At 40.6% G+C, this 57,671-nt stretch carries 48 protein-coding genes and 2 pseudogenes (1 of these 50 running past the window's edge); 32 read left to right on the forward strand and 18 right to left on the reverse strand.

Annotated elements, in window-relative coordinates; all coding sequences use genetic code 11:
* Nucleotides 1-103, forward strand: a pseudogene (locus tag H6G75_RS20895) (IS5/IS1182 family transposase); the annotation flags it as partial.
* Nucleotides 104-422: 319 nt separating this feature from the next.
* Nucleotides 423-650, forward strand: coding sequence for a DUF167 domain-containing protein (locus tag H6G75_RS20900; protein ID WP_190981942.1), 228 nt, complete (start codon nt 423-425; stop codon nt 648-650).
* Between the two features lie 13 nt (nt 651-663).
* Here the strand turns inward: H6G75_RS20900 and H6G75_RS20905 are convergent, their stop codons facing one another.
* Nucleotides 664-1,602: a lysylphosphatidylglycerol synthase domain-containing protein gene (locus tag H6G75_RS20905; RefSeq protein WP_190981943.1), complete on the reverse strand. Its 939-nt coding sequence runs from the start codon at nt 1,600-1,602 to the stop codon at nt 664-666.
* Nucleotides 1,603-2,129: 527 nt separating this feature from the next.
* Between H6G75_RS20905 and H6G75_RS20910 the strand changes: the two genes are divergently transcribed.
* Both H6G75_RS20910 and H6G75_RS20915 read left to right on the forward strand, forming a co-directional pair.
* Nucleotides 2,130-2,645, forward strand: coding sequence for a DUF6658 family protein (locus H6G75_RS20910; protein ID WP_190981944.1), 516 nt, complete (start codon nt 2,130-2,132; stop codon nt 2,643-2,645).
* Between the two features lie 99 nt (nt 2,646-2,744).
* A complete protein-coding gene (locus H6G75_RS20915) occupies nt 2,745-3,314 on the forward strand; it encodes a hypothetical protein (RefSeq protein ID WP_190981945.1) in 570 nt (189 codons plus the stop codon).
* A gap of 85 nt (nt 3,315-3,399) precedes the next feature.
* Here H6G75_RS20915 and larC read toward each other — a convergent pair whose 3' ends face one another.
* The gene (larC, locus tag H6G75_RS20920; RefSeq protein WP_190981946.1) at nt 3,400-4,671 is read right to left on the reverse strand and encodes a nickel pincer cofactor biosynthesis protein LarC; all 1,272 of its coding nucleotides are present in this window, start codon (nt 4,669-4,671) and stop codon (nt 3,400-3,402) included.
* Between the two features lie 98 nt (nt 4,672-4,769).
* Here larC and H6G75_RS20925 point away from each other — a divergent pair, with 98 nt between their 5' ends.
* The 3 genes from H6G75_RS20925 to H6G75_RS20935 all read left to right on the forward strand — a co-directional run bounded on the left by H6G75_RS20925 (nt 4,770) and on the right by H6G75_RS20935 (nt 7,742).
* The gene (locus H6G75_RS20925; protein WP_190981947.1) at nt 4,770-5,429 is read left to right on the forward strand and encodes an L-threonylcarbamoyladenylate synthase; all 660 of its coding nucleotides are present in this window, start codon (nt 4,770-4,772) and stop codon (nt 5,427-5,429) included.
* 372 nt (nt 5,430-5,801) lie between these two features.
* A complete protein-coding gene (locus tag H6G75_RS20930) occupies nt 5,802-7,019 on the forward strand; it encodes a HetZ-related protein (RefSeq protein WP_190981948.1) in 1,218 nt (405 codons plus the stop codon).
* Between the two features lie 246 nt (nt 7,020-7,265).
* Complete coding sequence (locus H6G75_RS20935; RefSeq protein WP_190981949.1) at nt 7,266-7,742, forward strand: PD-(D/E)XK nuclease superfamily protein; 477 nt, start codon at nt 7,266-7,268, stop codon at nt 7,740-7,742.
* Here the strand turns inward: H6G75_RS20935 and H6G75_RS20940 are convergent.
* The gene (locus H6G75_RS20940; protein WP_190981950.1) at nt 7,739-8,572 is read right to left on the reverse strand and encodes a DNA adenine methylase; all 834 of its coding nucleotides are present in this window, start codon (nt 8,570-8,572) and stop codon (nt 7,739-7,741) included. The genes H6G75_RS20935 and H6G75_RS20940 overlap by 4 nt on opposite strands.
* 162 nt (nt 8,573-8,734) lie before the next feature.
* Between H6G75_RS20940 and H6G75_RS20945 the strand changes: the two genes are divergently transcribed.
* Nucleotides 8,735-8,941: a DUF751 family protein gene (locus H6G75_RS20945; protein WP_190981951.1), complete on the forward strand. Its 207-nt coding sequence runs from the start codon at nt 8,735-8,737 to the stop codon at nt 8,939-8,941.
* A gap of 109 nt (nt 8,942-9,050) precedes the next feature.
* Nucleotides 9,051-9,455: a 30S ribosome-binding factor RbfA gene (rbfA, locus tag H6G75_RS20950; RefSeq protein ID WP_190981952.1), complete on the forward strand. Its 405-nt coding sequence runs from the start codon at nt 9,051-9,053 to the stop codon at nt 9,453-9,455.
* Between the two features lie 171 nt (nt 9,456-9,626).
* Here the strand turns inward: rbfA and H6G75_RS20955 are convergent, their stop codons facing one another.
* Nucleotides 9,627-11,471: a serine/threonine protein kinase gene (locus H6G75_RS20955; protein ID WP_190981953.1), complete on the reverse strand. Its 1,845-nt coding sequence runs from the start codon at nt 11,469-11,471 to the stop codon at nt 9,627-9,629.
* 163 nt (nt 11,472-11,634) lie between these two features.
* Here H6G75_RS20955 and H6G75_RS20960 point away from each other — a divergent pair, with 163 nt between their 5' ends.
* Entirely contained in the window at nt 11,635-12,120 is a 486-nt protein-coding gene (locus tag H6G75_RS20960; RefSeq protein ID WP_190981954.1) for a hypothetical protein, read from the forward strand.
* 228 nt (nt 12,121-12,348) lie between these two features.
* Here the strand turns inward: H6G75_RS20960 and H6G75_RS20965 are convergent, their stop codons facing one another.
* Nucleotides 12,349-12,963, reverse strand: a complete 615-nt coding sequence (locus H6G75_RS20965) for a Uma2 family endonuclease (RefSeq protein ID WP_190981955.1) — start codon at nt 12,961-12,963, stop codon at nt 12,349-12,351.
* 219 nt (nt 12,964-13,182) lie between these two features.
* Nucleotides 13,183-14,622 (reverse strand): RtcB family protein, encoded by a 1,440-nt coding sequence (locus tag H6G75_RS20970; protein WP_190981956.1) that lies wholly within the window; start codon nt 14,620-14,622, stop codon nt 13,183-13,185.
* A gap of 339 nt (nt 14,623-14,961) precedes the next feature.
* Here H6G75_RS20970 and H6G75_RS20975 point away from each other — a divergent pair.
* Nucleotides 14,962-15,454: pseudogene (locus H6G75_RS20975) on the forward strand (REP-associated tyrosine transposase); the annotation flags it as partial.
* Between the two features lie 114 nt (nt 15,455-15,568).
* On the opposite strand, the gene H6G75_RS20980 reads toward H6G75_RS20975, so the two are convergent.
* The 5 genes from H6G75_RS20980 to H6G75_RS21000 all read right to left on the reverse strand — a co-directional run bounded on the left by H6G75_RS20980 (nt 15,569) and on the right by H6G75_RS21000 (nt 21,701).
* Nucleotides 15,569-16,909, reverse strand: coding sequence for a DUF4157 domain-containing protein (locus H6G75_RS20980; RefSeq protein ID WP_190981957.1), 1,341 nt, complete (start codon nt 16,907-16,909; stop codon nt 15,569-15,571).
* 122 nt (nt 16,910-17,031) lie between these two features.
* Nucleotides 17,032-19,098 (reverse strand): ATP-binding protein, encoded by a 2,067-nt coding sequence (locus H6G75_RS20985; protein ID WP_190981958.1) that lies wholly within the window; start codon nt 19,096-19,098, stop codon nt 17,032-17,034.
* A 43-nt stretch (nt 19,099-19,141) separates the two neighbouring features.
* Nucleotides 19,142-20,308 (reverse strand): cysteine desulfurase family protein, encoded by a 1,167-nt coding sequence (locus tag H6G75_RS20990; protein ID WP_190981959.1) that lies wholly within the window; start codon nt 20,306-20,308, stop codon nt 19,142-19,144.
* A 3-nt stretch (nt 20,309-20,311) separates the two neighbouring features.
* The gene (locus tag H6G75_RS20995) at nt 20,312-20,938 is read right to left on the reverse strand and encodes a restriction endonuclease subunit R (RefSeq protein ID WP_190981960.1); all 627 of its coding nucleotides are present in this window, start codon (nt 20,936-20,938) and stop codon (nt 20,312-20,314) included.
* Between the two features lie 43 nt (nt 20,939-20,981).
* Nucleotides 20,982-21,701 (reverse strand): Uma2 family endonuclease, encoded by a 720-nt coding sequence (locus tag H6G75_RS21000; RefSeq protein ID WP_190981961.1) that lies wholly within the window; start codon nt 21,699-21,701, stop codon nt 20,982-20,984.
* Nucleotides 21,702-22,275: 574 nt separating this feature from the next.
* Here H6G75_RS21000 and serA point away from each other — a divergent pair.
* Both serA and prmA read left to right on the forward strand, forming a co-directional pair.
* Nucleotides 22,276-23,856: a phosphoglycerate dehydrogenase gene (serA, locus tag H6G75_RS21005; RefSeq protein WP_190981962.1), complete on the forward strand. Its 1,581-nt coding sequence runs from the start codon at nt 22,276-22,278 to the stop codon at nt 23,854-23,856.
* Nucleotides 23,857-23,931: 75 nt separating this feature from the next.
* Nucleotides 23,932-24,849, forward strand: coding sequence for a 50S ribosomal protein L11 methyltransferase (gene prmA / locus H6G75_RS21010; protein ID WP_190981963.1), 918 nt, complete (start codon nt 23,932-23,934; stop codon nt 24,847-24,849).
* An 86-nt stretch (nt 24,850-24,935) separates the two neighbouring features.
* Here prmA and H6G75_RS21015 read toward each other — a convergent pair whose 3' ends face one another.
* Nucleotides 24,936-25,394 (reverse strand): cobalamin biosynthesis protein, encoded by a 459-nt coding sequence (locus tag H6G75_RS21015; protein WP_190981964.1) that lies wholly within the window; start codon nt 25,392-25,394, stop codon nt 24,936-24,938.
* A 536-nt stretch (nt 25,395-25,930) separates the two neighbouring features.
* Between H6G75_RS21015 and H6G75_RS21020 the strand changes: the two genes are divergently transcribed.
* The gene (locus tag H6G75_RS21020; RefSeq protein WP_190981965.1) at nt 25,931-26,683 is read left to right on the forward strand and encodes a TspO/MBR family protein; all 753 of its coding nucleotides are present in this window, start codon (nt 25,931-25,933) and stop codon (nt 26,681-26,683) included.
* Between the two features lie 93 nt (nt 26,684-26,776).
* Nucleotides 26,777-29,347: a DNA mismatch repair protein MutS gene (gene mutS / locus H6G75_RS21025; protein ID WP_190981966.1), complete on the forward strand. Its 2,571-nt coding sequence runs from the start codon at nt 26,777-26,779 to the stop codon at nt 29,345-29,347.
* Between the two features lie 310 nt (nt 29,348-29,657).
* Here mutS and H6G75_RS21030 read toward each other — a convergent pair whose 3' ends face one another.
* From H6G75_RS21030 to H6G75_RS21040, 3 genes are all read right to left on the reverse strand, one after another.
* Complete coding sequence (locus H6G75_RS21030) at nt 29,658-30,047, reverse strand: hypothetical protein (RefSeq protein WP_190981967.1); 390 nt, start codon at nt 30,045-30,047, stop codon at nt 29,658-29,660.
* Nucleotides 30,048-30,415: 368 nt separating this feature from the next.
* Nucleotides 30,416-31,729: an O-antigen ligase gene (locus H6G75_RS21035; RefSeq protein ID WP_190981968.1), complete on the reverse strand. Its 1,314-nt coding sequence runs from the start codon at nt 31,727-31,729 to the stop codon at nt 30,416-30,418.
* Complete coding sequence (locus tag H6G75_RS21040) at nt 31,711-32,553, reverse strand: YaaW family protein (protein WP_190981969.1); 843 nt, start codon at nt 32,551-32,553, stop codon at nt 31,711-31,713. Before H6G75_RS21040 ends, H6G75_RS21035 begins: the two co-directional genes overlap by 19 nt.
* A 267-nt stretch (nt 32,554-32,820) precedes the next feature.
* On the opposite strand from H6G75_RS21040, the gene H6G75_RS21045 reads away from it, so the two are divergent.
* From H6G75_RS21045 to H6G75_RS21075, 7 genes are all read left to right on the forward strand, one after another.
* Nucleotides 32,821-33,846, forward strand: a complete 1,026-nt coding sequence (locus H6G75_RS21045) for an NAD(P)/FAD-dependent oxidoreductase (protein WP_190981970.1) — start codon at nt 32,821-32,823, stop codon at nt 33,844-33,846.
* 528 nt (nt 33,847-34,374) lie between these two features.
* The gene (locus tag H6G75_RS21050; RefSeq protein WP_190966713.1) at nt 34,375-34,752 is read left to right on the forward strand and encodes a hypothetical protein; all 378 of its coding nucleotides are present in this window, start codon (nt 34,375-34,377) and stop codon (nt 34,750-34,752) included.
* 292 nt (nt 34,753-35,044) lie between these two features.
* Nucleotides 35,045-35,941, forward strand: a complete 897-nt coding sequence (locus tag H6G75_RS21055) for a hypothetical protein (protein WP_190981971.1) — start codon at nt 35,045-35,047, stop codon at nt 35,939-35,941.
* Nucleotides 35,942-36,140: 199 nt separating this feature from the next.
* The gene (locus H6G75_RS21060) at nt 36,141-38,063 is read left to right on the forward strand and encodes an Hsp70 family protein (protein ID WP_190981972.1); all 1,923 of its coding nucleotides are present in this window, start codon (nt 36,141-36,143) and stop codon (nt 38,061-38,063) included.
* A 427-nt stretch (nt 38,064-38,490) separates the two neighbouring features.
* On the forward strand, nt 38,491-40,656 hold the full coding sequence (gene topA / locus H6G75_RS21065) for a type I DNA topoisomerase (RefSeq protein ID WP_190981973.1): 2,166 nt from the start codon (nt 38,491-38,493) through the stop codon (nt 40,654-40,656).
* Nucleotides 40,657-40,812: 156 nt separating this feature from the next.
* Nucleotides 40,813-41,991 carry an enhanced intracellular survival protein Eis gene (gene eis / locus H6G75_RS21070; RefSeq protein ID WP_190981974.1) on the forward strand — a complete coding sequence of 393 codons (1,179 nt, stop codon included), beginning with the start codon at nt 40,813-40,815 and terminating at the stop codon, nt 41,989-41,991.
* Between the two features lie 175 nt (nt 41,992-42,166).
* Nucleotides 42,167-42,706 (forward strand): hypothetical protein, encoded by a 540-nt coding sequence (locus H6G75_RS21075; protein WP_190981975.1) that lies wholly within the window; start codon nt 42,167-42,169, stop codon nt 42,704-42,706.
* A 235-nt stretch (nt 42,707-42,941) separates the two neighbouring features.
* Here H6G75_RS21075 and aroF read toward each other — a convergent pair whose 3' ends face one another.
* Nucleotides 42,942-43,814, reverse strand: coding sequence for a 3-deoxy-7-phosphoheptulonate synthase (gene aroF / locus H6G75_RS21080; RefSeq protein WP_190981976.1), 873 nt, complete (start codon nt 43,812-43,814; stop codon nt 42,942-42,944).
* A gap of 633 nt (nt 43,815-44,447) precedes the next feature.
* Between aroF and H6G75_RS21085 the strand changes: the two genes are divergently transcribed.
* The 4 genes from H6G75_RS21085 (at nt 44,448) to H6G75_RS21100 (ending at nt 49,053) form a co-directional block, all read left to right on the forward strand.
* Nucleotides 44,448-44,942 (forward strand): hypothetical protein, encoded by a 495-nt coding sequence (locus H6G75_RS21085; RefSeq protein ID WP_190981977.1) that lies wholly within the window; start codon nt 44,448-44,450, stop codon nt 44,940-44,942.
* A 187-nt stretch (nt 44,943-45,129) separates the two neighbouring features.
* A complete protein-coding gene (locus H6G75_RS21090) occupies nt 45,130-45,927 on the forward strand; it encodes a pentapeptide repeat-containing protein (protein ID WP_190981978.1) in 798 nt (265 codons plus the stop codon).
* 331 nt (nt 45,928-46,258) lie between these two features.
* Entirely contained in the window at nt 46,259-48,064 is a 1,806-nt protein-coding gene (locus tag H6G75_RS21095) for a sensor histidine kinase (RefSeq protein ID WP_190981979.1), read from the forward strand.
* Nucleotides 48,065-48,228: 164 nt separating this feature from the next.
* Nucleotides 48,229-49,053 carry an SDR family oxidoreductase gene (locus tag H6G75_RS21100; RefSeq protein WP_190981980.1) on the forward strand — a complete coding sequence of 275 codons (825 nt, stop codon included), beginning with the start codon at nt 48,229-48,231 and terminating at the stop codon, nt 49,051-49,053.
* A gap of 73 nt (nt 49,054-49,126) precedes the next feature.
* Here the strand turns inward: H6G75_RS21100 and H6G75_RS21105 are convergent, their stop codons facing one another.
* Nucleotides 49,127-50,716, reverse strand: a complete 1,590-nt coding sequence (locus H6G75_RS21105; RefSeq protein ID WP_190981981.1) for a glycoside hydrolase family 57 protein — start codon at nt 50,714-50,716, stop codon at nt 49,127-49,129.
* A gap of 840 nt (nt 50,717-51,556) precedes the next feature.
* On the opposite strand from H6G75_RS21105, the gene H6G75_RS21110 reads away from it, so the two are divergent.
* Nucleotides 51,557-52,114 carry a DUF2808 domain-containing protein gene (locus tag H6G75_RS21110; protein ID WP_190981982.1) on the forward strand — a complete coding sequence of 186 codons (558 nt, stop codon included), beginning with the start codon at nt 51,557-51,559 and terminating at the stop codon, nt 52,112-52,114.
* A 218-nt stretch (nt 52,115-52,332) separates the two neighbouring features.
* Here H6G75_RS21110 and hemW read toward each other — a convergent pair whose 3' ends face one another.
* Entirely contained in the window at nt 52,333-53,514 is a 1,182-nt protein-coding gene (gene hemW, locus H6G75_RS21115) for a radical SAM family heme chaperone HemW (RefSeq protein ID WP_190981983.1), read from the reverse strand.
* A gap of 249 nt (nt 53,515-53,763) precedes the next feature.
* Here hemW and H6G75_RS21120 point away from each other — a divergent pair, with 249 nt between their 5' ends.
* The 5 genes from H6G75_RS21120 to H6G75_RS21140 all read left to right on the forward strand — a co-directional run.
* Nucleotides 53,764-54,840, forward strand: a complete 1,077-nt coding sequence (locus H6G75_RS21120) for a PIN/TRAM domain-containing protein (protein WP_190981984.1) — start codon at nt 53,764-53,766, stop codon at nt 54,838-54,840.
* 174 nt (nt 54,841-55,014) lie between these two features.
* Nucleotides 55,015-55,461, forward strand: coding sequence for a hypothetical protein (locus H6G75_RS21125; RefSeq protein WP_190981985.1), 447 nt, complete (start codon nt 55,015-55,017; stop codon nt 55,459-55,461).
* 26 nt (nt 55,462-55,487) lie between these two features.
* On the forward strand, nt 55,488-56,015 hold the full coding sequence (locus H6G75_RS21130) for a hypothetical protein (RefSeq protein WP_190981986.1): 528 nt from the start codon (nt 55,488-55,490) through the stop codon (nt 56,013-56,015).
* 484 nt (nt 56,016-56,499) lie between these two features.
* Nucleotides 56,500-56,823 (forward strand): hypothetical protein, encoded by a 324-nt coding sequence (locus H6G75_RS21135; RefSeq protein WP_190981987.1) that lies wholly within the window; start codon nt 56,500-56,502, stop codon nt 56,821-56,823.
* A 168-nt stretch (nt 56,824-56,991) separates the two neighbouring features.
* On the forward strand, nt 56,992-57,671 hold the 5' portion of the coding sequence (locus H6G75_RS21140; RefSeq protein ID WP_190981988.1) for a hypothetical protein. The gene runs 136 nt beyond the window's last position; the window shows 680 of its 816 coding nt (coding positions 1-680); the start codon lies at nt 56,992-56,994; the stop codon falls past the right edge of the window.

The raw sequence follows: 57,671 nt of genomic DNA on the forward strand, positions 1-57,671 counted from the left end.
GTACCATCGTTTGAGTAAGGATTACGAACGTCTTCCTGAAATGAGTGAAGCTGCTATATATGCCGTTATGACTCGTATTATGTTACGTCGTCTAGCCGTCTAAAGATTTACTTTATAAATGGTCTCTCATCATTTTTTTCTTGCTCATCGTCACCGCGATGGGCTTTTTATTTAGGGACTGCAACTAAAAAGATATCCCAATACGGTTCTTCTTGGGGCGAGAGGTCTATTTTATTAACTAACCGCAGAGAGATGAGAGCAATACTTAACTGAACCGTATTGAAATATATACTATAAATATGTAGGCAGAGAGTAGAGGAAAAAATAAAAATATCTTCTCTTGAAAATTGGAGATTTTGCTTATGATGTATTTGGTTGTATTTTAGGTTAGTTGTGGCTAGTAAAAGTAAGGTAAATAGACAATGCAAAAAAGAGTAAAAGTCAAACCTAATTCTAAACAACAGAAAGTTAAAGAACAAGCAGATGGAAGTTTAACTGTATATTTAAAATCGCCGCCGATTGATGGGAAGGCGAATGAAGAATTAATTAAGGTTTTAGCTGATAAATTTGATGTACCGAAGTCTTATGTCAGCATTAAATCAGGTTTATCTTCTCGACAAAAGCTGATTGAAATTCAAACTGAGATTTAGCATTCATACTATTTTAGTTATTGGTTTTGACTAAACGTTCGTCTAGCCAAGCTAAAGCCGCACCGGATGTCTCAGCTAAGATGCTGATGAGACGATATAAAGCGATCGCACTAATCACGACAGCCGAGGGAAAACGATTCTGCAAAAGTGCGATCGCTGTTGCTTCAAATACACCTATTCCTCCTGGCGCACCGGGAACTACTAGCCCTAGCAGCCAGGCAATACTAAAAGCTCCAAATAATAAAGGCATTTGGTTAATATTGATAGGGTAAATTGCCAACATAGTCAAAATAAACCCTAAACTACGCAGTCCTAAAAATCCGACTTCTCCTAACAAGGGACGAAAGGGATAGCGTTCAAGATTGATAGTAACTTGTGACTGATTCCTATTAGGCGATTTTTTATTTTTTAATTTGTATAAAAAGCGAATTACTGGGTTTAAAAACAAAGGATGTATACCACAAAGTATGACAACTAAAATCACAAATTGTAATATTTGTATAGCTAAATTAGTCTGAGTTACAGCAAACTGGCTACCTAACATCACAACAATTATTAAAGCGGCGGCGGCCATAAGTAATGGTTCTAATAACACACTAATGGTTGCTACGCCTCCAGAGACATTGGCATTTTTCGCAGCCATAATCCGCCCATAATAATGCCAAACATTACCCGGTAAATACTTGGCAATGTTAGTTTTCAAATAGGCTTGAATAAATGGAACAGATGGTACGGATTGATTTAAATCGCGTAAAACCCAAGTCCAAATCCAGCCAGCCCAAGTATGAGCTAATAAAGTTACCCCTGTGGCGATCGCTAAAATTGCCCATCCTGCTGCATCAATTTTGATAGTCGTCACTCCAACCCAATTGTCTTTTAAGGCTTTGGCAACAAAAAACAGCGTCCCACCTAAAATTAACCAGCGTAAAAATTGCTTCATCACTTTGGTCATTTATCTAGCTCAAGCAGCAAGGGATGAGTATCTCAAGTCTTATGGTACAACAGTTATACACCAAAACCTGGACTAAATTAATAATTGGATTTGATGTACTTCAAGTAATTCTTTTAACAATTTTTGTCCATAACACTGATGTTTTGTAATGTTTTTACATTTATATATTGATTTTTGCTTATTGTTATTTTTAGACAATCATTGGCTTATATCATTTTCTAATATTTAATATCTCTCTAAGGTAGGAATTAATTTTTATTTTTAAAACTTCCTAAATCAAAAATAAATTTATTATGTCTTTTCTAACCGCAAGACTTAAAATGCTTAATCTTATCTCTCCATAGTCAGATGTAATTATTACATTTTAGGTCAATATAATGTGACTTAAGCCAGATGTGAAATTTATTTTTCATTATTAGTATTGGTAATTGTTGGTCAAATAGTAGTCAACTAAAACAAGATTTTAACTTGCTTAATTAACTAGTTTAAAAGCAAATAAACTTGTTCATAGTTGCAAGGAGGTACTAATGAAAAAGTTGATGGCATTCTTGAAAAACCTCAGACTACGCCAAATTTTAACTGTATTTTTGGCAGGTATGATTTTGGTAGTTAGTACTGCTTGTAGTAGCGGAGATGTTACAGGGGCAAATCCTCAAAACCCCGCAGTACAAGCTGGTGGTGCAAACAATCCTTATAAGAATGGTGGAGATAAATATACTAGAAATTTAAGCAATAACGCTTATTTACCTGCTAGTTCATTAATTGCTACAAATCCAGAATCAGAAATCCTCTACCCCGGTGCAGAAACCCCCCAAGGCAGAGTTGAGAAAGAAAAAGAATTACCAATAATTACAAAGGAAAACTTTCAAAAACCTGAACCTGGAAATTTAATTCAAAATGAACCGAATTTAGGAAGTCGAGTACAAGACAGACTAGAAACTGTAAAAGAACAATTTCAAGATGCCAGCAGCTTCGTCAAGGAAAAAGCTGATGAAGCAAGTGCTAGACCTGAATTGCAAAAAAATCCGGCAGTAGGCAGATAAAATTTTTGCTTTGTTTTGGTGTTAGAGAGTAAATATTTGCAATCAAGTTTTATCGCCACAAACTTGTAACTGACTTACACAACCTCAAGGAGAAAATCTATGCAAAGATTCATTGATTGGTTAAAGAATATTCGCCCTTTGAAAGTTTTAAGTGTGTTCTTAGCAGGTGTTTTTCTGATTTTGACACAAGCTTGCAACAGACCTAGTATTGCAGGTCAACCACCACAGCCCAGCGCCCAATCACCAAATACTGAGCGTTATGATCCCACAAAGGCTTATAATCTCAATTCTCCTGAAGGTGGGATGAATAACTTTAGTGATGTAGATCCGAGAGCGAAAAATTTTGAAAAAGCTGCTAAAAATAGAGCTGAAGATTTGAGCCGCAATGCCGAAAGAAATATTAATGAAAAAGGCATTGATAGCCCAGAACAATATGCTCGTAATTATCGCCAAGGTACCCCTTTACCGGAAAGAGTGAAAAACTTAGGTGAAGATATTGGTAGTTCTGCTCAAGGCACAGTCGAAGGTGTAGCGAAGGGAACTAAACGTGGTTTAGAAAATATCAAAGAAAACACCAGTAACGCGGCTCAGGACTTAAGCAGAAATGCCCAACGCACTGGCGAAGATGCTAGTGATGCAGTAAACCGGACATTAAGAAATGTTGACTAAAATTTAGTCAATTTCCAGTAATGAAGAAAAATAGAGGAGTTAGAGTAGTTATTTCTAACTCCTCTATTTTTCTTAGTAAATTATTTTACGAATACCAATGTTGCAGGGCTACTCTGTGAACTTCTCGCCAAGGCAGATTGTGTTGTCGGGCTAATGCAGCACAGTCTTCATATTCTGGTTGTACATTGGTGATTGATTTATTTGGCGATGTTCCTTGCCATGCAACTTTGACACGTACCTTGCCATATTTTGTTTCTACTTGTTGAATTTCCCGTTGCAGGATGGCGCGTTGTTGGGTGGTGCGGCGAATACCTAAAGTGCTGGTTTCACGGAATAAAACTGCTTCACATTGGGTTAAATTATCTTGATGACAGATAACTGTTAATAAGATACCAGGACGGGATTTTTTCATACCTATGGGTTGGGTGAAGACATCCACTGCACCTGCGGCAAATAAGGCTTCAAACACATAGCCAACTGCTTGGGGACTTAAGTCATCAATTTGAGTTTCGAGTACGGAGATGGTTTCTAAAAACGGGCTGATTTCTTGAAAATTGGGGACATCTGCCGGAAGGCTGGTGCTTTCACCCAGCCACAGGCGTAGTATATTGGGAATAGGAAGATTGATAGTTCCCGCTCCCAATCCCACTTGTTTAAGTGTCATCGATGGCGGATTACCAAATTCTCTGACTAATGTAGTGGCGATCGCAGCTCCTGTTGGTGTTACCAGTTCCTTTTCAATGCCGTTACTGTAAACCGGGCAACTTCTCATTTCCCATAATTTCAACACTGCTGGCACTGGTACCGCCATTTGACCATGTGCAGCCCGCACCGTACCGCCACCTGTTGGCAATGCCGCACAGTAAAGTAAGGGGAATCCTGAGCGATCGCTATCAATGCCCAACCAATCTAAACCCAAACAAGTGCCGACAATATCTACAATCGCATCCACGGCACCGACTTCATGGAAGTGGACTTTTTCTGGCGCAACACCATGCACTGCCCCTTCCGCTACTGCTAATTGTTGGAATACTGCTAAACTCCAAGCTTCCGCCTGTGCTGGTAACTTTGCCTGACGAATCATCTGCTCAATTTCTGGCAGATGACGGCCATGATGGTGATGATGTTCGTGGTGATGGTGATCGTGATCATCCTCCACTAAATCCACATGAACCTTAGTTGCCTGTTGACCATTTTTTTGTACAAGTTCCGCCCGCAAATGGTACTCCTGAGCAATTCCTAAATCATTTAATTTTGTAACCAAATACTCTACAGGAACACCCAGACTGACTAAGGCTCCCAGGCACATATCACCAGAAATTCCCGTTGGACATTGAAGATAAGCTATTTTACTCATAGGGGTTAGTCAATAGTCACTTGTCATTAGTTATTATCCCCCTGCTTCCTTGTCTTCCTTGTCTCTATCGTCCCCCTTTCCCAAATCACCGTGTTTCTATGGCAAAAATTTTCACAGTGCATCCGGATAATCCCCAAAGCCGTCGAATAGAAGAGATAAAGTCTGCGCTCTCACATGGGGCGGTCATGCTTTACCCTACTGATACGGTCTATGCGATCGGTTGTGATTTAAATGCCAAGTCGGCGGTCGAAAGAGTGAGGAAAATCAAGCAGTTAGCGAATGATAAACCATTAACATTTTTGTGTCCTTCATTGTCAAATGTAGCGACTTATGCGTTTGTCAGCGATACAGCTTATAGATTAATGAAGCGGCTGATTCCCGGCCCTTACACATTTCTGCTCCCCGCTACTAAGTTAGTACCGCGACTGGTACAAAATCCTAAGCGGAAAACAACTGGGATTCGCGTACCAAATCATACTGTATGTCTGGCTTTGCTGGAAGCGTTAGAAAACCCGATTATTTCCACTTCAGCACATTTGCCAAGTCATGAGGCGGATAATGGGAAATTTAGCTCAGAAGGTGAACCGCAGCTATCACGGGTAGAGTTATTTGATTATCTGGATAACTTAGTAGATGTCATTGTAGACACTGGCGAAGAACCAACATATCAAGTATCGACAATTTTAGACTTGACGGGAGACGAACCAATGATTACAAGACGGGGGTTAGGTTGGGAAGCAGTAGCAGCTTGGGTTTAAGAAACATACTTCACAAACTGAAACTGCCGTTTCGCAAACCTAGGTTAAAAACGCTCCAGTTTGGGGATTGTCATACTGAATCATGGCTGGGAGTGGGTAGTCAGGATAGGAGTAAAAGTATATCTAGCAAGGATTTGCACCAATTGTGGACGCGATGCTTATATTTGTGTTGTCTGCAATTTGGTTACGGTGTCAAAAAGCGACACATTACTTTCACTGTAACTTTTTTAAATTTCCTACAGTCATATACATAAGCAGTGCTGGCAATGAATCTTGTATGGATGAATACTTAATAACTTTCCAGACAAGAACGTTTTCAGATGCTATCTTTGCGTTGTAGTTACGGTGCTATACCCTACCCTAGGAAAATTCATGAAAGCTAACCTTGTAAATCTACCAACCTCCACACCCAATTTTGTTGTTAGCAATGTTGCTATTGAAGAATTCTCAGAGGCAGATACTTTAATACAATTGCTGTGTCAGGAAATACAGGCGCAAGTCAAGGCAAGTTCTGGATGTGTAAAAGCTGTAGCGCAACGCATAGCGAAAGAAGTCAGACGAATTTGTGATAAAAGTTCCCGTATTCAAACATCTGGACAAGTTCAATCTTGGCAGCTAACTTTAGCAAAACATCGTTTGCACAAGTGTCTGCACTACTACCAACTGGGTTCTCGGCGAGGACGGGTAGAGTTACATAGTAGTTTAGGTGCGATGGTTTACCGTCATGTTATGCCATCCGGCTCAGAATACGGTTTTGATGCACGTTACAATTTAATAGAAGATTTTCTCCAAGCTTTTTATATTGAGGCGATTAAAGCTTTCCGCCGGGAAAATGAATTGGCTGAAGATTATCAACCACGCACTCAGCTGCAATTAGCAGAATATATGGCATTTACAGAACAGTATGCCAAACGCCGGATTAATTTACCTGGTGGTAATAATCAACAGTTAATTATCTTACGCGCTCAAGGTTTTGCCCGTCGTCAGCCCCAAGAAACTCCTGTAGATATTGAAATGGCGGTAGAGTCGGCTAAGGGTGAAGATGCAGAATCTTACCAACGTAATCCAGCCGTGCAGCAAATCCGCTCTAAAATGGTGGCGCAAGGTCATGGTGATTTGTCGGAAGAATCAGAACGCGATCGCGTCATCTCCGAATTAGTAAAATATTTAGAATCTCAAGGTCAATCTGACTGTATTGACTACCTCAGCTTGAAGCTGCAAGACCTATCCGCACCCGAAATTGACCAAATTCTCGGTTTAACCAGCCGCCAGCGTGATTATCTGCAACAACGCTTTAAATATCATGTCGAAAAGTTCGCCAAGCAGCACCAATGGCAATTGGTTCATCAATGGTTAGGTGCGGGTTTAGAACAAAAATTAGGTTTGTCTTCTCAGCAGTGGGAAACTTTTATTCAAGTACTTTCCCCCCAACAGCAACAAATTTTACAATTAAAAGCAGCCAGACATAGTGATCAAGCGATCGCTAAAGCCTTAAAATGTACTCCCAAACAATTGCAAAAACGTTGGACTCATCTCCTAGAAATTGCTTGGTCTATCCGTAACGGTAATAGCGAAGTTCAAACTGGTTGAGTTTCAACGCAGAGTATCGCTGAAGTCAACACACAGAACATAGAAGTTTTCTTCACCCAAATTTATCTGCGTGTATCGGCGGTTAATTACTCTGAATCTCAACCATTTTTCACTACTTTTTTAGTACACAAGTACCAAAAATATCCCACTTTTTTCCCCTTTGAAAATTCATATTAAGTAACTGTCTATATGTCCCTGCTTCCATGAAATTCTAGAATATATGGAAAATTGACGGAGGACTTGAGAATGACTATGACTCAAGGCAAACGGGCAAATCAGGCAGGGCGCATTTTAGAAAGTAATGTAGACGCAATATTAACCGGACATAATTATTTTCAAATCGGAAATCATGTCACCAAAGAACATCTTTTAACTGCTCATTTATTACCTAAACGCTACGCTAAACAAGTTTATATCGGCGCAGGTCTTTATAATACTTTGTTAAAAGTAGATTTTTTTGTTGTTGGTTTACCAAGCATACCCACTGGATTAATTATTGAATGTAAATGGCAAGAAAGTGGCGGTTCTGTAGATGAAAAGTTTCCGTATTTGAGTATGAACATTCAAGAATATTATCCAGCCCCAACAATTGTGGTGATTGGTGGGGAAGGGATGCGTGAAGGTGCGATTCAATGGCTCAAACAGCAAGTTAACCTAAACCATAACTTACGCGGAGTTTACAGCTTAGATAGGTTTATTGCCTGGGCTAACAAAAATTTTTAATAAGAAGTAATTAATAATTCGCTGATAATGCCTCGCTTTTTAGTATTAGAATTAATCGAGCGAGATGCAGCGATATCATAAATATTAAAACTGATTTCTGTGTATATTTCTCTGATAAATTCACAATCAGAATTACAGACCATCACCTTAACGCCGCGATTTGCTAACTCAGCACAAACATTTCGCAACCGAATTTGGTCTTGTTCACCAAAAGAATTGCCATTATAACCAGTAAAATAACTAGTATTGCTAATAGGATGATAAGGCGGATCACAAAATACAAAATCATCACTATTATTAGCATAATTCAGCACATTTATAAAATCTGCTTGCTTGATTTCCGATGATTTCAAAGCTTGAGATGCGGCTCTGAGTAAATCTTCCTGACAAATACTCGGATTTTTATAACTACCTAAAGGCACATTAAATTTACCTTGGGAATTAACCCGATATAAACCGTTGTAACAAGTTTTATTGAGATAAATTAACCGCGCCGCTTTTTCTAAATCATTATTACTTGTATGGGATCGGACACTATAATAATAATCTCGATTATGTTGGGCTTTATGCGCTTGTAATAAGCTAATTAAATCTTCTACTTGATCCCGGACGCAGCGATAAGTAGTAATGAGTTCAGCGTTAATATCTGTTAAGATGGCTGTGGTTGGTTGTAAATGAAAAAAAACCGCACCCCCACCTAAAAAGGGTTCATAGTAAGTCTGATAAAGCTTGGGAAAATAATTAATATATTGTTGAATTAGCCGACTTTTACCCCCTGCCCATTTTAAAAAAGGACGTGGGCAAATTTCTGGAAGCATTTGAATAACCATTGACTGATAAGTTCACTAATTTAAGCTAGTAAATATAACAAAATATCGCTAATGCAGCATATTCTATATTAAGTGAGTAATTTTCATCTGCATAGATTACAATTAGGTAGATAAAGCATATCAAAACAAACGTCAGTTCATAACAAGGCAGTTTAGATTTCCATGTTTGACGGATTTTGGGATAACGTTTTTCGCTACCCCCGCTACTTAGTTACTATCCTCGTTGGGCTTCTGGTGAACACATTCGAGCCATTATTGCCCTTGTTAAAACGTCCAGTCACCTTAGTTGCTGTTGTCGGCTTATTACTGGGCGGTCTGGCTTTCGTGACACTCACCCTCCGCGCTATGCTGGGTTTGGGTGCAGTTTAGACTGGGAAAGATGAGGGCTGCTGCTTTTGGTGTTGTTAGCATTGGGCAGAGTCCTTCCCAGATTTCCATTATTGATGTTTTATAACCTCTGTGAACAGGCAAAGATTTTATGGCTACAAATCGCCGCATTTCTCGTGTTGCTGAATTAATCAAACGGGAAGTTAGCCAAATGTTACTCAACGGCATTAAAGACGACCGTGTGGGTACAGGTATGGTCAGTGTCACTGATGTAGACGTTTCTGGCGATTTGCAGCACGCCAAAATCTACGTCAGTATTTATGGTACGGAAGAAGCTAAAGCCGAAACAATGGCAGGTTTAAAGTCAGCCACTGGTTATGTACGTAGTGAACTTGGCGCTAGAGTCAGGCTACGTCGCACCCCAGAGGTAATTTTTATCGAAGACCGTTCTATAGAACGCGGTACTAAGGTATTATCGCTGTTGAATAAACTCCAGTATGAGCGATCGCTAGAACCTGAAGACACTGAAGAAGACATTGGCGCAGAAGAAGATTAACAGGACTTACATACAAAGATTCTCTGTTGAGACTGGGTGAAAGGGTTTGGGGTGTAAGGGTTTTAGATACATACCCCTACACCCCTTAACCCTCTCCCCAACCCTTGATTTATCATTTTTATGCGTACGTCCTAAGAATATTCCCTCATACAAAACTTTCTTCTCTAACCTCTATTGTTTCTCTGGTTTGGGAGTTTTTTGATTATTTTGCTTATCTTCCGGCGGAAAAGCTTGTTTACCGAGATTGTCGGCTGCTTGTTTAAATAAAGGTTCGATTTTATTGCGCCAGTATTCGGTATTGGGTAACTTTTCAGGATGATTTTTGTAATCTAAAACCTTGTCCCAATTACCATCATCCATTGCTTTGTTGATGTCATTAAATAGAGCATCAGCCTTAGACCAATCTTGCTGCCATTGGCTAATGATTTTACCTGTTTCTTGAATACTAGCAGAAGCATTGGCAGGAATTGACTTTAATAATGCGATCGCACCAACTAAATCTCCTGACTCATACTTTTTCTTCGCTTGTTCCACAACCTGGTCGCTATTTTCATTAGCTTTTGCTGGTTCTGATTTTTCCCCCTCAGCATTTGCTGTCTCTGGTGGAGTCGTCGTTTTAATCGCCTTTGGTTTGGGAAGGGGTCTAGCCGCAATTAGCGTACTATCATCAACAGTCTTAATCGCAATACCTTTATCCCGCAGACAACCCAGCCATTCATCATTGTTCGAGATCACATCTGCATAAGCCCAAGCCAAGCGCCCAGAATTCAATTTAACTTGTATCCAATTGCGTTTTGTCCGCAGGCCAGTCACCTCAAAAGCAGTGTCCTCACCAATGGTTTTGAGAACATTATCAGAATTAATCGAACTCGGTTCCGAACGAATGTTAGAGTTACCTGTCACCATCGCCAAGCACTTATTTCCCGCAGTGGCGTGTTGACTCGTGAAATTAGCAGTGAAATTTCTCACATTCGGATAGACATTCGCCACCAAAGCCGCTGCACTACCAGCTAAAAGTATCCCAATTAATAATGGCAGGGGGTCAGATTTACTAGAAGTTCTGCGGCTGGGTTTGCTGACACCAGGATTTGCTGGCGCGACTGCAAGAGTTGGTTGAAAAGACGACGCAGGTTTCGCCCCAGAGTAAGCATGATTTATCAATGGTTCTGGTGGTGCAGCTGGTGTTAACACGGGACTCATCAGACTCACACAAGCTTGCAGTGCTTCGGTAGCCGTTTGATAGCGGTCTTTAAAGTGATAATGCACCATCTTTGTTAAGATTGATGCCAAACGATAGCTAACAGGGGCTAAATGTTGCCAGCGAATCTCGCCTGTATCTGGGTCTTCTTGTAACTCAGAAGTTGATACCCCTGTAATTGCTTGAATGGCAATCATACCTAAAGCATAAATATCACTATTAGGGCGGGGTTTACCTTGTCCTTGTTCGGTAGGCATATAGCCAGGAGTCCCAATAGCGACAGTGGCCGTAGTTTGTCCACCCACCGTCACCATTGAGGAACTTAACTGTTTAACTGCGCCAAAGTCTACTAAAACTAATTTATTATCTGAAGAACGGCGAATAATATTATCTGGTTTAATATCGCGGTGAATCACACCTTGCTGATGGACAAACTCTAAAATCCCCAATACTTCCTGCAACATTTGTAGAACTTGATTTTCATTCCAGCGTTGACCAGAAATGAGTTCATCAGTTAAGGGATGTCCTTCGATATATTCTTGAACTAAAAAGAATTCTTGATTTTCGTCGAAATAGGCCAAAAGCCTGGGAACTTGGTCATGATATCCCAAACGTTCCAAAGTTTCTGCTTCGTTTTGGAACAGGCGTTTGGCAGTGTCAAAAATTTTGGGGTCAGAACTGGTAGGCTTGAGGTGCTTGACAACGCAGATAGGGTTTCCTGGCCGCCTTGTATCTTGGGCGATGTAGGTTTGACCAAACCCTCCCTTAGCCAGCACTTGAATTACTTGGTAACGATTATCCAGTAGCTTACCGATCATATTCCCTCCCCAGAGTTATTACCTAATTTTCCAGCTGGTAATAAATATCTCCAAATTTTTTTCCTTGAAATCCGCTATCTTGAGAAAAGATTTGAAATAAATACGTAGCTTTTTTATAAACCCTGTTAATTAACTTTTCTTTTCATATCGCCATTGACGACCGATGCCACCTAAAATAACCAATCCAGTTGCATGGCAACAGGCTGAACTCCTCATGCAACCAGCTTTCATTAGAGTTGTGGATAACATTCGCAAGCAACTCGACGCATCTGCTTGGAAGGGAACCTACCATGATGTGCTGATTTGGCCGCCTAGCACCACTGACGAAATGAAAGCCTTGGTAACAAGACTGTTGCAAGAGATGGAAAGTGCCACACCAGAACAAGCAGAGGACATCCGTAATACCCTGTCTCGGTTGCCAATGCCCCATCCAGGATATCATTTGCAATTGCAACGTCAAGAGCAGCAAGTCAGCGTTGATTTGTGGGAATTGTGTTATCAAGTGTGTTTCGCCAATTACAGCCCGGAGAATGAGGCTGTGGATATTGATACTAGTTTAATTGATGAGTTGGGTGAAGTAGATTGGCAAAATCTAGAAAATAAGACAAAAAATTTAGTAGCCCAGGTGTTTGCAAGTTTACCTGAATAGTTGAGTAAAGACACTGCACATTTATATGTTTCACTTGTATACAACTCTAGTGAAAGTGCATTGACTGAATTGGCGATCGCTTCAACCTCAAGTAAATCTTAATCAAGGTTGTTTTGGGTTTCGCTATGGCTTTACCCAAGCTTGTATGTATATCAATTGCGATCGCCTAGTTTTTTCAAGAATGCGATCGCTTATATTTTCAGATCAGCAACACCAGAGGCGATCGCACTATCCCCACACCCGACGCAAATTCAACACAAAACCAGGTAACACATCCTCACCTGACAGTTCGGTGGGATTGTCCAACACTTCTACTTCTGTTCCTGGTCGATAAATTTCTACTTGTCGCTGAATAGGATTAATTAACCAACCAAGGGAAGCACCATTCTCAATATATTCTCGCATCTTTTGTTGCAACGACTCTAGGCGATCTGAACTAGACCTTAACTCCACAACAAAATCGGGACAAATATTCGCAAAAGTTCCTTTTTGTTCCGTCGTCAGCCCATCCCAACGTGCTTTACTCACCCAAGAAGCATCCGGAGAACGATTAGCACCATTGGGTAAAATAAATCCCGTTGAAGAATCAAAAGCTTCACCCAAATCTGCGTTTTCTTCATACCAGCGATCTAGTTGTCCGGTGATACTGCGGTTGCGCTTCCCAGTTTCCCAACCCGTTGGTGGGTTCACAATTAACTCTCCTTGTGCGGTTCTTTCTAGCTGTAAATCTCGGTTCACTGCTGCTAGAGCTGCAAACTGTTCTTGGGTGACATACAACCCAATGGATGATGGTAACTCTATGTTAAGAGTTTGATTCTCCGGACTGGTTGGTGTTTGTACCATCTAGACCTTTTATAAAATAGGGATTGCAGGAAAGATGCTTACCTTATTAATTAACATATTCTAAAAGTATATAAGTTAAAGCATATAACTAAGGTGAGTTAATGCAATGTAACGCACCTTAGAAGAGCGATCGCACAACGCATTAGATTAGGCTGTGAAGCGCGATAGGCTAACGCACCGCATCATTTTAGAGAAAGTTACATTGGTTAGCGATCGCATTTATGCTTTAAATGTCAACACCGGACTTAACCTGGCCACTACATCCACCATTCCCGCCTCTACCTGCACATCAATCACAGACTGAATTGGCTTATAAGCTGCGGGTGCTTCTTCAATTCGGCGTTCTGCACGCAAGGTAATGCAGTCTACTCCGGTTAATCCCAGTTCTGACTCAGTTTGAGATGCACCTTGGCGACTCAGGTCAAATCGACTCCGAATTCTGCCAGCGCCATGCGAAGCTGAATTACAAAAAGCTGCATTGCCTTGACCCACCATTAGATAAGAGTAAGCCCCCATTGAACCAGGAATAATCACAGGTTGTCCTGAATGGGCGGGACAAGCACCTTTGCGCGTTACCCATCCTTGACCTTCAGGTAAAGTAATATTGTGGGGTAAGTCGTAAACTAAAGGTGCTTCCACATCACCGTAGACTTCTCGCAACCGCAGACGTAGCAGTTCTGCCAGTAATAAGCGATTGATAAAGCCGTAATTAGCAGCTGTCGCCTCGGCTTTGAGATAACTAGCAACTAATTCAGGATGTGAATGCGCTGACAAAGGAAAAATCTGGGATTCTGGGTACTTCAGACCTTTTGGCCAAGTTGCTTTAGTCCGGTCTCGCCACATTCCCCCAATGTACTTACCGACATTGCGCGAACCAGAGTGAACCATAAAGGCTAATTGTCCTTCTCTGATTCCCCAAGCATAAGCCAGGGAACGATTTTCGATTTTTTCAACTTGTTGTACTTCAACAAAATGATTGCCAGAACCAATTGTTGCCAGTCCTCCATCCCTTACTAGTCTAGTATCAGGAACTAATTCTTCTGGTGCTAATTTCCAGTCGCCCTCCATTGCACCACCCAAGAATATAGATTCACTTTCCTGAGAAATTTGATCCAAGTCTGACTTGACAAAACTACCCGTTGGCTGATCGAACATAGTATCTAACCAACCAAGAACACCATACTGAAACAAAGCTTTCATCGTTTGTGCGGTCATGGTGACATCTCTGGTACCAAAGAAGTAATCCCCCTTCATTCGTTCTACGAATAAGTCCCGCTGAGAGAGAAATTTATCAATGCTTAAATCGGCAACGTGTAAGCGCATTCCACAGTTAATGTCCGAACCCACAGCTGCGGGGATGACTTGACCGACAGTTTCAACTACAGAACCAATGGCCACGCCTGCATCACCAGGATGAAAATCAGGTGTAGCACAGGCACGACAGACGCATCCGCCATTGGGGTGGCGCACATTTGCTAAATTAGCTAGTTGCTTAAGTGCTTTAGCTTCGATGGGAAAGTCTTCTGGTAATAAAACTTCAGCTATTGGGGCATCAGGAGAATTAGTTAAACGAACAGAATAAACACCATTGCAATAATTGACATCCAAACCTTGTCGTGCTAAGGCACGCAGGAGACGTTGAATATTTTTTGGCTGCATGAAAACTCCATGAGAGTCTGAAAAAAGACTCTTGTTTTAAATTGATTGCAGAGACATGGGTTCAGCAGCCGCGTCTCAAATATAGTTTGGTGTTATTTTCCCAGAACTATGGGGAAAACAACGGGATTATTTTTAGTATTTTGCCTCTTTTTTTCATAACACAGATTTTGATGATCTGGCAATTCAAACACTGGGAGTTAGCAAAATAATATTTTGTAACTTATGAAACTAAAGTTTTTTGCTTACGTAAACTTTGAATGGTGGCGATCGCCTGTTTCGCTACTATATCAATTTCTGATGTGTTAAACCTGCCAATGCCAAACCGCATGGAAGCATAAGCTTACTCACCACCGTCGTCCTATTTTGGCTGAATCCGAAAATATAGATTGAAGGAAGGGAAGCTTTTCGGTATGTGATGAAACAACATCCCATGAAGATTGATGCGATCGCAATTTTGCCAGAGCATATCCATTGTATTTGGACATTACCCGAAAAAGATGCCGATTTTTCAACTCGTTGGCGGTTAATTAAAAGTTATTTTAGTCGTAAATGTCATTTTTATTATCAAGGTAAAATGACTTCATCTCGAAAACAAAAGGGAGAAAAAGCGATTTGGCAACGTCGATTTTGGAAGCATCAAATTAGAGACGATCGAGATTTTGTTAATCATTTGGAATATACTCACTACAATCCCGTCCATCACGGATTAGTTTTTGCACCGAAAGATTGGCAATATTCGAGTTTTCACCGTTATGTGGAAGCCGGGGTTTATGATTTGATGTGGGGGGCTGAGGAAAGGTTAATATTTAATAACAATATTGGCAAAGAATAAATTGTAAGTAGGGTGAAACGATGGTGAAACCCAACAAATCAACATATTTCATGAGATTATATAATGTTGGGTTTCGTTGCTCAAAGCAACCTACAAGATCAGGCGATCATACTATTAATCCTCCTCGTCGCTTGCTTCTGGGGTGTGATCTCGCACCAGATATTCACGCTTAGGCGGCTTTCTAAAGAACTTCAACCCACTCTTGTGACCAATAGCTTCTTCTATACGCGCTTTATGGGCGAGTTCCTCTTCCCTTCTTACTCCCTTGGATGCGAATCCTCTCTCATCGATTTCCCCGCTCTTAAATTCATCACGGCCGACGATACCTATATCTATATCGCTTTTTTTCGAGAATGGTTTCCCAGTAAGGTAACTTTTTCCCGTAACACTACTGCCGCTGACTATTATAGTACTCTCACGATGCGCCTTAGCCAAAGGGCGGGTTAAGTCTCTGAATTGTTCTTCAGACTCAAACCCCCGTGGATATTTCCGCGGAGTATCCGTCACAGCCGATCTCCCAGTCTGTCCAACAGGCTTTTTCTTTTCTGTGGGTGTTGAAACTGTTGTTAAGATTTTTGTCGCTGTCGCCTTCTCATTATATACACTGGGTACATCTTCTTTCTTTTCTTCCTTTGGTTCTACGTTCAATGAATTGATATATTTACGATATTCTGTCTCGCTTACCGCTTTTTCACTCCATGTTGGTATGTACTCATCGTTATCTTCTTTCCTTATATGGCCTGTTACCCTGTTCTGAATATATTTCATTAACTGGAGCGGCGGAGATGATGGGAATATAGGGGATACCATACTGAGTTCTTGTGGTCGGAGCATCTCTCTATTCCCTATGTCTAGAGTTCGCGCACCCATCATATCTGCTTCTGTTTCCAATCCTTGATCATCATTAATCTGTACCCCTTTCATCTGCATTGTTGGTTTTACCCTTCCTTGCATCTGCTGGACAACATGCCATGTTTCGTGAGGTAAATGTTCTTCTTGCCCAGGTGCAATATGAATTTCTGTCCCTTGGGCATAAGCTAATGCTTGTAATTGGGCTGGTTTGGGCGAATTATAGTGAACCCTGACATTATCTAGGGAATATCCTGATAGATTTTCTACGCCTGCTTTGAGATTATTGGGTAATCCGGTTTGATTGGGTGTTTTTGATTCTTCCTGACGTTGGAGTGATGTATTCTCAGGTTTTGCCTGTAGTGTTTCTGACTGTTCTTCTCGTCGCTGTATTGCCAATTTTGGTTGCACAGGCTGACGCTCTCCTTCAGGATTGAAAATGGAGAACTCTGGTATCTGGCTTTTGTATTCCTGGGTTTCTTGCGGTTGCGTTATTTCTTCTGGTTTTCGCTGCGCTGCAAACGGACGGGACTCTAGAGGATTGGCTGTAGGAGCAAAATTATTCTGAGCCGAAAATTTCTTTTGTGAAGCTTGATGAGTCCGCATAGCAATACTCCGATCGCAGCAAGATGATACTCTATTATTTCACTCTTAAACGCTCTTCAGATTCGACTTTAGTATATTTATTTCACGCAGAGGCGCAAAGGCGCGGAGAGGATAATTACAAACTACGATATCCATCCTTTCACTTCCACATCTGTTAAAGGTCGTTCCATTTTGATATACTCACTTTTCGCGGCTTGCAAAAGATGTTTCATCCCCACAGGTTCATCGCCATCGGCTGCTAAAAAGGCAGCATTTAAAGCAATATTGCGAATATTTCCGCCGGCAACATTCAACTTGGCTAACTTCTGAAAATCTAAATCTGCAATGGGGGTTTGTTGAGGAAAAACTCGTCGCCAAATCTCTGTGCGCTGATTTACATCAGGAAAGGGAAACTGCACAATAAAGCGAATGCGGCGGAGAAATGCCTGATCTAAGGAGGCTTTTAAATTGGTGGTGAGAATTGCTAAACCTCGGTAGGCTTCCATACGTTGCAAAAGGTAGCTTACCTCAATGTTGGCATGGCGGTCATGAGAATCTTTAACTTCTGTTCGTTTGCCAAATAATGCGTCGGCTTCATCAAACAACAGAATCACTCCACCGCCTTCAGCCGCATCAAATACGCGCCGCAAATTCTTCTCTGTCTCGCCAATGTACTTACTCACCACTGCACTCAAATCAATGCGGTAAACATCGAGGTTAAGAGCATTACCCAATACTTCCGCCGCCAATGTTTTACCTGTACCACTGGCTCCCGCAAATAAAGCACTGATACCTAAACCGCGTCCGCCCTTACCAGCAAATCCCCACTGTTCATAAACTTTAGAGCGTTGTCGCAGATGGGCGGCAATATCTCTTAACACACCCAACTCATTGGGCGGTAATACTAAATCTTCCCACTCCGCCGTTGCTGTAATCCGTTGCGCCAATTCATCTAAGCGAGGACGTGCTTGAGTTCGACAGGTATCCCAAAGAAAAGTGCTGAGTGCCGTACACTGAGGGAAGCCGAAGTGTGAGTGCTGAGTTACAGATTCTTCCGCTACACCCTTGCTCCCCAGCACCTCTGCTCCCCATCTGGTTCTCGCTTCGGTGCAAACGTTGTGAATAGCAGAGGCGCTGAGGTTGAAGTGAGAAACGAGGTGATCAATATGTCCATTAAGGGAGGGAGTTAATTCACTTAGGGCTGTGTGCCATAACTGACGTTGTTCTGCGGGGTTCGGTTGATGCACTTCTAAGTTGAGCAGTGGGCGCTGAATGAAGCGACGCTCTAAACTAGAGACAATTACGGGAGCTTGCAGAGTTTCGAGAAATTGATTGATGTAATTTTCTTTACCTGCTTCTGGAGATTCTAGGCGATCGCTCTCAAGAAACACCACCCGCCGATGTAAACGCCATTCCCGTTCCCACAAGCAGCAAATTAAATGCAGTTGATTGATGTTGCTGGCCAGGGTCTGAGCAGAAACGATATATCCTGTTAATTCTAGAGTCTGACAAGCTGTTGCGGCGATCGCTTTTTTGCTGGCTGCTTCTGTTCCGCAAAGCTGCAACACAGGGAAAACCCGATTTTCCTGGAAAGCTTGCACCCAACAGTTTACCATTTGTTCGGATAAAGCCTGATGAGATGGCACTAAATCCTCTACAACCAATGGGGAAACTCCTATTTGCTGCAATCGCTCATCCAGAGGGTGCAATCCTAACAGATAATGGAAAATTTGCTCATCCAAACGCAAAGCACACTTAGCCAAAGCGTTACCTGCACCTATTTCAATTAATCGCCAGCGCCGTAAAGGTGCATCTTGGGTGAGTGCGCCCCAATAAGGTGATGATGAAATAGATAGTGCCAAACTGAATGTAGGATAATCTGAGTGCGGCTGCTCTTGGGCTTCCGCACATAGTCTACCCCAATGCTGCTCTAACTCCATACCAGCACATAACACCACAATTTCTCGCTCAAATAATGATAGGTTAAGGATTTGACAGAGTTGTTCTAGGGCTGGCGGTGCTGAGTTAAAAGCAGGATGATTCGCTAATTGCTGAATCTCTTGATCATCAACAAACAAGCGTTGTTTGGCTTTTTCCTGATTTTTTTGTTCAATGTGCTGTTCTATAACTTGACGAGTTTGGGAAAGCCATGTCATCAAGTAATGGTGATTTGCCGTGTACCAATCTTTTGTAGCAGGGTTAGACAGCATTTATTCACTGAAGGCGGAGTGAAAAGCAGTTGATCATGGCTACTTATACCAAAGTTTTTTGCTTACGTAAACTTTGAATGGTAGCGATCGCATGTTTTGCTACTATATCAATTTCTTCAGATGTGTTAAATCTGCCAATGCCAAACCGAACGGAAGCATAAGCTAGTTGCTCAGAATTGCCCAAGGCTGTGAGAACATAGGAAGGTGCGGTAACTGCCGATGAACAAGCAGAACCCGAAGATACCGCCATCACAGGTTGCAGTCCGAGTGATAATGCAGCACCATCAATTCCTTCCACACTGATATTCAAGTTTCCTGGGAGTCGCTGCGTTGGGTGTCCGTTCAGGTGAATTCCTGCTATTTGTGAGAGTTGTGTCCACAAACTTTCTCTTAATTGAGTCAGACGTGCAGTTTCGGTTGCTTGTTCTGCTAAAGCCAGTTCTATAGCTTTCCCAAAACCAACTATTTGCGGTGTGTACAAAGTTCCCGAACGCATTCCCCGTTCATGTCCCCCGCCATGCTGCTGGGGTGCAAGTTGCACTCTGGGGTTGCGTCTGCGGACATACAATGCACCGATACCTTTTGGCCCGTATACTTTATGAGCAGTCAACGACATTAAATCGATGTTTATTGCTTGCACATCTAAGGGGATTTTACCAATAGCTTGGGCTGCATCGGTATGGAATATGATATTGCGATCGCGGCATATTTTCCCAATCTCTGCTAAAGGTTGCAACACCCCAATTTCGTTATTCGCCGCCATCACCGATACTAAAATTGTCTCTGGACGACAGGCTTTTTCTAATTGGTTTAAATCAATCAACCCGTCAGGTTGTACTGGCAAAATTGTAATTTCAAACCCCAGACTTTTCAGATACTCACAAGGGTCTAAAACTGCTTTATGTTCGGTCGCTACAGTAATAATATGCTGACCTTTTTGAAAATAAGCTTCAGCAATACCTTTAATGGCTAAATTATTCGCTTCTGTTGCACCACTAGTCAATACAATTTCTTCCGGTGTAGCGTTAATCGCTGCTGCTAAGATTTCTCGCGTTTGTTTCACAGCCGCTTCGGCTTCCCAACCATAAACATGGTTAATACTAGCAGGATTGCCAAATTTTTCGGTGAAATAAGGCAACATTGCTGCTAACACTCGTTCATCTACTGGTGTAGTTGCATGACAATCAAGATAAATCGGACGATGAGACATAAATTAATGTAAAACTTGACTGAGTTTTTTTAATATTTGCAGAATTTTATATAACTCATTTTCTCGCCTAGATAAAGTAAATTTATCAGACAAAGCATATTGAGGTTTATCGTATTTTATTAGCTTAATAAATTGAAAATCTTCTCCATTTGTAACTAGTCCAAACACAGGTTTGTCTGTATTGGAACTACCCAACATATATACTAAAGCCTGGGGAATCGCTTCTAAAAGAGATAAACTGGCTCTTTTCGATTCAATTACCAACAACCAAAACTGCTCTTTAATCACCAAGACATCGATTCTGCCTCTGACAATTTCTTCTGCATCTTCGACTGTAATTTCTACAGATTCTTCGGTGGCGATCGCATAAGGCTCTCGATAAAATCCCGCCAAGTCTAATAGAGGCGATATTACCACCATTTTGACGGCATTTTCTAAAATTGGTGGACGCTTAACTAAACTTAAAAAATTAGCTTTGACTCTATCCAAATATTGTTGATCTAAATTTGTCACTGACGGTAAATTTTCCAGCCATTCTGTGAAAAATCCTTCATTTTCTGAAATTTGGAGGCTAAATCTTTCCTCTAAATAAGCAAGTCCGATATTTTGCGCTTGGACTACTTGAACCATATTAAACATCGTGAATTTGGATGAATTATGCCCAAATTAACTTTTAATCAAGAGTATCTGGATCTATACCCAAGGCTCTTAATTGTTCCGCCAATTTTTGAGCGCGTTGTGCTTCCTGTTGAACTTGTTGTTCTGCTAACTCAGCCCGTAATTGTGCTTGCTTAACTTGTTCTGCGGGTGTGGGATATCTGTTTCCTTCTTCGTCATACCAATACAGCCATTCTCTAGTGACACCAGAGTAATTTCCCCGTTCGCAACCAATTCCCAAGCCAATTTCTGCTAACCACACAGGATTGCCTGATTGTAATTCATATTTACCATTAACTAACTTATGCACTTCTAAGCGAGGTTTGCGGCGACGACGGGAAGAATAAATCACATAATAAAGTACACCTAAAGCCTCATATTCTTTTAACTTGTCGCTGTATTCTTTGCGATAGTTTGGCGAAACTACTTCTAACACCAAAGTTGGCAGAACATTTTCATCCCACAAAACATAACTAGGACGCAGTTCTTCATCATAAAACCTTTCTACACCCAAACTTAAAAAACCATCGGGGACAATTGGCGGTTCATCAGGGTGATAATAAATACCCATATCTACGCCAAAAAACCAGTCCATGCGTTCTGACCACAATATTAACAGCATGGCCTTGAGTAACCCTGGGATTAATTCTTGCAGTTCATTATCCACTGGTGTTTCATCAGAGTCTGGTAGTTCCTCAGCAGAGGGCAAGTACCTCAGCAAGTTGTACTCTAACATGGCTAGTTTCCCCAAAACTTACGGATACTGGGCTTTAATCTATGAATCAACGCCAATATCCTCACCAGAATTATAGCGATTTCGGATGAACAGGTTACAGGTTATGGGTAACAGGTTACAGGTTATAGGTAACAGGTTACAGGTTATAGGTAACAGGTTACAGGAGAAAAATTTTATACTCCCTAATCCCTAGCCTCTAGCCCCTACTACGATGATTAATAAAGATATTAGTTTTTTGGATCTCTGATTGGTTTATATTTACGAAAGGGTGTATTAACAGCCACTCTTTTTCCGAGGTTAGGAGGCAGCGTCAGAAAAGTTTAAATTTTGATTTGAGATTTTGGATTGCCCTAAAGATTTTGTTTGCAGAGGATGTCACAGAAGTATCAAATATTTATGGTGCTTTCCCCAGACTATCCGAGTCGCTGCTTTGCTTCTTATGACACTCTCATACATCTAAATTGATGGCAATCTAAGTTGATAATGAAACGAATATTTTTGCTGAATTGTAACCGATAAAGACTAAACTAAAAAGTCTTGTGCAGCAAAACCTCTAGCTTTAAATGAAGTAATCATGTCCAAGGTTCTCGTCTCTGATCCTATTGATCAAGCTGGGATTGATATTTTATCCCAAGTTGCTACAGTTGATATCAAAACTGGTTTAAAACCCGCAGAATTAATCGAAATTATTGGTGATTACGATGCGCTAATGATTCGTTCTGGTACTAGGGTAACAGAAGAAATTATTGAGGCTGGCACACAGTTAAAAATTATTGGTCGTGCTGGTGTAGGTGTAGATAATGTTGATGTGCCTGCTGCTACACGCAAAGGTATAGTTGTAGTTAATTCCCCTGAAGGAAATACGATCGCAGCAGCAGAACACGCATTGGCAATGATGTTGGCTTTGTCTCGTCACATCCCTGATGCTAATGTCTCGGTGAAAGGTGGAGAGTGGGATCGTAAAACTTTTGTTGGTGCAGAAGTTTACAAAAAAACACTCGGTATCGTGGGGTTGGGAAAAATTGGCTCCCACGTTGCGAGTGTAGCTAAAGCAATGGGAATGAAATTACTCGCCTATGATCCTTTCATCTCCAACGAAAGAGCAGAACAAATTGGTTGTCAGTTAGTGGAGTTGGATTTACTTTTCCAGCAAGCAGACTACATCACACTCCACATTCCCAAAACCCCAGAAACTACCCATTTAATCAACGCTGCAACTTTGGCAAAAATGAAGCCCACAGCGCGGATTATTAACTGTGCGCGTGGTGGAATTATTGATGAAGCAGCTTTAGCCGCAGCCATCAAAGAAGGTAAAATTGCTGGGGCAGCCTTGGATGTGTTCGAGTCAGAACCTTTGGGTGAATCGGAATTGCGATCGCTCGGCAAAGATATCATCCTCACCCCCCACTTGGGAGCCTCCACCACAGAAGCCCAAGTCAACGTCGCCATTGACGTGGCTGAACAAATCCGCGATGTTTTATTAGGACTCCCCGCCCGTTCCGCCGTCAACATTCCCGGACTCGGCCCCGATGTTTTAGAAGAACTCAAACCTTACATGCAACTGGCTGAAACCTTGGGTAACTTGGTTGGTCAGTTAGCTGGCGGGCGCGTCGAAACACTCACAGTCAGACTCCAAGGGGAACTAGCAACGAATAAGAGTCAGCCCCTAGTAGTCGCATCCTTAAAAGGTCTACTTCACCAAGCTCTGCGGGAACGAGTAAATTACGTCAACGCCAACATTGAAGCTAAAGAACGGGGAATTCGTGTCATTGAAACCAGAGATGCTTCCGTGCGCGACTATGCTGGTTCTTTACGTTTAGAAGCCACAGGTACTTTAGGTACTCACTCAGTTACAGGTGCTTTGTTAGGTGAAAAAGAAATTCACCTCACAGACGTTGATGGTTTCCCCATTAACGTTCCCCCCAGCAAACATATGCTATTTACCTTACACCGCGATATGCCAGGAATTATCGGTAAACTCGGTTCTCTCCTCGGTAGTTTTAACGTCAACATTGCGAGTATGCAGGTAGGGCGGAAAATCGTCCGTGGTGACGCGGTAATGGCTTTGAGTATTGATGATCCCTTACCCGATGGCATTTTGGCGGAAATCACCAAAGTCCCAGGGATTCGTGACGCATATACAGTAACTTTATAAGGCAAAAGTAAAAGGGCAAAAGTAAAAAGAACTCTCTTTCTTTTGCCTTTTGCCTTTGAACTTTTAACTTTTTTTATGGCAAACACTTGGTGGGAACTGCAAATTTTATGTGAACCAGAGCTAGAAGATTCGATCTTTTGGCGACTGGAAGATTTTGGTAGCCGGGGAACAGCCAGCGAACGCAAAGGAAATTCCTCGTTAGTTAAGGCTTACTTACCGCAATTTCAAGCGCAGTTACTTGATTTGGCTGCATTGGCGCTGCGGTTGCGTCAAGATGCTTTGTGTGTGGGAATGTCTGCACCGAGCTTACATTGGCAATTAATTGATGAAGAAGATTGGGCGAGTAGCTGGAAGCAATATTGGCAACCCCAGGAAATAGGCGATCGCTTTTTGATTAACCCTGCATGGCTACCAACACCAGAAAACTCAGGACGATTAATCATTCTCCTTGATCCTGGTGTCGCCTTTGGGACAGGAAACCATGCCACAACTCAACTGTGTTTAGAAGCTTTAGAAATGCGCTTGAGTGAAGTGCCGCAATCGTTTGTGGGCAATGCAGAAAAAGAACCAGTCACAATTGCAGATATCGGTTGTGGTTCTGGTATTTTATCTGTTGGTGCAGTTTTGCTGGGAGCCGAAAAAGTTTATGCCGTGGATAATGATCCCTTGGCGGTGCAATCCACTTTTAGTAATCGCGCCCTGAATAACATTAGTCCAGAACGCTTGATTCCCGCCGAAGGCAGTGTAGATGTTTTAAGCACAATCATCGACAAGCCAGTCGACGGTATCGTTTGTAATATCTTGGCTGACGTAATTATTCAGTTGGTTCCCGAAATGACAGCGATCGCAAAACCCAGCACTTGGGCAATCTTTAGCGGCATTTTAATCGAACAATCTAAATCTGTAGCCGATGCCTTAGAAAAAAATGGTTGGGTGGTTGCAGCTTTATGGAAAAAGAAAGAATGGTGCTGTTTAAATGCACGGCGTTCTTGATTTGATGGGTAGTTCATTAATTAAATAATGAAATCTCGACTAGTGCTGGCAAACCTGATCACGAAATGGAATTACAATTCCCTTAATCACATTTGAAGTTCTTTCGCCACCGCTACAGTTACGACCCCAGGTAGTTCTGATAAGCGGACAATATTTTTTGGAACTAATAATTTAGCACCAAGTTTGGCATTGTCAGCCGCCAAAATCGCCGCCGCCTCTGCAACACTGGGTGTTCCGGTGGCTTTGGTAATGATTGTAGATGGGTTGGGTACTAGGACGGTAGATAACTTTGCTGCGGAAAATGTTTGCAAAAGCCAATGGCGGTGATGGCAAATTTCTATTAATGCTGTATCTGATGCTTTTGTATCAATGGTAGCAATCCCCGCGATCGCACTTTCATCGAGTAAATATTTTTTAAATACTTGTTCAATGGCTATCACCATCAACTGCGCCGCAGTCCCTTGTTTAAAGCCAATTCCTACCCACAAATGTTGTCGGTAATCAGAATTTTTTTCCTGAGATGTTGTAGTGAAATTAATCAGCAATCTCCGATGATTTGAGTTGGGGAAATTGTCGTTGATTGCAATACCGGAAAATTGATCGATAGAATACTGTTCCCAAAAATTAAAAACTATATATTGAACTTGTCTAGCACAGTAGGAAGCACCAAGGGAGAGAATAGGCAAAAACAGTAGGTTATTTCCTCATATTTTGCTTCAGTTTTAGCATTGAAGCATAACATTTTCGCCTGTGCTTTACCTTGGTGTTTCAATTTCTTTTTCTCTGTCGCAGTTGGCGAAAATAGCTGCGATGGAGTTTTGCTGTTTGGAAGTTAATTAAATTTTGGGATACAGTTTTTCTACTATTTAAGTAAATACCGTATATTGAAAATTTTGTCAATGCCGTCAAGAAGCATAAAAAAATCTTGAATAACTTGCCTTGTTACTATTCAATCTTAAAAATTAATATACGCAATAATCTGCTTTTGAATGTTTCTGCACTTAAATTGTAAATTCAGAGCCTACATTAACCATATAATAATTTATTATTTTAATTAAAAATTAGGCACAAACACTGAATTATGAATCAATCAAATAATAGTGGCATACTTGAAAAGTTTGTCAATACAGTGATGGGTGTAAAAACCGGGAAGCAACAACAGTCTCGACAGACCTCAATATCTACAAGTAAAGAAGTAGATATTAAGGCAATTATAATTTATAAACTAGGCACTATCCTACAAATATTAACGATGACTGTTGTCTTACTAGGGATGGAAAAATTAGTGATGTTGATTGATCATAATTCTTCTATTCCCAGTTGGGTTAGCACATTTTTGACAGGATTATTTTTTGTTTTATTAAGTATTCGTTCACGAATTTTTTCATTGTTAGATAATACCCGTTCTGGTCAAACATACGACCAAGTGATTAGACCAAGATGGGCTCCGCCACCTTTAGCTTTTCCCATAGTTTGGATGATCATAGCTGTTTTGCGCGTGATTTCTTCTGTATTAATTTGGCAGCAAATGAATCACCAATTTTTAGTATTACCTTTAATTTTATTTGTAGTACATTTGGCTTTAGGAGATACTTGGAATACAATTTTTACTGTAGAACGTAGATTGGGCGCTGCTGTTCCTGTCGTTATTTTAGGCCCGTGGTTATCTGCTTTAGTGGTAACGGCAGTTTATTGGCAGACTAATCCTTATGCCGGAATGATATTATCATTTTCTTGTGTATGGCTCACCGTAGCTGCTGTATTGGTATTTAGAATTTGGCAATTGAATGGTTGTGAGCCATTGTATCCGTTAAAACTCACATCAGAAAAATAAATAAAAAAAATCTTGAGCGATCGCAAATCAACACCAGATCACGCTATCATCGAGTATTGTGGCTTTTGCGTGTGTGAATCCTGGCATCTATCTATGACCGCTTCTGACTCTGATAACCAGCCAACGGAATCTCTTCAACCCCCTGCGCCTCACGCGGACACGCGACTGGTAGACCGCAGTAAGCTGAGTAAAATGTATCAGCATTATGTGGAAGTCAAAGATAAATATCCCCATGCGTTGTTGTTATATCGGGTAGGCGATTTCTTTGAAACTTTTTTCCAAGATGCTGTTACTGTGTCGCGGGAACTGGAATTAGTTCTTACCAGCAAGCATGGTGGCGAAGTGGGACGGGTGGCGATGACTGGTGTACCGCACCACGCTTGGGAACGCTACAGCACCCAATTGGTAGAGAAAGGCTATGCAGTGGTCATTTGTGACCAAGTAGAAGATGCTTCCGAAGCCGTGGGTTTGGTAAAGCGGGAAGTGACGCGCATCCTCACCCCTGGCACTTTGCTAGAAGAGGGGATGTTAAAATCTAGCCGCAATAATTATTTGGCGGCGGTGGTAATTGCGGGGAATCATTGGGGTTTAGCTTACGCAGATATATCCACAGGGGAATTTCTCACAACCCAAGGTAGCGATTTAGAACACCTCACCCAAGAATTAATGCGCTTGCAACCTTCCGAGGTGTTGGTTCCCACCAATGCACCTGATTTGGGGGCTTTACTGCGTCCAGGGGAAACTTCGCCCCATCTTCCCCAATGTTTACCGCCATCATTTTGTTATAGTTTGCGATCGCAAGTACCTTTTTCTCAAGGAGAAGCTAGAAGTAAATTATTGCAGAAATTCAAGGTGCGATCGCTCGAAGGTCTAGGATGTGATCATCTTCCCCTGGCTGTGCGGGCGGCGGGGGGTCTTTTAGAATATGTGGAAGATACCCAAAAAGAAAATACAATTTCTCTGCAAAGACTCCGCACTTATACACTCACAGACTACTTAATTATTGACCATCAAACCCGCCGGAATTTAGAAATTACCCAAACAGTCCGCGATGGTACTTTTCACGGTTCTCTACTGTGGGCGTTAGATAGAACTAGCACCGCAATGGGAAGTCGGGCTTTACGGCGTTGGTTATTGCAACCCCTACTTGATATTAAAGGCATTTGGTCACGGCAAGAAACAATTCAAGAATTAAAAGAAAATACACCTCTGCGTCAAGATTTGCGTTATTTATTACGGCAAATCTATGATTTAGAACGGCTTACGGGTAGGGCGAGTTCAGGAACTGCCAATGCGCGAGATTTAATTGCTTTAGCTGATTCTCTCTCGCGTTTGCCAGAATTAGCACGTTTAGTTGCTGATGCTAGTTCTCCCTTCTTGAAGGCTTTGCAAAAAGTTCCGCCAGTCTTGGAAGAATTAGCCCAAAAAATTCAAGCCCACCTTGTCGAAGCACCACCCATTCATTTAAAAGAAGGGGGCTTAATTCGTCCAGGCATCAATGTATTATTAGATGAAAGAAAGGCGACTGTCGAAGCAGACCATCAATGGATTGCCAATTTAGAAGTTGATGAAAGGGCGAGAACAGGTATCCCAACGCTGAAGGTGGGATTTAACGAAACCTTTGGTTACTACATTAGTATTTCTCGCACCAAAGCTGACCAAGTACCCGCCAACTATATTCGTAAGCAAACCCTGAAGAACGAAGAACGCTACATCACCCCAGAACTCAAAGAAAGGGAAGCGCGGATTCTCAGTGCGCGGGATGATTTATATAAGTTGGAATACGAGATTTTTGTGGCGTTGCGGGAAGAAGTCGGCGAACAAGCCGAGGCTATTCGTCAACTTTCTCGCGCTGTCGCGGCGGCGGATGTGTTATGTGGTTTAGCCGAGTTGGCTGTGCAGCAAGGTTACTGTCGTCCCGAAATGATATCAGGGCGAGGACTAGAAATTGTAGATGGTCGTCACCCAGTGGTAGAACAGTCCTTACCTGCGGGTTTCTTCGTCCCCAATTCCACTCAGTTAGGACAAGATTCATCAACAAATGACAACCCCGATTTAATCATTCTGACCGGGCCGAATGCCAGTGGTAAAAGTTGTTACTTGCGTCAAGTAGGCTTAATTCAATTGATGGCGCAAATTGGGAGTTTTGTCCCGGCTAAATCTGCAAAACTGGGAGTATGCGATCGCATTTTTACCCGTGTTGGTGCTGTGGATGATTTGGCAACTGGTCAATCTACCTTTATGGTGGAAATGAATGAAACCGCCAATATTCTCAACCACGCCACCTCAAAATCTTTAGTATTATTAGATGAAATTGGACGCGGAACCGCCACTTTTGACGGTCTTTCGATTGCTTGGGCGGTTGCAGAATATATCGCTACCGAGATTCGTTCCCGGACAATTTTTGCCACTCACTATCATGAATTAAATGAGTTAGCAGCGATGTTACCTAATGTGGCTAATTATCAAGTCACCGTCAAAGAATTACCAGACCAAATTATCTTTTTACATCAAGTCCAACCAGGTGGGGCTGATAAATCTTACGGTATCGAAGCGGGAAGGTTAGCTGGTTTGCCTGCGGTGGTAATACAAAGAGCAAAACAAGTTATGGGCGAAATTGAGAAACACAGTAAGATTGCGATCGGGCTGAAAAATTTAACTTGATTGTGACAGTTTTATTTGATGAGTAGACAAGGGAGATAAGGGGGACAAGGGAGATGGTAAATATGACTGTATTATAGGCAGAATACTACAGCAATTTCGGGCGTTGTATAATTGCGGGATTATTTATCTCACGCAGAGGCGCAAAGACGCACAGAGAATAAGGAGTTAAAAATTTCCAAGACATCAAATTCATCCCCTCATTCAGCAATGCCCAATTTCGATGTTTGTGAAATACTGTAGAGATGTTACATTTAACGTCTCTACATAGTCTTGGGTTTTATTTCATACTTCATACTTCAGCCATTTTGTGCTAGTAGGCAGAACAATTAATAGAAAGAACACCCTGATTGGAAAATGAGACTCTTACCTTATATTCTGCCGGACAAGTCTCAACTACATTACCAGTTCTAATTTGAATTTCTTCTGAAAGTTCACAGCTATTAAATTGCCCTTTTTCATCAAACACAATATAACTTTTAGCTTTACAAGGAAAATTAGATGTTCCAATAGTGGGGCTAGAAACTTGAACATTGATATTCTGAGCAAGTGAACAAGTTGCCAAAGAATTATTTGGATGATAAACCACGGTACCTGTTTCACATGAAATTGCAGCTTCAGCAGGTGATGAAATACCGAAATTAATAGTTAAGAAACTTGACACCAATGCGAATAATACACCTTTTTGATTAGGTGATTTCATATAGTAGATTTCCCTGATGAATGAAATAAAAAATAGTGCTTAACTTCTGAAAAATTACACATATAAAAGGGCATCTAAAGATTAGATGCCCGTCATGTAGGAAACCCCCAAAAGGGTTGTCCTTACACCTTCCCAACTATCAGCAACATTAGATAATTTCTAATTAGATAACTAGAAATTATCTAAATCACAAATGTGAATACTGTAATTCTAAGAAATAAAAAATACGAATGCCGACAGTGTAACCACGGAAAAAGTACCAAGAAACAAAATGCTATTTTTGAGCAGAAATGCTGATACAGATATATGAAGCAAAATTATCTGTACAAGTTGGGGCTAGGAAGTAGGCGATCGCATTTTTTGAATATCTAATTTTCATTTGCCAAGGGCTTATGATTTTGCTCTGGGTAAAATACAATTCCGCAAATTGCTGCTAAAAATAGCCAAAACAGGGTATTGACGCGAAAATCAAATAAGGTCACATCCACAGTATTGAATAATATCAACTCGCCAAATACCAAAAGATAACTGAAGAACACTAACCTATCTGCTTTAACCAAAGAATTAGATTGCCGTAAAAATTGTATACCTGCAATTAATATCCCAGCGAGTAAACCGCAGAATAACAGAGTAGCAGGAAATCCGGTTTCCGCAGATAACATTAAAAACAAGTTATGCGGATGACCTAAATCAATATTCATCTTGGCTTTGTAAAGTGCGGAGAAACTACGTAAACCCCAACCAGTCCAAGGATGCTGTTGTGCCAAAGACCAAGCAAATTCCCATTGAGTTTTTCTCATTAAAGCAACTGGTCTATCGGGATACATTTCATCGTTTAACCGCGCCCAAAAGAAAGCCGGAACCACACGACGGAAAATTTGGGCGATGGGAGAAGGTGCAAAAGCAGCCAATAGAATCGTAGTGATGACTCCAACCACGCTACCAACCAAGATGCGCCAACCTTGATAAAGTGCGTAAGCTAAACAGGCAATCATCGCGATCGCCCATCCGTTGCGCGAATTAGTTAAAATCAATGCGGCAAAACTGGCAATCAGTATTAGCGTCAACAAGCCAATCAGAGATTTTTTTCTTTTTCTGGATTGCCATTGTTCGAGTAATAAAGCTATCCCGACAGTAAAAATAATCGCTAAATAAGCAGCCAATAAGTTGGCGTGCATAAATAAAGCCGCCATTCGTCCTGGTGGTTCACCTCCCGGTGCAACCGCCCAATCTAAAACAATCCACAAAAACTGTAATTTTAACGCCCAAGCTAAAAACAACTGTCCAAAGCCAATCACAATCACTGGTACAGCACCAATTACCAAAATCCAGGCTATTTGGCGCAATTGGGCAATTGTCTGAATCAAGTTACCCCAACCAGCAAAAACTAAAAAGTAAGGTACTAAATTAAATAAACCTAAAAAAGCATCGGCTTTATAAGTGGCAAATCCTGACGTAATCAGCAGTAATAATGTCAAAATTGCAAATCCCCGATTGATGGGGCGGCGAATAATTTGGCGGTATTGTTGTAGCCAAGTCAATAAAGATGCCAAAATTATCGCCACCACCCCAACAAATGGACTGAGGGGAAAAATCAGTAGCCCAATTTGGAAAGTATTCCAAGCAAATTGGCTTTTCGGGTTGGGATGATCAAAAGCGAGGTTCAAGCTGGCTCCCAACATTCTGTGCGAGTAAGACGAATTTGGGCTAAAGCAAAAATGGTCGGGATAATGCGACCATAATTAGTAGCGATCGCTCGCCAACCTAAATCAGCTAAAAACCAAGTCCACATAGCCGGGCCGACAAAAGCAAAGACTGTGCGAACTGCCCCATAACGCGCTGCACTCATGGTCATACCTCGCTGCGCCATTTGCATAGCTACATAAGTTTCAAACTGGGTTTTGGCTACTGTTGAACCTGTAACCGCCGCTTGTTTAGCGACTTGATAGGTAGCAAAGTGCAAAGCAAATTGTCGCGCAATTTGTTTGAGGATGAACGGTTGAATAACAGAAGTAACAGCTAAAGCACTACCACCCTTAAACAGCAATCCCAAGGGGTCACGCTGCAACATTAATGGTAATGGTTCTTTAAGTTCCGTTTTCACCAAATGACGCTGGACTTTAACAGTCAACTTTTGTTTTTCTTTTTCTGGCAGTTTTTTCCACACTTGCCCCAGCAAATGTAAAAATACCTCTGCTTCTAAATCAACAGTTGTTAAATGATTGGAATAAGGAATTTTTAAATATTTACAAACTTGAATTAAGGCTTGGCGGTAAGTTACTTGGTTTGTGCGTCCCCGCAACACTGTTACTCCATCGGCTGCCAAAAACCGGAAACGCTCTTCTAATGAGTCTAACCAAGCTTGGCGGCTCTGACTTTGAACTTCGATTGGTTCAGGTGTCTGAACATAATCTAGGGGATTGAACTTTCGACTAAACAATATTGCCGTTAAATCTTGCAATTCATCATCTGTTGCTAGTTCTAAGGCCGCCCTGAGTTCATCCAATGTTCCTTTCCTCCCTTCCGTGCAGCTTGTCTGTACTTTATTCTACTATTAGCTTTTGGCGGTCTTTAGTAGTCTTTTTATCCTCGCCATCTGTATTTTGTCATTGAATCAAGAATTTAGAAGCCAGAATTCAGTATTCAGAACAAAAATGAAAATAAGTCAGAATCCTCTACGGGAAGGTTCCCATAACACCTCTACATTCTGAGTTCTGACTCCTGAATTCTGTTTAATAATAACCAAAGACTTAAAACAAAGGACTATTAACTAATGATAGACGTTGCTGTAATTGGTGCTGGTATGGCGGGGTTAGTTTGCGCCCAACAATTAAAGCAAGCGGTATATTCAGTATTAGTTGTGGAGAAATCCCGTGGTTTGGGGGGAAGAATGGCGACACGTCGCTTGTATGATACTTGGGCAGATCATGGCACTTGTTATCTCAAACCCAAGGGTGAGTTTTTCCAAGAGTTTATTGATTTATTGTGCGATCGCCAAATTATCACAGTTTGGAATCGTGACGAACTCCCACCACGTTATATTGCACCTGCGGGGATGAGTGCGATCGCTAAATTTCTCGCCCCAGGTTTGGATATATTACTCAATCAACGGGTAATCGCCATTCACCCAACCCCTGAAAATACTTGGCGGCTAACTCTAGAATCTAGCAATGAAGAAATTACAGCCAAGGCGGTTGTAGTGGCGGTTCCTGCACCTCAAGCTGTGATGTTGTTAGAACCCTTGGGTGAAAACTTATTAGGAACGGACTTTTTAACTAACCTGCGTTCGGTGGAATTTGCGCCTTGTCTTAGTGCGATCGCAGGCTACCCCAATTCCGCACCCCTACCAGATTGGCAAGCCCAAAGTTTTGCAGATGATTCTGTGTTGGGCTGGATTGGTTTAGATAGTAGCAAGCGCCCCCAACCAAAACAACCTGTATTTGTCGTCCAAAGTAGTGGAAATTTTGCCCAACTACATCTAGAGTCATCTGATTTACAACCTGTCGGGCAGAAAATGTTGCACCACGCCGCCCAAACTCTCTCACTACCTTGGCTAGAGACACCCGAATGGATGCAAGTACACCGTTGGCGTTATGCCTTTCCTAGCCATCCTTGGACAGAAAGCATTTTATCTGCCAGTGCTTCCTTACCTTTGGTTTGCTGTGGTGATTGGTGCGGCGGTAATCTCGTGGAAGGTGCGATGCTTTCTGGACTGGCTGCTGCCTTTGCAATTAATCATCATCTCAACCAAGTCACTCTCGCTAATGTGAACTTTTTCAAAAATCTTACCTTTTCATAACATCTATCGTTAGACTGGTTGCTTTGTGTTGGCATATCTTTTTTCTCAAGATTTGCTACAGTCTTACCTCAAAAATTTGTTATCTAGAATACATAGAGCAATCTAAAAAATAATTTAGAAATAATAGGTAATAAATCAATAAGTAATGTAAATTACTTAGCAAGTTTTACTTACCTCAATATTTCATTCTCCAGAATGTTGTTAATAAAAAATTAAAATTGATCCCCTAATATTTATGCTGCGTTTTGTGTAGATTTTCGCCAAAAAGGTAGAAATTTGAAATAATTGGGATTGTGGATCTACAGCTTTGTTAATGTCATAGTTGGTTGAAGTTTATAGACAAAACTCAGAGTTAACTAGTATAAAATTTAACTTAAAAACCCATAATCAAAAGTCTGATTTTGTACTGAAATCAAAGTTAAATTGAATGTATAAAAACCATTTCCGTGAAGCGGTTTTGGCAGATTAGTAACACTCAGTGAGTCTTTAAAACAAAACTCAACCGTATTTCAATGGAGATAAAACCTTATGAGAACAGTAGTCAATTTAACCAGAGAATCGTTAGTCAGCGAAATCAAAAGTGTTTTAGATACTTATGCTTACTATCCTTATCAAGAAACCTTTGCGATTCCTGAATTACGTCAAGAATTAATTGATTTTGTCATCAGCCGCATTCCCTGTTTTTATAACGAAGAGTTTGACAGAGAATTTCCCCTACAAAACATCATCAAAGATGCTCCTATAGAGCAGAAATTTCCCCGGAGTCCATTAGAACAGAAGTTACATTTACAAAACTTGATTCATCAGGGCATTTTTGCCATCATGCAAGATAAATCAGCTTGGATTAACAATCATCTATGTAGCACTGTTGAGCCTGGTTGTGAACCTTCTCAATGGTTCGGTTAATTAAATAAAAGTTTTACATCTTGTCTTTACAGCAACTACCAATTATCTACAACTGGTGAAAACTAGAAGTGAGCAGTGACAACAACTCCCCACTTTTAGTAAGTCTTAAGTACGGTGTGTTGATGATTTCAGCCTGACGCATCATACTTAAGATTTACTTTATCAATGGTATCTAAATTTCAGATTTATCTGCGTCCATCTGCGGTTAATTTTTTCTTGCTATACTCACCTATGTAGAAAGCACTATAAGCTAGATTTATCAAGGTTGAGGTGCAACTAATAAAGTTAACGAATGAAAACTATCAGCACACTGTTTAACGCAGAACGTAACCAACTACAGATAGAGATTGATCAGATAGCTAGTGTTGAACAAGTAGTTAAACTAGTTCAAAATCGACTCGATAATTTAGAAAGAACTTATATTAGTGAACTCAATTTAACTCAAGTCCGTTTAGCATCATTTTTCTTGGAGATGCTGCGACAGTCAGTCGGTAATTTGACTGTGGTTAATCAGTCTTCAGTTGTACCACCAGAACAACAGCCAATTAGTAATTTAACTACAAAAGTTTCCCCTAAAAGATTAATTCTAAAACTGCTAAAGGTACTTATTTATATTGGCATTTTAGGTTCTTTATTTTCGTTAACTAAAATTAACTTCAATGCTTGGATGGGTATCTTACTAACTTCGCTGCTTCTTGGTTTAGAAGTTGTGTTGCAACTGGATAAAAGTAATGTTACCTCCACAGAATTGTTAGAGATACCCAAACCTGTGCTGCGAGTGGATAGCAAACTGCTTTTAGATAACTTAGCTGATGCGCTGAATACTATTGATATAGCAGTGTCTAGGTTTGCCGAAGGAAACAAATTAGAAGACGATCGCACCTTAGAAGAATTACCAGAGTTACTGAACTTTCTCCAAAGGCTTATGGGTGCGTCATTTCTTGAACAACCGCAGATGGCGATCGCTTTAACAAAACTCCTCCCGCAAATTCTCATGTCTCAAGGAATTCGCGCTCAAATTTACCAACAGCAAGCACCGCAAAATGAGCGAGAATATTTTGACTTTGAACCGAGTATTGACCCAAATACCAAAGATTACGTTACCATTACACCTGCCTTATTAAAAGGCGATCGCTTACTCCGGCGCGGTCGAGTGATTGAGCCAGCGTACTCTGAGGCTAGGGATTAGAGGGATGTATAACACAGGACTTTATGCAGAAATATGAAAAAACGAACCGCAAAGGACACATAGACGCGATAGCGGCTTCCCGCAGGGTAGGACACGAAGTTAAGAGAATTTTAGAGGGTTCTTGCGTAAGTCCTGAGATGCTTAAATCTGTAAACTGTAACCTGCTTCACCTCATTTAGAGGAAAGTTGCTGTAAAAGTATGAAAATTTCAGAAACAATTGGTTTTGATTTGGGACATGGTGAGACAGCCGTAGCTAAAGCGATAGTTGAAAGTATCGAACCACCCCAAATGTTGGAAATTAATAATAAGAAAAATCAAATTACTGCTTTAGGTTGGCATCCCAAACTTGGCTATTTGGTAGGGGAACAAGCCTTAATTCAAGCTGGCGTAACTCAACTGACAATTTCATTCAAGCAAAAACCCAACCACGATGCCAATTACAGAAAAACAATCTCAACTTTTCTGGCGACTTACTATGACAAACTGCAAGAAAGCAAACAAATAGAAGGAGGTGAAAGTAGTTATTTTTACATTGGTTGTCCTTCAGGATGGTCAATGAGCGATCGCCAAGCATACCAAAAACTACTTCAAGAAGCTGGTATTTCCCACCTCAACGTTATCCCCGAATCTCGCGCAGCTTTCATGCAAGCCAAAGAAGGCGGAAAGCTGGAGTATGAGAAACTCCTCGCATCGGTGCTAATTGTTGATATTGGCTCTTCCACTACAGATTTTACCTTGGTAAAAAGCTTACATGAAATTCCGTTAGATTTCGGAAGTAATGCTTTAGGCGCATCCTTAATTGATAAAGCGATTTTTGCCCGTACACTCGCCAAACACGACCAAAAAACATTACTCGAAAAAGTATTTCAAGAATATCCCCATCATCAAGCCCGTTGTGAATTAGCTTGTCGCAAAGCCAAAGAAGATTATTTTTCTAATGAACAGTTATATAATGACCCCCAATCTTTTGCTCGTGGTTTTGAATCTATCAACGAACAGATTTATTTTATTCCCCAAGTCAACAAAGTGATGATGGAGGAAATTCTGCATCAACCTTTAGCCGAACTGGGGAATAAAAGTTGGGTTCAAGCATTTCATGATGCTGTCAGCGAAGCCAAAGCCAAATTAGAACAACTTGATACAGTCCCCAAACTAGTGCTGATGACTGGTGGTGCATCCCGAATGAAATTTACCCACCAAATTTGTCAGCAAATGTTTCCCGAACCAGCAACTCAACTCCGCCCCGATCCTGAACCGGAACGCTGCATTGCACTCGGTTTAGCGCGAGTCGGAAGATGGGATTTACGGGCGACGGCTTTTCAACAAGAAGTGAATCAACTTTTAGATTCCCAAAAGCTCAAAGAATTGATTGCTAGACATATCCCAGAGTTAATTGAATTGTTAACTCAACCATTAGCCGATAATTTGATTGAACAAGCCGTGAAACCAGGAGTAAAAGACTGGCAAACAAACAAAATCCGCACTCTAGCAGATTTAGAAACATATATGAAAAATCGGGCAGAAGAATGGTTAAAAAGTAATATTGCCCAGCAAATAATTAACAATCAATGTATTCGTTGGTTTAACAACAAAATTCAACCAGACTTAGCCGCAGTTACAGATCCCATCTGTCGCAGGTTTCACATACCCAGAAGTAGTTTAAGGTTTGAAGATAGCATTGAACCAGCTTTTGTTAATCCAGAATTACGAATTGGCGATGCGATTTTAGCTGACACAGTTGCATTTATCGTCAATGTCGTCATTGGTGGCGGTACTGTAGCGAGTCTGATTACCCTCATTCTCACAGGACACTTGACTTGGCCGATCGCATTAGTATATGGTGCTTCAGTCATGGCAGCAGGTATGGAACTGAATCGTAAAACTGTCCAAGAAACAATCAAGAAAAATTTTGATATCCCCAGTTGGATTCGTCCTAATTTGATGAACGATCAGAAAATTGCAGATATGTGCATTCAAATAAAACCAGAATTAGAAAATGTCTTTCGAGAACAATTAACTAATAATCAAGTAGCTTTTGAACAACTCACCCAAAAAGTTGAACAAGGGCTGCAAAAAGCACTGGCAACGAAAGTTCAAGAGGCGATTATTTTAATTCAATAATAAAGTAAAAATACGAGATGAATTTGTTTCACGCAGAGGCGCGGAGGCGCGGAGGGGAGGAGTTTAATATTTAAGTAATACTAATTCTGTATGAAGATGCACAGAATCTTAAGAAACGAACCGCCAAGAGCGCCAAGAACGCCAAGGATTTAGAGTTTCATGGAGTGCAGCTTCACTATCTGCGTTTATCTGCGTGCATCTGCGGTTAATTTTATTGCATTTTTTTAAGTAGGGCGTGCTGATTGATAGTCCAGCAATCAAATTGTATTACTATAGCGGTAGTCAGATATGTTAGGACAATTTGAAAACTTGAACACCAGGAATAGTAAGACTTATCCTCCTGCCTGGTTGGTGAGCGAAGTCGAACCACTGCCTCCTGCCTTCTGCTAAATATCAAAGACTAGAATCTCTGTTATCAAAAGCATCTATGCCGAAACGCCTTCTAGTTGTTGAATCTCCTGGGAAAGTCAAAAAGCTCAGTCAGATTTTGGGTTCTGATTGGATTGTGCGAGCTAGTTGTGGTCACATCCGCGAACTGAGTAATACGGGGGAAGATTCTTTAGGTTTCGTCATTGATGATGGTAGTGTTAAGTGCAACTATGTACCCCGTGACCAACGCTCTAAAGAAACTATCCAGCAACTAAAGGCAGTTAGTAAGCAGGTTGATGAAGTGGTTCTCGCCACTGACCCAGATAGGGAAGGTGAAACAATTGCTTGGCATTTAAAAGAAGTGCTGGGATTGAGAGAACCGAAACGAGTTATTTATAGTGAAATTACCGCATCGGCGGTGCGAAGTGCGATCGCAAATCCGCGCAAACTAGATTCTAACTTGGTAGGCGCTGGACTATGCCGTGATTGTCTCGATAAGCTGGTTGGTTACAAAGGAAGTCCCTTAGTTTGGGCATTAAATAATGGTGCGAAGAGTGTTGGCAGAGTTCAAAGTGCAACTTTGCATCTAATATGTCAGCGAGAACGGGAGATTGTCACCTTTGTACCCCAAGACTATTGGAGTGTGTGGGTAGACTACGCTGAAGGCTTCCGGGCTTTTTATAAAGGTACAACCAATTCTCTCAGCGATGCGCCAGAAGCAGAGACGGAAACCCACGACGATGCAGCAGGTAATAGCACCCAAGCGCCAGAATCAAAGAGGGTTCTCTCGGAAGCGGAAGCGATATGTTTAGTTGAAGAAGCACGTCAGCATCCCCATCAAGTCATTCATGTTGAAGGTAAAACTGTTTATCGTCAACCACCACCACCTTTTACTACTTCCACCTTGCAACAAGCCGCCGGTTCCAAGCTGAAATTAGCTCCCGACAAAACGATGGTTTTAGCCCAAAAGCTGTATGAGGCTGGGTTAATTACATATATGCGGACAGATTCAGTAATGTTAAGTCCTGAGTTCTGCGCGGCGGCTCGTAAGTGGTTGGAAGAACATGATCCGCAGAATGTACCACAGCAGCTTGCCAAACATCGCAGCGCCAAAACAGCCCAAGAAGCCCATGAAGCGATTCGCCCTACCGATGTGTTTCGTCCATCAGTCCAGCTACGTCAAGAATTACCGCCTGAAGAATTTGACTTGTATGTGATGATTTGGAAAAGAGCGATCGCATCTCAATGTAAATCTGCTCAACTCCGCAAAACTCAGATTATCACACAGTCTAATTCGCTGTTATGGCAAGCTAGAGGACAAGTAGTCGAATTTTACGGTTACGCTCGCTATTGGAATAACATCAGCAAAGATTCTGTTTTACCTCTTGTGCAGCAGGGACAAGCATTAACCCTAGAAAATGCCAATTTCGAGAAAAAACAGACTCAGCCGCCACCACGTTACAGCGAACCGAAATTAGTCCAACTCATGGAGCGTAAAGGTATTGGTCGTCCTAGTACTTATGCTCCCACGGTTGCTACCTTAAAGAAGCGGGGTTATGTGCAGTTAACAAAAGGCAATCTGCAACCTACAACGCTGGGGCTAGAAGTTGATGATTTTTTACAGAAAGCTTTGCCAGATTTACTAGAAGCAGAGTTTACAGCCAAAATGGAAAGCGCCCTCGATGCGATCGCAGAAGGTAAACAAGGCTGGCAGCAATACTTAACAACTTGGAATAAAAGTTACTTCGTTCCCGCCTTAGCAAAAGCCAAAACTGTTGCTGTAAATCCTTCAAATACAAAAGCTTCAGTAGCTGAGCGCAAATATGATACTTCTAAAACTCGCTGTCCTGAATGTAATAATTTTCTCGCTAAAATTCCCAGCAGCAAAGTCAAGAAAAAATATTTCCTCAAATGCACCAGTGGCTGTGCAAATATAGTCCTATTTTGGAGTGACTTCAGCAAGTCTTGGCAACCACCACGCACCCAAGAAACCAAGCCAGAAAATCACTCCCCAACTCCTGCGAAATTAAGCTCATATCCTTGTCCAGTTTGTAAAAAACCACTAGAAGAATATAGCTACACCAAAGACGGACAAAACAAAACCATGCTGCGTTGTTCTGCTGCATCTCGTCAAGATAAAAAGCATAAAGATGTGGCTTTTTTTAGTACAGCTAAAGGTTGGTGGAGTCCGAAGTTTGGTGAGTTGAATCCAGTAGGGAAATGAGTGGACAAGGTAGATATAATTTTTGTTGCGTGAACAAATTGGATAATTTACCGCGTTTTCAGGTAAACAATATCGTGTCCAGTCAAATAAAACATAATACACCTTGTTTTGTATTTGTAGTATATTAGGAACTTGTTGCTAATTGTGGTGGAAGTGATGACACCTTTATTGGAATACAAGACCCTTGTGGATGTTGAAGACGTAAAACATTTGGGTTTGATTGTTGGACAAGCCTTTGTTTCTTCTGCTAGTGCGAGTGAAAATTTCTTCAAATCGATTGGGTTTGAGAACTTACGGGTGATTTGTCGAGAAGGGAAAGTGGCTGGCGGATTAGCGACTGTACCAATGGGAATGTGGTTGGGGGGTCAATCTGTACCAATGGTGGGGATTGCTAGTGTGGGAATTGCGCCAGAATATCGTGGAGGTGGAGTTGCGATCGCACTTCTCCAAAATATGCTGCAAGAACTCTATGCAAAAGAAACCCCCATTTCTGTTCTATATCCCGCTACGCAACAACTTTACCGCAAAGCCGGATATGAACAAGGTGGTCACAACTGCGTTTGGGAAATTTCCACTCAAGATATTTATTTACACAAGTCACCTTTAGCTTTACAACCAATAGCAGACCTTAATTGTGGAATTTTGCATCAACTATACCAACAACAGGCGCAACTAATTAATGGTTATTTAGACCGAAATCCCAGTCTTTGGAAAAGAGTAACTCAATCAGGAGAAAAAGACACTGTTTATGGTTATTTGATTGGTAACCAAGACCAACCCGAAGGCTATATTGTCTTGAGTCAATATTATCAGGCAGATCGGGCAGTAATTGAAATTCGAGATTGGGTAGTTTTAAGTCATGGTGCGGCACAAGCTTTCTGGTCTTTTTTGGCTAACCATCGTTCTACAATCAAAAAGGTCACTTGGCAAAGTTCGGTGATTGATTCTCTGACATTAGTATTACCAGAACAAACCGCCAAAATTAAACATCAAAATCGTTGGATGTTGCGGATTGTAGATGTATACAAAGCATTACAATTACGTGGTTATAAATTAGGATTAGAAACCGAATTACATTTAGCAGTTAAAGATGATTTATTAACGGCTAATAATGATAATTTTATTCTTTCTGTTGCCAATGGCAAAGGTGAAGTTAAGCAAGGTGGTAAAGGAGAATTACAAATAGATATTGAAGGATTAGCTTCTTTGTATACGGGTTTATTTACCCCTCATACTTTAAAATTAGCAGGAAAATTAGATGCGACAGACACAGCACTATTAGCCGCAACAGAAATTTTTACTAGTTCTGCGCCGTGGATGGCTGATTTCTTTTAAAAATTCAAAACTGTTCTGTGACAAAATAGTTTTATGGCAGGAGACAGAAGGCAGTGGTTCGGCTTCGCTCACCAACCAGGTAGGAGGTAAAATTTATGACTATTGCTAGTTTTTAAACCTACACAATTTCCTAATATTTCTGACTACAGCTATATTGTCCTGGAGACGATGCACTATGGTTTCCACAATCAAACACCTTTACACTAAATTATATGAGTATGTAGGTTCTGAGACGATTAGGCTTTCTCTCGCTGCTTATCCAGAGGGAGTTCGTATACTTTCAGTAAATGATTTAAAAAATTGGATAAACCAAACAATGCAAAAACCAAATGCTTGGGGTTTGATTCCAGCCACTTTTGTAGTTGACTCTGAAAATTATCTTCGTCTTGTAGAACGTCACTCTGAGCATGTAGCATGTGCAGGAAGTAAACCTGTATTATCAGCCGGAGAAATTTTTTTTCTTCCAAATAACAAGAGTTTTGAAGTAGCTGAAATTACCAATCAATCAACAGGTTATTGTCCAGAGCCAGAATCTTGGACTCAAGTTGAAAAGGCTCTTGAAAAAATTCCACTTCTGCATCCAAGAAATTTTACTACCGAGTTTATTTTTCGCAAATGTCCTGGCTGTAGTCAGCTAAATATAGTTAAAAATGATTTATTCTCTTGTGCTGTATGCAATACAAATCTTCCAAACATCTGGAATTGTGATTGTTAATCTCAAGTTTTGATAGATTGAGTAGAGATGTAGGAAAAAGGTTTTATTGCCCTAAAATAACCAAGCAAATAAATCTTTCACAGTAAGCTGAAGTTCACTTATAAAAGATGATTTTATCTCACGCAGAGACGCGGAGGCGCGGAGAGGATAATTTCTCCGTGTCCTCCCGAAGTTTGCTCAACGCGGGGAACCCGCGCACGCAACTTCTCTCTGTATCTCTGTGGTTCGTTTAAATTTAAGCCGCGTAACAAATAGGGGTAGGTTTTAAACCCACCCCTGTGTTTTCTGATATTCTGCGTCCAACGGCTGCTGCTACGGGCTTTAAAACATCAACTAAGTTCACCATATCTTCTAAAGACAATGCTTGACGGGCATCGGAAACGGATTTTTCTGGTTCTGGGTGACACTCAATAATTAACCCATCTGCGCCACAAGCTACAGCAGCTTTGGCGACAGGTGCGACTAGTTCACGTTTACCGACGGCGTGGGAAGGATCTACAATCACAGGTAAGTGAGTGATTTGCTTGAGGGTGGCGACTGCACCCAAATCTAAGACGTTGCGGGTGTAATTGTCGAAGCTGCGAATACCACGTTCGCACAGGACGACATTTGGGTTTCCATGACTGAGGATATATTCAGCAGCCATAACGAATTCTTCTATGGTGGCGGCTAAACCACGCTTGAGCAAGATCGGTTTATCAACTTGTCCCAAGGCTTTGAGTAAGTCGAAGTTTTGCATGTTGCGGCTACCTATTTGCAGCATATCAGCATAGGCGGCGACGGTTTCAATTTGCGAAATTGCCATAACTTCTGTAACTACTGGCATATTGTAGAGCGATCGCACTCTCGCTAAAACTTCTAACCCAGCTTCTGCCATTCCCTGGAAAGCATAAGGCGAGGTGCGGGGTTTGTAAACACCACCGCGTAAGGCTTGTACAGGTGCAGATGATAGCTTTTGAGCAACTGTTTCCATTTGTTCTAAGCTTTCCACTGTACAAGGGCCGCCAATAATGACTAATTCTTCACCACCGAAAGCAACTGTCTCTGAGAGTTTAACAATGGTTTGGTGGTTGGGATGAGATTGGGCGGCTAGTTTGGCGTTAATCATGGTTCGTTTCTCCGAAAATTATGAAGTCTGAAATCAAAAAAGCCCGGAAACTGAGAGTTCCGGGCGCGTTCTGGCTTATTGGCATGACGCTATTTACCCGGAGTTTGCTCTAGGCCAAAAGTAAAAGCTGTAAAACCAGTTGGTGAAATTAGTCGTCATGTTGAATTCTTCAGGAAAGATAGGTGATAGGTTACAGGTGACAGTTGGGTTTTTTCATTTGTGCTGTCTGTACAGATACTCCTAAAAACAAAAAAACCGCAGAAGTCAGTTCTGCGGTTCATCGGGCGGTTTCCAGTCGGAAACGTGACTCACTCCCGGTGAACCGCCTTATGCCAAAAATAAAAGTAGTAATTGCTGCTGAACATATACGCTGGCCTGAGATACAAAATTGAATATAAAGCTTCCTTGAGCTTCAAGATAACAAAAGCGATCGCTCACGTCAAGCACCACGGGACATCAAAAAGCGATAGACTCATTACAACTCTGGGAATGGAGGCTTGTGGCTAGTTGGTAACTGAAACATGGGCTGTTAGGACATTCAAATGAGGCGAAGCAGTTCTCGCAAACCCTAAACAGCTTGGTTATTCAACTTTGCACAAACATATATACTTTTGCGGAAAACTCAGTTTGATTATGCCCAGTTCCAAAATCTTCAGCAAATCTTTTGACACCCATGAAGTTTACCCTTGCCCAGTTTGTCGAGTCGGTAAGATATCACAAATGCCATTAATGGAAACTATGGCTTGTGATTTTTGTCAAGAGATTTTTACTGTGAATGTAGAGCAACAACAAATCAAAATGCCTTCGCGGCAACCGCCTTTGGTTTGGCGCTGGAATGGCTTGAGTTGGACAGAAGCGCAGTTAGAAGGTATGGAATTAGGTTGGGGTTACGGATTCGCTGCGATCGCTTTTGTATTTTTCCCTACAACTTTAATTGGGATTGTTGCTTTTTATTTTCCCCCATCCCTTGACTCTCCCCTAACTTGGATACCATACATCTGGACTATATTAACTTTTTTGTCACATTTATCAATCATTTTGTGGATTATTGTTGAGGTTTATCAAATTCCTGTTGCGGCATATTTCAGAGCTATAAATCGGTGGCGAAATGGAGAAATAGGAAGATGACGGTGATACAGATAAAAAGGGACAATAACTACTGACTCATAATTACTGGATGGTACAAACCCCAGATTTATCTATAGAATCATTCGCAAATTCAACATCATCCTTTCTAAATGTATCCGTGGGGTTAATCGCCAATCTCAATTCTCAAATCTAAAATTGTCTGACACTCGACTATCAACAACATCCTATGAACGAGTTGGAGCGGTATTATCGAATATTAGAGTTAGAGCCTGGTGCAACACTTGACGAAGTTAACCAGGCTTATAAAGATTTAGTCTTTGTTTGGCATCCTGACCGCCTTCCCAAAGATAATATCCGCTTGCAACAAAAAGCCCAAGAAAAGCTCAAAGCCATCAATGAAGCGCGGGATAAATTGCGCTCTTGGAATGGTAATTCTGCTAATGGGAAGCATCATCATACCGCACGTCACCCATCACCTCAACCAAATGGGAAGCATGATCCTGCGTCGTACTATCAGTCGCCTCAACCGAATGGTAAGCATGATAATGGGTCGCACTATCAGTCGCCTCAACCAAATGGTAAGTATTATACTACGTCACACTATCAGTCACCTCAACCAAAAAGACCGCCAGAAACTACCTCTCAACCACCAAAGACAAATCCAGATTTGAGTGGGAAAGATTTCAGTCGGGCTAATTTAAGTAACAAAGATTTATCTGGAAGAAACTTAAGTTATGCCAATTTAACTGGCGCAGACCTCAGCGATACTTTTATGCACAAAGTAATTTTGCGGGGTGCAAATTTATCAGAAGCTAATTTATTTAGAGCGAACCTTCTGTTAGCCGACCTCCGAGAAGCCAATTTACGTAACGCTAACTTAATTGGCGCAGACTTGAGTGGTGCTGATTTGCGGGGGGCTGACTTGACTGGTGCAAAAATTCGTTCTGGCGATCGCTTGCTAGTGAAATTGATTGGTGCTAACTTAGCAGGGGCAATTATGCCCGATGGTCATACCCATAGTTAATGATCAAGATATTAACTGCGATCGCTATTTCTCTTCACCCACCCCAGGTAAATGCTAAACCTACCTAAAACTCTTAGGTACAAATTCTCAAATTTTATTTTGTTTTCTGTTTTCTTAAGCCACAAATAATCTCTCCCCATCCGATGGAATTCGTAGATAAAAATTACGTATTTTAACGAATTCCAAATTGAGATTTATCACAGAAAATGTAGCAATCAATATTTTTGTTGCATCTCCCGCATTTTTCCGGCTCACATTAATTCGCTGAGTATGGCTGACACTAAAGATTTAAGTTAGGCTAAAGCCATTTGTGTGGGGATAACAAATATATATGCGCTCTGCCAATGCCAAAAATACTTCTGTGAAAGATAATCAGACTATCAATTCCTCTACAAAAGAGTCTGTAACTCAATCGTCAAATCATCTCAGTTGGATTGTCGGCTTAGTTAACAATCTTAGTATTAGTCAAAAAATTGCTTGGGGTTATAGTGTTGCTCTAGGTGCAGCTGTTGTTGGAACAGTAGCAGGATTTATGCTAGGTGATTACTATCAGCAACAAGCAATCATCCAAAAACAAGAAAAGTGGCAAGAGATTCAGATAATTCGTAGTCTTAACTCTGTTTTATTAGAATTACAAGCTCATCAAGGTAAAATCTTAGTTTTTACAAATTTAAAACATTGGCAAGAAGAACGCGTGCATCTTATCCAGCACGCTGCTGAACTCGAACAAATTTGGGCAGAACTGACAACTTACGTTAATCAACATCCTAATAAAAAAATATCGAATTTCTTACAAACTTATCAAAGTATTTACACTGTATATAGCCAACAAATAATGGCTATCTTAAACAAAGATTATCCATCTAATTTAAAGGCTGAAAATATAGATAGTATCAAAGAAAAACTATTAACATTTTCCCAGGGCGAACTATATTTTAAATTACACAATACTACAGATGCTTTGGAAGAATTACTGGAAGCTTCTGAAGGAACTTTTCAACGCAAAGAAGTGGCGGTACTGGCTACAGAAAAAGTCCGAGACAGAATTATTATTATTAGTATGCTGTCATCTGTGGCGATCGCTATTATACTAGCGCACTACACCAGTCGAGCGATCGCCCGTCCACTCAAAGCTGTTCACAATGTGGCGCTGAAGGTAACTCAGGAATCTAACTTTAATTTACAAGCACCAGTCACCACAGCAGATGAAGTAGGAATGTTAGCCGCCTCACTTAATCAACTTATTCAACGAGTTAATCAACTTTTAGCAGAACAGAAAGCCGAAGCATCTCGACAATTAATTCAAAATGAAAAAATGTCAAGTCTCGGACAAATGTTAGCGGGAGTTGCCCACGAAATAAATAACCCTGTCAACTTTATTTATGGAAATCTTCAGCATACTAATGCTTACTTTCAAAATTTGTTAATGCTGTTAGAAGCTTACCAAGCCAAAGTGCAAGATGATGAACTGGATGAGTTGGCTGAAGAGATTGACTTAGATTTTGTCAAACAAGACTTACCTAATTTGTTACAATCTATGCAAGTAGGTGCTAACCGCGCTAAAGAAATTGTTTTAAGCTTGAAGAATTTTTCCCGTTTAGATGAAAATGAATTTCATGCAGTAGATATTCACGCTTGTATAGAAAGTACTTTATTAATCTTAAATAATCGTCTGAAAAAAAGAATTACCGTAGTAAAAAAATATGGCGAAATCCCTAATATCGAAGGCTATGGTGGTGCATTATATCAAGTATTTATGAATATTTTATCTAATGCTATTGATGCTTTAGAAGAGTCACATAATGAAGAGGAATATCAAGAAATTGTTATTTCCACACAAAAAATCAATACAGATTGGGTAGAAATAAAAATTACTGATAATGGTTCGGGGATTTCTCCAGAGTATCAACAAAAAATATTTGAAACCTTTTTTACGACAAAACCCATTGGAGTTGGTACAGGTTTAGGTTTATCAATTAGCTATCAAATTATTGTGGAAAAACACAAAGGCCAGCTAACTTGTGAATCAGAGTTTGGTGAAGGCACCACATTTGCGATCGCATTACCAATTAAACATTCAAATGACGATGATACCTCTTTAGAAAATAGCGACTTAGCTTTTACAATCAACGACTAGAATGTAGTTTTTGCAATATTTGTTCACCAGTAATAAGTGTAATTTCTTCCAGTTCAAAGGTTTGCAACCTTTTTGTAGATTATTTTCATTTAGTTTACTTATTTGGTATTCTAATTAAGAGCATTGCTTTAAATTAACATACTATCAAAAAATAAAATTTATCTATGAATATTGCGATCATTGGTTGTGGTTATGTCGGTTGTGCAGTGGCTAAATATTGGCAGCACAAGATGACTTTGATTGTTACCGCCACCACAACTACACCCGAACGCATTCCAGAACTTCAAACTGTAGCGCAAAAAGTTGTCATTGCTAAAGGAAACGATGCTGAAACAATGCAATCAGTTTTGCAAAATCAAGATGTAGTTTTATTGAGTGTGGGTGCAAAAGGCGCAAATTCATACGAAGAAACTTATCTAGGAACCACAAAAACTTTAGTGGAAATTTTGCCGCAACTACCTAATATTCGCCAAATTATCTACACGGGCAGTTATTCTGTTTATGGCGATCGCAATGGTGCTACAGTCGATGAAGATACCCCAGTAGAACCAACCCATACTTCAGGCATAATTCTGCGCGAGACAGAAAAAGTTTTACTTTCAGCCGCTAGTGAAAAATTGCGCGTTTGCATTTTGCGCCTGGGTGGAATTTATGGCAATAATCGAGAACTGATTAAAATATTTAGTCGTGCATCTGGTACAACTCGCCCCGGAAATGGCAAAGATATTACAAATTGGATTCATTTAGATGATATTGTCAATGCCATTGAGTTTGCCAGACAGCACCGCTTAGATGGTATTTATAATTTGGTTGATGATGCACATTTAACCAGTCAAGAATTACTAGATACCTTATTTGCGAAACACAATTTACCTACAGTGCAATGGGATAGTTCTCAGAAAAGCAACCGCCCATATAATGCCAATGTATCGAATCAAAAAATCAAAGATGCGGGATACAAACTGATTCATCCCCAAATGATTTTTTGAATTTAATTCATCTTACTCAGTGCTGAGTACTCTTTTTCTTACTCAGCACTCAGCACTTTCAACTCAGCACTCTTTACAAAGGACGATAAACGCGATAGTTAATTTCTGGGAAGATATTATCCATAACTTCGATTTTTTCTAGCCAACCACTGTCAACTTTACCGATTTTGACATCTTCATAAAGTTTATTAAACCTCATCAGGTGCGATCGCGTCCGGCGGACTGCATAAGGAACCATTGTTCCTGTCCGCATAATAAATGCCCAGTCAGAAGATTGTGCTAACAACAGTTCCCTTGCTGCTTGGTTTAGCGCCCGCCATTGCAACTCATCAGCAGGTTCCAACTTCGAGATTTCAATCATCCGTTCTGCGGCTTTGTGCAGATGGGGATAAATCCAAGCATTTGTTTCATTTAACCAATATTCGTGGAAACCTTTGTAACCCCAACTCGACTGAGAAGGACGGCAAACTTGCTGGCTGGGTTCGGCTCGGAGATAATCTGCCAAGTGAGTCATTTGATATGTACCTTGGTCATACCATGACTTACGGAATAGATAGTCAATAAACCAAGGGCCTTCATACCACCAATGCCCAAATAACTCAGCATCGTAGGGCGAAACAATAATCGGCGGACGCTGCATAATTCCGTAAAGATGTTCAGCCTGCCGTTCGCGGTTATACATAAAGTTAGCAGCATGTTCGGCGGCTTTTTCCCTAGCCCAGTAAGGATCATACAGTGCCTTATCAGATAAACCTAAACCGCGCCCGGTAATTTTATGGTACTTAATCCCCGTATTTTTGCGCTGACCATTGGGCATGATATAGGGTTTGATGTACTCATACTCTGCTTCCCAGCCCAAATCTTTGTAAAATTCTCGATATTCAGCTGCGCCAGGATAGCCCACCTCAGAAGACCATACCTGTTGTGAAGATTCATGGTCTCTACCAAACGCTGCTACCCCTGTTTCGGTAAAAATCGGCGCATAGCTACCAAAACGCGGACGAGGACGGGCGTAAAGAATACCATGCCCATCGGTGAGGAAGTAACGCAAGCCAGCATCAGCCAGCATCCTCTCCAGCCCTTCATAGTAGGCACATTCTGGCAACCAAATACCTTTAGGTGGACGACCAAAGGTTTGTTCGTAGTGTTCACAAGCTACTTGAATCTGCGCCCACACCGCTTGGGGATACATTTTCATGAGTGGCAAGTAGCCGTGGGTAGCGCCACAAGTGATAATTTCTAAGTTATTGCTATCTTGGAATTGCTTAAAAGCAGTTACCAAATCACCGTTGTAGCGTTCCCACATTTCCCGCGCTTCGTTGAACTCGGTAGCGTAGTGTTCTGCGAGATAACGAATATGCCCATTGTTAACGTTATGCTCAATTTCTAGTTCTGTAAGTTCCTCTAATTTGGCTAAGTGAGCATCATAGCGTTCTTGCAGTAGGGGATCACGTAGCATCGACACCAAAGGCGGTGTCATACTCATGGTGATTTTAAAGTCGATGCCGTCTCGCTTTAAGCCTTCAAAGACTTTTAGTAAAGGGATATATGTTTCAGTAATGGCTTCATAAAGCCATTCTTCCTCCAGCACATAGTCACTTTCTGGGTGACGAACGAAGGGCAGGTGTGCATGGAGTACAAGCGCGACGTAGCCAATAGCCATAGTAATTTTGGGGTGATACTTGTAAATTTAAGGTCGAGGGGTTTAGCAGAAATTAACAATATTTTAAGACCTTCTGGGTATCGTCGTAGTCTGATTGTATTGAGAAAGTTGGCTGTGGCAAATGGAAAAATCCGGCAGAACGCTGGAGGTAGAGGCAGAAATGAGAATGTGAAGAGTCTGTGTATTTGGTAAGACTTATGTACGAAGGTTGTTTGTTGAGAATGGGTGTGGGGATTTAGGGGTGTCTGGGTTTTTAACATCTACATTCTCACTAAAACCCTAGATTTTGCGTATCACTGCGTAATATCAAGTTCGGATGACTAGTTATAATTCCCGAATCTATGCACAAAACCCAAAAATGCGTCCTCTGTGGCTTTCATGATCAGTCTTTAACCAGACACGATATAGTTCTGTGGTATTAATCCTCAGATCGCCGAATTATTGAAGAAGTTGGAGAGTTCTTGGTTCACAAATGATTTGATAGTAACGTTATTTTTTAGTTTTTTGAAAATAAAAATTCAAATTTGTATGCCGATTCAACAGTAGTTAATTGAAGTAAATTTACTGAAGAAAAACACCCTTAAGATAGAGGTGTTTTCGTGATTTACACATGTCTGAATTCCCATAAAACCATCGTCTTATGAGACATGTAAGCTGTAATAACCCTGAATCTTAAACCTTTATTTTTTGCTATTCCTAACATAAAAAAATAATTGCTATACTGAAAAAACATTGAAAAAAGACAGAAATTACTCAGCAAATTTATAGACAGTTGCTGAGAGTCGGTTATGGGTAAGACAACCCATTTAATGAGTTAACGAGTTAGACAAAAATTAAATTATGAAGTACGTCAGCAGCTTTTTAAGCACGCTGTTTGTTGGTGTAGGCATCTGTTCCTTACCTCAGTTTGCAGCGAATGCAGTTACTTTGGGTAGTGGTGCGATCGCTTTTGCTCAACCACCAACTCTAGTTAGTGCAAGTACACCATACAATGAAACAAGTGTGTCTGATACGACATACTACTTTACCTTAAAAGTCCCAGCCGCAGCCGGGGAATCTCTGCAACAGGTGACTTTTACTCAAGTATCAGGCACAGAAGAGATTGAATTTAATTCCAATGATACATTTGCGTTTGTGGGTACACGCGATCGCCGTGGCGAAAAGTTAGCCGTCAAATCGGTGGTTAGCAACGACAAACAAAATTTCACCGTCACCTTTGCTAACCCTGTACCACCAGACCAAACAGTAACTATTGGTTTGCGGACTTACCGTAATCCTTTTAATGATGGTGTTTACTTATTTGGTGTAAAAGCCTTTCCATCTGGACAAGAAACCGTTGGTCAATTTCTCGGTGTAGGTCGTCTGCAATTTTATAAAGACACTTACTCCGAAGGATAGGAAATGGAAAGTAGGGAGTAGAGAGTGGGGAGTAGGGAATGGTAATTTTCGACTACTCCCTATTATCTTGTTATTAATATTCTTTCTTTTTCCTTTTGCCTCCTTCAGAGTTCGCCACTGAGGGAGTCGGGAAACCCGCCCAACGCAGTGGCTCACTTTTTACTTTTGCCTTGTTGTACTAGCCTCTAGTTCCTAATCCCTAACCTCAACAAAAATAATTAACCCAATTGATTAAATAAATCAGCCAAAATTACATTAGAAAATAAAAATCCTTCTGGGTCAGTTAATTGCAACCTTCCTTCTGTAACTTTTACCCAACCTTTTTCAAGGTAAGGTTGCAAACATTGATAAATTTCTGCTATTTTCTCTTCGCCAAACTCTGCTTGTAAGTTAGAAATACTCACACCTTCAGCCAAGCGCAACCCCAACATTAAAGTTTCTAACAATACCTCGGTTGGTGGAGTAATTTCACAATCAATTTTGCAGCCAGCTTGTACCCATTGATAATATTCCTGAGTTTTGCGTGGGCGAGTGAAGCGTTTTTTGTTGGTGTAACTAGCTGCGCCCATCCCAAAGCCATAATAAGGGCGGTTTTCCCAATAAACGCGGTTATGCTGACACTGATGTCCAGGTCGGGCATAATTAGAAATTTCATAATGGGCGTAACCTGCACCAGTTAATACTTTTTGTCCCATTTGGTACATTTTGACAGTGGTTTCATCTGTTGGTAGAGGATGATCCCCTGGTTTGTAGTAACGATTAAAAGCTGTTCCTGGTTCAATGGTTAAATCATAGATAGATATATGCGTCGGGTTGGTTGCTACTGCTTTTTCTAAAGAATCCGACCATTGATCTAAAGACTGATGTGGCAGCCCAGAAATTAAATCTAGACTAAATTCGGGAATCTCGACTTTGTGAATTAATTCAATAGCTGCAAAGATATCTTTAACTGAATGCGATCGCCCAGCTACTTTTAACAATTCTTCTTGAAAGGCTTGTACACCCAAACTCACCCGATTTACACCCAAACTCCGATAGCCTGAGATATGCGCCAAATCAAATGTACCTGGATCTACTTCCATTGAAATTTCGACTTGGGGCGCAATTCCAAAACGTTGTTCTAAAGCTTCTAGTATTTGTGCTAACTGCTGAGTTGATAGCAGTGAAGGAGTACCACCACCAAAAAAAATTGTCTGCAAAGATTGACCAAAACTAGGTGTATTGGCAATTTCTTGGCATAACACTTCTATGTAATGGGAGATTGTAAGCGATGTTTCACCCCGTTGGCGATCGCCCACAACAAACACTGGGAAATCGCAATAAAAGCACCGTCGTCTGCAAAAAGGTATATGTACATAAGCAGAACTGACCATGCTAGAAACAGCAAATTTTGGATTCATTTTCAGCAATAATTACTAAACTTAACAAAGCATTACAAATTGCCAAAATAAAAAGTTTGTTTATGTTTTTTTATCGTTTCACAACAAAACCATGCAAAATATTAAAATAAAGCTCTTTAGTTATAATATTTGCAGATATTCCCTGCTTCCGCCCTTAGTCTAGGTCAATATTCATTGTTGTCCCTTAGCGATGAAATCAAAAACATTTGAATTCATCGGGTAAAACAATAGCAGGAAAACAACACAACCATGCTTGATGCCATTATTATTCTCTCATTCATTTTGGCAGCAGCAGGCATAGGTTTCTACAGCACCGATCTACTACCAGATGGCACGCTAGATCGAGTGACCAACCTAGAAGCTTTACGCCTCACAGTTGCCGTCTTTGCCGCCATTATTGGCGGTGCAGTTGGACTGAGTTTCCAGACGACTTATCGTCGCCTAGAGGCACAAGTCCGGGAAATGCCACTGGAAGTAATCTTAACGCGTGCCATTGGATTAGTCATTGGCTTACTACTGGCAAACTTAATGCTGGCTCCGCTATTTTTGCTACCTATACCGCCAGATTTTAGTTTTATCAAACCCTTGGTGGCAGTTGTGGGTAGTATTATTTTAGCTGTTACAGGCATGAATTTGGCCGATACCCACGGGCGAGGATTACTGCGATTAATTAATCCGAATACTGTGGAAACAATGGTAGCAGAAGGTACATTAAAACCTGCCAATACCAAAGTTTTAGATACTAGCTGCATAATTGATGGTCGTATTGAAGCACTACTAGAAACAGGGTTTTTGGAAGGGCCAATCATCGTGCCACAATTTGTCTTACAGGAATTGCAGCAAGTGGCTGATGCCAGCAAAGACCAAAAGCGGGTGCGGGGAAGACGCGGTTTAGAAATTCTCAACCGCATTAAAGAAGCGTACCCAGAACGCATTTTAATTAACCCCATCGACTACGATGATATTGCCACCGTAGACGCGAAATTAGTCCGCTTTGCCCAAGAAATCAACGCAACACTGCTAACCAACGACTACAACTTGTCTAAAGTAGCCAGCGTGCAGAAAGTACCCGTGTTGAACGTCAACGATTTAGTTAACGCCGTTCGTCCGACTTATTTACCAGGCGATAACCTCGACCTCAAAATTCTCAAAGAAGGCAAAGAACCAAGTCAAGGTATTGGCTATTTAGATGACGGGACAATGGTGGTCGTTGAAGAAGGTAGCGGTTATGTGGGGGGTGAACTGCGCGTAGTCGTCACCAGCGCCTTACAAACCTCAGCCGGACGCATGATTTTTGCCAAACCCCAAGCTTCAGCATTAGCGTGAGGGAAATGTCTGGTTCAATCACAATTAAATCATGCACAAGTGATGCGATCGGTGTAGCAAACCTGCACCGATTATTTTTTTATTTTGTTATTAGTAATTTCGCGTATGATTTTTTGTGAAATGTGTATCTATAAAACGCATATTTATTATATTTAAATTTTGCATTATTTATGTATGGTAAAACTCTACTATCGTGGAATGGTGGCGCAAAATGGCAAACCCAAAATAGGTCGAAGTGCCAGACTATTAGGAATTAGACCAGGCATTGATATAAACGTTGAGCAAATGCCTGTAGGTTATCTTGATGAGCAAGGCTATTTGTTAGCAGAGTCAGAACGTGAGGTTCGAGGAGAGCTTGTTACTGTCGCCATCAAAGATACAAAGGGAATGTCTGTTTCTTTATCCATTGAAGCTTTACCAGCATTTCGTAAACCTCAAAAATTTGGTGGAACTGGCAAATATCCTCTGTGGCAAATTGATGATAGTGATATTACTGGAGATTTACAAGCTATTCAAGATAGCCCAACCCACGTTAGCATTATACCGAGAGTTACAATGTCTTTAGAAAGGTACGAATTAGCATTAGCAAACACCAAAAACTATTGGCAGAGAGTAGATTAAAACTATGAAACTAGGAAGCTAAAAACATGGCATGGATATTTAGTTTATCAGCAGAATGTGGGTCTAATGAAAGCACTGCTCATAAATTTGCTCAACATTTTATAGGGCAAATATTTATACTCTCAAATGGTAATTCATGCCTATGTCACGTAGACACATTTCAAGATATAGAAAGCAATTGGTGGTGTCGTGTTTACCCCAGTAATATTAGTGAAGTGGGAATAGATAGCCCAGAAAGTGCTTATTTAATGACAGAATTAGGTATTTTACTATATCAAAAACTACGCCTTGCTCCTCCATTTCGTTATGCCTTAGTAGGTGTGGAAGTTGATGAATTTAGAACATACAGTGAATTAATTGAAGACTTACCTAATTTATCGATTCCTGGATTAGTTTTATCGCAAATAATTGAACAGGAAGTAGCAATATTACCTATTTTTAGACAATTTAGCTCTGGTTATATTTGGCAACCTTATCAGGGAGAAATTTATAATCCTTTAATGGTATCGCCAGAGTTAAAAACCAAACTTGATGAACTTTTGGTTATAAGTTGAATTTAAGCTTTGATTGATCAAATAAAGAGTATAATTTGAATTATATTTAGTTCCGCTCATGATTTGTTTGTCTAATAAATATAATTGCGAATAAATTAATAATAGGCAAAATCAATAATGTGAAGATTAAAGTAAAGATAAGAAGAGTGCGATCGCGCGGTTTATCGGGATGAACAATCTCATGTTTTAAAATCCCATTCACGTATCTTTTCTCTATTTTAGTCATTACACATTTATATTGATATTCGACTTCAAATCTTTCATCTTTTACATAATCATTCAACCAATATTCATCACAACGATAACTATAAAAACCCGCCAAAATTTCTTAGCAACCAGCAATATTTGTCGTTCTTACTTTTTATATAAAATATTATTTTTACTTATTTCCCTAAAGTAAACTTTAGTTAAAAGCAGTGTTACTACTGATTACAGTATAAAAACTATTTGGCTATTTTAAGTATAAACAGGAGAAATATTTAATATGGATATTGTACAATCTCAACAAATTATTGAACAATCTTTAAATGCTCTTTTAACTCAAAGTCCTGATAGTCTTGAGAAAGTCAAGCAAATACTAGGAATGATAGTACATGGTGTTCAGGTATTTGGTTCAATTAGCGTATTAAGTTTCAAATCTTCTGAATTGGTTGTATTAGCAAATCAGTTGCTAAATTTATTACTGACAGGAGGATCAATTCATGAAATAGCTATAGCTTTATTAAATTTTGCTACTTCTTTAGGATTATCTATAGAAGTTATTACTCAATTGCTCCAAATAATTGTACAAATATTAGCATTTTTCTAAAAAAGCACCTTTAATTATTGCTTGTATACATTTAATAACTTATTTTTAGTAAGTGTAACTGCTTAATTTGAATCTTTCTTTATTAGAATAGCCGTATTCTTTCTGAAGGTATTTGCTTAATGTTGATGATAATTTATAGCTGATTTCAATAATATAAGCGGGGTAATCGTGGTAAATACTATAGAAACTAGTCAACAAATATCTCTATCGATAGGATTACCTGAAGAAGCTTCAAAAGCTTTAATAAATAGCAAAAACTTTTTAAATGAAACTACTCACAACACTATTAATAACATTACAGACATAACTCATAAGTCTCTAAATGGTGTTACTGAATCAGCAGAAAAAGCTAATCATTCTTTAAGCAAAATAGCTGATGTGGCAAAACACACTGTAACTGAAAATGTAGGAAATACAGCTAATAATGTAAGCGAAATTACTAATCAAACTTTTGGTGCAATAACTGAACAAGCAAAACACACAGGGCATGATATTGTCAATTCTGTTGAAGGTAAATTTCAGCAATTAGAACAATTAAGTAATACTATATCAACAGAAATCGAACGAACTATTAATTCTTTAATTAATCATCAGCTAGATAACGTTCAGCGTTGGGTTGATACTCACCCTGTGATATATTGGGGGCTGAATTTTTTAAATTGGGGCGTTAATCACCCTCTCTTTGGTTTAGTTATTGTTTTACTAGCAGTATTTATTATTTGGCAATTATTTAAAGCTTTCGGTCGTTTGTTAGAAAAAGGTTTATTAACTACCTTAACAGCACCTTTTAAATTAATGAAACCATTATTTAAATTTAGTTTTAAGCCGTTAAGTTTCCTAGCAGGTAA

The organism is Nostoc sp. FACHB-280, from assembly GCF_014697615.1.
In the GTDB taxonomy this organism is placed as follows: domain Bacteria; phylum Cyanobacteriota; class Cyanobacteriia; order Cyanobacteriales; family Nostocaceae; genus Nostoc_B.

What these genes read in the sequence shown, in the direction of transcription:
- H6G75_RS20900 (WP_190981942.1), top strand. Translation starts at nt 423, where the DNA reads ATGCAAAAAAGAGTAAAAGTCAAACCTAATTCTAAACAACAGAAAGTT.
- H6G75_RS20905 (WP_190981943.1), bottom strand. Translation starts at nt 1,602, where the DNA reads ATGACCAAAGTGATGAAGCAATTTTTACGCTGGTTAATTTTAGGTGGG.
- H6G75_RS20910 (WP_190981944.1), top strand. Translation starts at nt 2,130, where the DNA reads ATGAAAAAGTTGATGGCATTCTTGAAAAACCTCAGACTACGCCAAATT.
- H6G75_RS20915 (WP_190981945.1), top strand. Translation starts at nt 2,745, where the DNA reads ATGCAAAGATTCATTGATTGGTTAAAGAATATTCGCCCTTTGAAAGTT.
- larC (WP_190981946.1), bottom strand. Translation starts at nt 4,671, where the DNA reads ATGAGTAAAATAGCTTATCTTCAATGTCCAACGGGAATTTCTGGTGAT.
- H6G75_RS20925 (WP_190981947.1), top strand. Translation starts at nt 4,770, where the DNA reads ATGGCAAAAATTTTCACAGTGCATCCGGATAATCCCCAAAGCCGTCGA.
- H6G75_RS20930 (WP_190981948.1), top strand. Translation starts at nt 5,802, where the DNA reads ATGAAAGCTAACCTTGTAAATCTACCAACCTCCACACCCAATTTTGTT.
- H6G75_RS20935 (WP_190981949.1), top strand. Translation starts at nt 7,266, where the DNA reads ATGACTATGACTCAAGGCAAACGGGCAAATCAGGCAGGGCGCATTTTA.
- H6G75_RS20940 (WP_190981950.1), bottom strand. Translation starts at nt 8,572, where the DNA reads ATGGTTATTCAAATGCTTCCAGAAATTTGCCCACGTCCTTTTTTAAAA.
- H6G75_RS20945 (WP_190981951.1), top strand. Translation starts at nt 8,735, where the DNA reads ATGTTTGACGGATTTTGGGATAACGTTTTTCGCTACCCCCGCTACTTA.
- rbfA (WP_190981952.1), top strand. Translation starts at nt 9,051, where the DNA reads ATGGCTACAAATCGCCGCATTTCTCGTGTTGCTGAATTAATCAAACGG.
- H6G75_RS20955 (WP_190981953.1), bottom strand. Translation starts at nt 11,471, where the DNA reads ATGATCGGTAAGCTACTGGATAATCGTTACCAAGTAATTCAAGTGCTG.
- H6G75_RS20960 (WP_190981954.1), top strand. Translation starts at nt 11,635, where the DNA reads ATGCCACCTAAAATAACCAATCCAGTTGCATGGCAACAGGCTGAACTC.
- H6G75_RS20965 (WP_190981955.1), bottom strand. Translation starts at nt 12,963, where the DNA reads ATGGTACAAACACCAACCAGTCCGGAGAATCAAACTCTTAACATAGAG.
- H6G75_RS20970 (WP_190981956.1), bottom strand. Translation starts at nt 14,622, where the DNA reads ATGCAGCCAAAAAATATTCAACGTCTCCTGCGTGCCTTAGCACGACAA.
- H6G75_RS20980 (WP_190981957.1), bottom strand. Translation starts at nt 16,909, where the DNA reads ATGCGGACTCATCAAGCTTCACAAAAGAAATTTTCGGCTCAGAATAAT.
- H6G75_RS20985 (WP_190981958.1), bottom strand. Translation starts at nt 19,098, where the DNA reads ATGCTGTCTAACCCTGCTACAAAAGATTGGTACACGGCAAATCACCAT.
- H6G75_RS20990 (WP_190981959.1), bottom strand. Translation starts at nt 20,308, where the DNA reads ATGTCTCATCGTCCGATTTATCTTGATTGTCATGCAACTACACCAGTA.
- H6G75_RS20995 (WP_190981960.1), bottom strand. Translation starts at nt 20,938, where the DNA reads ATGGTTCAAGTAGTCCAAGCGCAAAATATCGGACTTGCTTATTTAGAG.
- H6G75_RS21000 (WP_190981961.1), bottom strand. Translation starts at nt 21,701, where the DNA reads ATGTTAGAGTACAACTTGCTGAGGTACTTGCCCTCTGCTGAGGAACTA.
- serA (WP_190981962.1), top strand. Translation starts at nt 22,276, where the DNA reads ATGTCCAAGGTTCTCGTCTCTGATCCTATTGATCAAGCTGGGATTGAT.
- prmA (WP_190981963.1), top strand. Translation starts at nt 23,932, where the DNA reads ATGGCAAACACTTGGTGGGAACTGCAAATTTTATGTGAACCAGAGCTA.
- H6G75_RS21020 (WP_190981965.1), top strand. Translation starts at nt 25,931, where the DNA reads ATGAATCAATCAAATAATAGTGGCATACTTGAAAAGTTTGTCAATACA.
- mutS (WP_190981966.1), top strand. Translation starts at nt 26,777, where the DNA reads ATGACCGCTTCTGACTCTGATAACCAGCCAACGGAATCTCTTCAACCC.
- H6G75_RS21030 (WP_190981967.1), bottom strand. Translation starts at nt 30,047, where the DNA reads ATGAAATCACCTAATCAAAAAGGTGTATTATTCGCATTGGTGTCAAGT.
- H6G75_RS21035 (WP_190981968.1), bottom strand. Translation starts at nt 31,729, where the DNA reads ATGTTGGGAGCCAGCTTGAACCTCGCTTTTGATCATCCCAACCCGAAA.
- H6G75_RS21045 (WP_190981970.1), top strand. Translation starts at nt 32,821, where the DNA reads ATGATAGACGTTGCTGTAATTGGTGCTGGTATGGCGGGGTTAGTTTGC.
- H6G75_RS21050 (WP_190966713.1), top strand. Translation starts at nt 34,375, where the DNA reads ATGAGAACAGTAGTCAATTTAACCAGAGAATCGTTAGTCAGCGAAATC.
- H6G75_RS21055 (WP_190981971.1), top strand. Translation starts at nt 35,045, where the DNA reads ATGAAAACTATCAGCACACTGTTTAACGCAGAACGTAACCAACTACAG.
- H6G75_RS21060 (WP_190981972.1), top strand. Translation starts at nt 36,141, where the DNA reads ATGAAAATTTCAGAAACAATTGGTTTTGATTTGGGACATGGTGAGACA.
- topA (WP_190981973.1), top strand. Translation starts at nt 38,491, where the DNA reads ATGCCGAAACGCCTTCTAGTTGTTGAATCTCCTGGGAAAGTCAAAAAG.
- eis (WP_190981974.1), top strand. Translation starts at nt 40,813, where the DNA reads ATGACACCTTTATTGGAATACAAGACCCTTGTGGATGTTGAAGACGTA.
- H6G75_RS21075 (WP_190981975.1), top strand. Translation starts at nt 42,167, where the DNA reads ATGGTTTCCACAATCAAACACCTTTACACTAAATTATATGAGTATGTA.
- aroF (WP_190981976.1), bottom strand. Translation starts at nt 43,814, where the DNA reads ATGATTAACGCCAAACTAGCCGCCCAATCTCATCCCAACCACCAAACC.
- H6G75_RS21085 (WP_190981977.1), top strand. Translation starts at nt 44,448, where the DNA reads ATGCCCAGTTCCAAAATCTTCAGCAAATCTTTTGACACCCATGAAGTT.
- H6G75_RS21090 (WP_190981978.1), top strand. Translation starts at nt 45,130, where the DNA reads ATGAACGAGTTGGAGCGGTATTATCGAATATTAGAGTTAGAGCCTGGT.
- H6G75_RS21095 (WP_190981979.1), top strand. Translation starts at nt 46,259, where the DNA reads ATGCGCTCTGCCAATGCCAAAAATACTTCTGTGAAAGATAATCAGACT.
- H6G75_RS21100 (WP_190981980.1), top strand. Translation starts at nt 48,229, where the DNA reads ATGAATATTGCGATCATTGGTTGTGGTTATGTCGGTTGTGCAGTGGCT.
- H6G75_RS21105 (WP_190981981.1), bottom strand. Translation starts at nt 50,716, where the DNA reads ATGGCTATTGGCTACGTCGCGCTTGTACTCCATGCACACCTGCCCTTC.
- H6G75_RS21110 (WP_190981982.1), top strand. Translation starts at nt 51,557, where the DNA reads ATGAAGTACGTCAGCAGCTTTTTAAGCACGCTGTTTGTTGGTGTAGGC.
- hemW (WP_190981983.1), bottom strand. Translation starts at nt 53,514, where the DNA reads ATGAATCCAAAATTTGCTGTTTCTAGCATGGTCAGTTCTGCTTATGTA.
- H6G75_RS21120 (WP_190981984.1), top strand. Translation starts at nt 53,764, where the DNA reads ATGCTTGATGCCATTATTATTCTCTCATTCATTTTGGCAGCAGCAGGC.
- H6G75_RS21125 (WP_190981985.1), top strand. Translation starts at nt 55,015, where the DNA reads ATGGTAAAACTCTACTATCGTGGAATGGTGGCGCAAAATGGCAAACCC.
- H6G75_RS21130 (WP_190981986.1), top strand. Translation starts at nt 55,488, where the DNA reads ATGGCATGGATATTTAGTTTATCAGCAGAATGTGGGTCTAATGAAAGC.
- H6G75_RS21135 (WP_190981987.1), top strand. Translation starts at nt 56,500, where the DNA reads ATGGATATTGTACAATCTCAACAAATTATTGAACAATCTTTAAATGCT.